This window comes from Caulobacter sp. FV1ye6ST (assembly GCF_058681225.1).
The window spans coordinates 3,477,458-3,532,378 of sequence record NZ_CM178733.1; the positions used below are offsets into that span (position 1 = coordinate 3,477,458).

Annotated in this window: 61 protein-coding genes and 1 other RNA gene (2 of these 62 only partly in view); 33 read left to right on the forward strand and 29 right to left on the reverse strand. The window is 65.4% G+C overall.

The annotated features are described in order from the left end of the window. From ACW175_RS16785 to ACW175_RS16795, 3 genes are all read right to left on the reverse strand, one after another. Positions 1 to 673: the 5' portion of an Mrp/NBP35 family ATP-binding protein gene (locus ACW175_RS16785; protein ID WP_492101151.1), read on the reverse strand. The gene continues 428 nt to the left of window position 1, outside the view; only the first 673 of its 1,101 coding nucleotides appear in the window; the start codon lies at positions 671 to 673; its stop codon lies off the left edge, out of view. 70 nt (positions 674 to 743) lie between these two features. Further along, the gene (locus ACW175_RS16790) at positions 744 to 1,244 is read right to left on the reverse strand and encodes a group I truncated hemoglobin (protein ID WP_492101152.1); all 501 of its coding nucleotides are present in this window, start codon (positions 1,242 to 1,244) and stop codon (positions 744 to 746) included. Positions 1,245 to 1,254: 10 nt separating this feature from the next. Further along, the gene (locus ACW175_RS16795) at positions 1,255 to 2,124 is read right to left on the reverse strand and encodes a DUF3034 family protein (protein WP_492101153.1); all 870 of its coding nucleotides are present in this window, start codon (positions 2,122 to 2,124) and stop codon (positions 1,255 to 1,257) included. A gap of 173 nt (positions 2,125 to 2,297) precedes the next feature. On the opposite strand from ACW175_RS16795, the gene ACW175_RS16800 reads away from it, so the two are divergent. Together ACW175_RS16800 and ACW175_RS16805 are read left to right on the forward strand one after the other, a co-directional pair. Continuing rightward, entirely contained in the window at positions 2,298 to 2,915 is a 618-nt protein-coding gene (locus ACW175_RS16800) for a cupredoxin domain-containing protein (RefSeq protein WP_492101154.1), read from the forward strand. Positions 2,916 to 2,924: 9 nt separating this feature from the next. Beyond that, on the forward strand, positions 2,925 to 5,261 hold the full coding sequence (locus tag ACW175_RS16805) for a putative bifunctional diguanylate cyclase/phosphodiesterase (protein ID WP_492101155.1): 2,337 nt from the start codon (positions 2,925 to 2,927) through the stop codon (positions 5,259 to 5,261). A 3-nt stretch (positions 5,262 to 5,264) separates the two neighbouring features. Here the strand turns inward: ACW175_RS16805 and ACW175_RS16810 are convergent, their stop codons facing one another. Then, positions 5,265 to 5,945 carry an HAD family hydrolase gene (locus tag ACW175_RS16810; RefSeq protein ID WP_492101156.1) on the reverse strand — a complete coding sequence of 227 codons (681 nt, stop codon included), beginning with the start codon at positions 5,943 to 5,945 and terminating at the stop codon, positions 5,265 to 5,267. After that, positions 5,942 to 6,820: a phosphoserine phosphatase SerB gene (gene serB / locus ACW175_RS16815; protein ID WP_492101157.1), complete on the reverse strand. Its 879-nt coding sequence runs from the start codon at positions 6,818 to 6,820 to the stop codon at positions 5,942 to 5,944. Before serB ends, ACW175_RS16810 begins: the two co-directional genes overlap by 4 nt. On the opposite strand from serB, the gene miaA reads away from it, so the two are divergent. Further along, positions 6,801 to 7,694 (forward strand): tRNA (adenosine(37)-N6)-dimethylallyltransferase MiaA, encoded by an 894-nt coding sequence (miaA, locus tag ACW175_RS16820; RefSeq protein ID WP_492101158.1) that lies wholly within the window; start codon positions 6,801 to 6,803, stop codon positions 7,692 to 7,694. The genes serB and miaA overlap by 20 nt on opposite strands. On the opposite strand, the gene ACW175_RS16825 is transcribed toward miaA, so the two are convergent. Beyond that, positions 7,681 to 8,199, reverse strand: a complete 519-nt coding sequence (locus ACW175_RS16825; protein ID WP_492101159.1) for a hypothetical protein — start codon at positions 8,197 to 8,199, stop codon at positions 7,681 to 7,683. The two genes, miaA and ACW175_RS16825, sit on opposite strands and share 14 nt — an antisense overlap. Before the next feature lie 129 nt (positions 8,200 to 8,328). Between ACW175_RS16825 and ACW175_RS16830 the strand changes: the two genes are divergently transcribed. Further along, the gene (locus ACW175_RS16830) at positions 8,329 to 8,814 is read left to right on the forward strand and encodes a CinA family protein (RefSeq protein WP_492101160.1); all 486 of its coding nucleotides are present in this window, start codon (positions 8,329 to 8,331) and stop codon (positions 8,812 to 8,814) included. Here the strand turns inward: ACW175_RS16830 and ACW175_RS16835 are convergent. Continuing rightward, complete coding sequence (locus ACW175_RS16835; protein ID WP_492101161.1) at positions 8,811 to 9,884, reverse strand: serine hydrolase domain-containing protein; 1,074 nt, start codon at positions 9,882 to 9,884, stop codon at positions 8,811 to 8,813. The two genes, ACW175_RS16830 and ACW175_RS16835, sit on opposite strands and share 4 nt — an antisense overlap. A gap of 174 nt (positions 9,885 to 10,058) precedes the next feature. On the opposite strand from ACW175_RS16835, the gene ACW175_RS16840 reads away from it, so the two are divergent. The 4 genes from ACW175_RS16840 (at position 10,059) to ACW175_RS16855 (ending at position 13,468) form a co-directional block, all read left to right on the forward strand. Beyond that, positions 10,059 to 10,106, forward strand: coding sequence for a hypothetical protein (locus ACW175_RS16840; protein ID WP_492104983.1), 48 nt, complete (start codon positions 10,059 to 10,061; stop codon positions 10,104 to 10,106). A 114-nt stretch (positions 10,107 to 10,220) separates the two neighbouring features. After that, positions 10,221 to 12,026, forward strand: coding sequence for an acetolactate synthase 3 large subunit (locus ACW175_RS16845; protein ID WP_492101162.1), 1,806 nt, complete (start codon positions 10,221 to 10,223; stop codon positions 12,024 to 12,026). 26 nt (positions 12,027 to 12,052) lie between these two features. Next, complete coding sequence (ilvN, locus tag ACW175_RS16850; RefSeq protein ID WP_492101163.1) at positions 12,053 to 12,610, forward strand: acetolactate synthase small subunit; 558 nt, start codon at positions 12,053 to 12,055, stop codon at positions 12,608 to 12,610. 15 nt (positions 12,611 to 12,625) lie between these two features. Further along, complete coding sequence (locus ACW175_RS16855) at positions 12,626 to 13,468, forward strand: hypothetical protein (RefSeq protein ID WP_492101164.1); 843 nt, start codon at positions 12,626 to 12,628, stop codon at positions 13,466 to 13,468. Here ACW175_RS16855 and ACW175_RS16860 read toward each other — a convergent pair. Both ACW175_RS16860 and ACW175_RS16865 read right to left on the reverse strand, forming a co-directional pair. Further along, positions 13,455 to 14,117, reverse strand: coding sequence for an aquaporin (locus ACW175_RS16860; RefSeq protein WP_099579883.1), 663 nt, complete (start codon positions 14,115 to 14,117; stop codon positions 13,455 to 13,457). The genes ACW175_RS16855 and ACW175_RS16860 overlap by 14 nt on opposite strands. 96 nt (positions 14,118 to 14,213) lie before the next feature. Next, complete coding sequence (locus ACW175_RS16865; RefSeq protein ID WP_492101165.1) at positions 14,214 to 15,122, reverse strand: AraC family transcriptional regulator; 909 nt, start codon at positions 15,120 to 15,122, stop codon at positions 14,214 to 14,216. A gap of 186 nt (positions 15,123 to 15,308) precedes the next feature. Here ACW175_RS16865 and ACW175_RS16870 point away from each other — a divergent pair, with 186 nt between their 5' ends. The 8 genes from ACW175_RS16870 (at position 15,309) to ACW175_RS16905 (ending at position 20,906) form a co-directional block, all read left to right on the forward strand. Continuing rightward, positions 15,309 to 15,464, forward strand: coding sequence for a hypothetical protein (locus ACW175_RS16870; RefSeq protein WP_492101166.1), 156 nt, complete (start codon positions 15,309 to 15,311; stop codon positions 15,462 to 15,464). Beyond that, positions 15,461 to 15,700: an Atu4866 domain-containing protein gene (locus tag ACW175_RS16875; RefSeq protein ID WP_492101167.1), complete on the forward strand. Its 240-nt coding sequence runs from the start codon at positions 15,461 to 15,463 to the stop codon at positions 15,698 to 15,700. The genes ACW175_RS16870 and ACW175_RS16875 overlap by 4 nt, the downstream gene beginning before the upstream one ends. 21 nt (positions 15,701 to 15,721) lie before the next feature. Continuing rightward, positions 15,722 to 16,086, forward strand: a transfer-messenger RNA (tmRNA) gene (gene ssrA / locus ACW175_RS16880). 339 nt (positions 16,087 to 16,425) lie between these two features. Next, entirely contained in the window at positions 16,426 to 16,911 is a 486-nt protein-coding gene (locus ACW175_RS16885; RefSeq protein ID WP_492101168.1) for an SspB family protein, read from the forward strand. Beyond that, positions 16,908 to 17,381 carry a PaaI family thioesterase gene (locus ACW175_RS16890; RefSeq protein WP_492101169.1) on the forward strand — a complete coding sequence of 158 codons (474 nt, stop codon included), beginning with the start codon at positions 16,908 to 16,910 and terminating at the stop codon, positions 17,379 to 17,381. Before ACW175_RS16885 ends, ACW175_RS16890 begins: the two co-directional genes overlap by 4 nt. 29 nt (positions 17,382 to 17,410) lie before the next feature. Beyond that, complete coding sequence (locus ACW175_RS16895; protein WP_492101170.1) at positions 17,411 to 18,202, forward strand: C13 family peptidase; 792 nt, start codon at positions 17,411 to 17,413, stop codon at positions 18,200 to 18,202. Positions 18,203 to 18,281: 79 nt separating this feature from the next. Then, on the forward strand, positions 18,282 to 20,432 hold the full coding sequence (locus ACW175_RS16900) for a serine hydrolase domain-containing protein (protein WP_492101171.1): 2,151 nt from the start codon (positions 18,282 to 18,284) through the stop codon (positions 20,430 to 20,432). A gap of 87 nt (positions 20,433 to 20,519) precedes the next feature. Beyond that, a complete protein-coding gene (locus ACW175_RS16905; RefSeq protein ID WP_492101172.1) occupies positions 20,520 to 20,906 on the forward strand; it encodes a hypothetical protein in 387 nt (128 codons plus the stop codon). Here ACW175_RS16905 and ACW175_RS16910 read toward each other — a convergent pair. The 3 genes from ACW175_RS16910 to ACW175_RS16920 form a co-directional block, all read right to left on the reverse strand. Further along, positions 20,874 to 21,263, reverse strand: coding sequence for a RusA family crossover junction endodeoxyribonuclease (locus ACW175_RS16910; protein ID WP_492101173.1), 390 nt, complete (start codon positions 21,261 to 21,263; stop codon positions 20,874 to 20,876). The genes ACW175_RS16905 and ACW175_RS16910 overlap by 33 nt on opposite strands. Before the next feature lie 126 nt (positions 21,264 to 21,389). Continuing rightward, on the reverse strand, positions 21,390 to 21,929 hold the full coding sequence (locus ACW175_RS16915) for a DUF1697 domain-containing protein (protein ID WP_492101174.1): 540 nt from the start codon (positions 21,927 to 21,929) through the stop codon (positions 21,390 to 21,392). Beyond that, the gene (locus tag ACW175_RS16920; protein ID WP_099579900.1) at positions 21,930 to 22,250 is read right to left on the reverse strand and encodes a YbjQ family protein; all 321 of its coding nucleotides are present in this window, start codon (positions 22,248 to 22,250) and stop codon (positions 21,930 to 21,932) included. Positions 22,251 to 22,462: 212 nt separating this feature from the next. On the opposite strand from ACW175_RS16920, the gene fumC reads away from it, so the two are divergent. From fumC to ACW175_RS16945, 5 genes are read left to right on the forward strand one after another with little or no spacing between them, the layout of a single operon-like run. After that, positions 22,463 to 23,854, forward strand: a complete 1,392-nt coding sequence (gene fumC / locus ACW175_RS16925) for a class II fumarate hydratase (RefSeq protein WP_492101175.1) — start codon at positions 22,463 to 22,465, stop codon at positions 23,852 to 23,854. 7 nt (positions 23,855 to 23,861) lie between these two features. Next, entirely contained in the window at positions 23,862 to 24,299 is a 438-nt protein-coding gene (locus ACW175_RS16930) for a GNAT family N-acetyltransferase (protein ID WP_492101176.1), read from the forward strand. Between the two features lie 2 nt (positions 24,300 to 24,301). Next, positions 24,302 to 24,973, forward strand: a complete 672-nt coding sequence (locus tag ACW175_RS16935) for a phytanoyl-CoA dioxygenase family protein (protein ID WP_492101177.1) — start codon at positions 24,302 to 24,304, stop codon at positions 24,971 to 24,973. Positions 24,974 to 25,010: 37 nt separating this feature from the next. Then, on the forward strand, positions 25,011 to 25,418 hold the full coding sequence (locus tag ACW175_RS16940) for a DoxX family protein (RefSeq protein WP_492101178.1): 408 nt from the start codon (positions 25,011 to 25,013) through the stop codon (positions 25,416 to 25,418). A 35-nt stretch (positions 25,419 to 25,453) separates the two neighbouring features. After that, positions 25,454 to 25,693 (forward strand): type II toxin-antitoxin system CcdA family antitoxin, encoded by a 240-nt coding sequence (locus tag ACW175_RS16945; RefSeq protein WP_492101179.1) that lies wholly within the window; start codon positions 25,454 to 25,456, stop codon positions 25,691 to 25,693. Between the two features lie 101 nt (positions 25,694 to 25,794). Here ACW175_RS16945 and ACW175_RS16950 read toward each other — a convergent pair whose 3' ends face one another. The 3 genes from ACW175_RS16950 to ACW175_RS16960 all read right to left on the reverse strand — a co-directional run bounded on the left by ACW175_RS16950 (position 25,795) and on the right by ACW175_RS16960 (position 27,898). Beyond that, positions 25,795 to 26,181, reverse strand: a complete 387-nt coding sequence (locus ACW175_RS16950) for a YccF domain-containing protein (protein ID WP_492101180.1) — start codon at positions 26,179 to 26,181, stop codon at positions 25,795 to 25,797. Positions 26,182 to 26,276: 95 nt separating this feature from the next. Beyond that, on the reverse strand, positions 26,277 to 26,873 hold the full coding sequence (locus tag ACW175_RS16955) for a hypothetical protein (protein ID WP_492101181.1): 597 nt from the start codon (positions 26,871 to 26,873) through the stop codon (positions 26,277 to 26,279). After that, a complete protein-coding gene (locus tag ACW175_RS16960) occupies positions 26,873 to 27,898 on the reverse strand; it encodes a polyprenyl synthetase family protein (RefSeq protein WP_492101182.1) in 1,026 nt (341 codons plus the stop codon). Before ACW175_RS16960 ends, ACW175_RS16955 begins: the two co-directional genes overlap by 1 nt. A gap of 98 nt (positions 27,899 to 27,996) precedes the next feature. Here ACW175_RS16960 and ACW175_RS16965 point away from each other — a divergent pair, with 98 nt between their 5' ends. Further along, a complete protein-coding gene (locus tag ACW175_RS16965) occupies positions 27,997 to 28,740 on the forward strand; it encodes a tRNA1(Val) (adenine(37)-N6)-methyltransferase (RefSeq protein WP_492101183.1) in 744 nt (247 codons plus the stop codon). A 6-nt stretch (positions 28,741 to 28,746) separates the two neighbouring features. On the opposite strand, the gene ACW175_RS16970 is transcribed toward ACW175_RS16965, so the two are convergent. Continuing rightward, a complete protein-coding gene (locus ACW175_RS16970) occupies positions 28,747 to 29,307 on the reverse strand; it encodes a nucleoside 2-deoxyribosyltransferase (protein WP_492101184.1) in 561 nt (186 codons plus the stop codon). A gap of 53 nt (positions 29,308 to 29,360) precedes the next feature. On the opposite strand from ACW175_RS16970, the gene ACW175_RS16975 reads away from it, so the two are divergent. Next, complete coding sequence (locus ACW175_RS16975; protein ID WP_492101185.1) at positions 29,361 to 30,176, forward strand: CAP domain-containing protein; 816 nt, start codon at positions 29,361 to 29,363, stop codon at positions 30,174 to 30,176. Between the two features lie 21 nt (positions 30,177 to 30,197). Here the strand turns inward: ACW175_RS16975 and ACW175_RS16980 are convergent, their stop codons facing one another. Both ACW175_RS16980 and ACW175_RS16985 read right to left on the reverse strand, forming a co-directional pair. Next, positions 30,198 to 30,779, reverse strand: a complete 582-nt coding sequence (locus ACW175_RS16980; protein ID WP_492101186.1) for a YceI family protein — start codon at positions 30,777 to 30,779, stop codon at positions 30,198 to 30,200. Positions 30,780 to 31,095: 316 nt separating this feature from the next. Further along, positions 31,096 to 33,558, reverse strand: coding sequence for a hypothetical protein (locus ACW175_RS16985; RefSeq protein ID WP_492101187.1), 2,463 nt, complete (start codon positions 33,556 to 33,558; stop codon positions 31,096 to 31,098). 277 nt (positions 33,559 to 33,835) lie between these two features. On the opposite strand from ACW175_RS16985, the gene ACW175_RS16990 reads away from it, so the two are divergent. Both ACW175_RS16990 and ACW175_RS16995 read left to right on the forward strand, forming a co-directional pair. After that, positions 33,836 to 35,824, forward strand: a complete 1,989-nt coding sequence (locus ACW175_RS16990; RefSeq protein WP_492101188.1) for an ATP-binding protein — start codon at positions 33,836 to 33,838, stop codon at positions 35,822 to 35,824. Between the two features lie 296 nt (positions 35,825 to 36,120). Beyond that, complete coding sequence (locus ACW175_RS16995) at positions 36,121 to 36,714, forward strand: recombinase family protein (RefSeq protein WP_492101189.1); 594 nt, start codon at positions 36,121 to 36,123, stop codon at positions 36,712 to 36,714. A 128-nt stretch (positions 36,715 to 36,842) separates the two neighbouring features. Here ACW175_RS16995 and ACW175_RS17000 read toward each other — a convergent pair whose 3' ends face one another. Together ACW175_RS17000 and ACW175_RS17005 are read right to left on the reverse strand one after the other, a co-directional pair. Beyond that, entirely contained in the window at positions 36,843 to 38,279 is a 1,437-nt protein-coding gene (locus ACW175_RS17000; protein WP_492101190.1) for a recombinase family protein, read from the reverse strand. Between the two features lie 620 nt (positions 38,280 to 38,899). Beyond that, positions 38,900 to 39,247 (reverse strand): hypothetical protein, encoded by a 348-nt coding sequence (locus ACW175_RS17005; protein ID WP_492101191.1) that lies wholly within the window; start codon positions 39,245 to 39,247, stop codon positions 38,900 to 38,902. A 132-nt stretch (positions 39,248 to 39,379) separates the two neighbouring features. On the opposite strand from ACW175_RS17005, the gene ACW175_RS17010 reads away from it, so the two are divergent. Further along, complete coding sequence (locus ACW175_RS17010) at positions 39,380 to 39,577, forward strand: helix-turn-helix transcriptional regulator (protein ID WP_492101192.1); 198 nt, start codon at positions 39,380 to 39,382, stop codon at positions 39,575 to 39,577. 54 nt (positions 39,578 to 39,631) lie between these two features. Here ACW175_RS17010 and ACW175_RS17015 read toward each other — a convergent pair whose 3' ends face one another. From ACW175_RS17015 to ACW175_RS17025, 3 genes are all read right to left on the reverse strand, one after another. Further along, complete coding sequence (locus ACW175_RS17015; protein ID WP_492101193.1) at positions 39,632 to 41,173, reverse strand: DUF6538 domain-containing protein; 1,542 nt, start codon at positions 41,171 to 41,173, stop codon at positions 39,632 to 39,634. Positions 41,174 to 41,221: 48 nt separating this feature from the next. Further along, complete coding sequence (ilvC, locus tag ACW175_RS17020) at positions 41,222 to 42,241, reverse strand: ketol-acid reductoisomerase (RefSeq protein WP_099579924.1); 1,020 nt, start codon at positions 42,239 to 42,241, stop codon at positions 41,222 to 41,224. Between the two features lie 247 nt (positions 42,242 to 42,488). Further along, positions 42,489 to 43,391: an RcnB family protein gene (locus tag ACW175_RS17025; protein ID WP_492101194.1), complete on the reverse strand. Its 903-nt coding sequence runs from the start codon at positions 43,389 to 43,391 to the stop codon at positions 42,489 to 42,491. A 106-nt stretch (positions 43,392 to 43,497) separates the two neighbouring features. Here ACW175_RS17025 and ACW175_RS17030 point away from each other — a divergent pair, with 106 nt between their 5' ends. The 6 genes from ACW175_RS17030 to ACW175_RS17055 all read left to right on the forward strand — a co-directional run bounded on the left by ACW175_RS17030 (position 43,498) and on the right by ACW175_RS17055 (position 48,546). Next, positions 43,498 to 44,058, forward strand: a complete 561-nt coding sequence (locus ACW175_RS17030) for a DUF924 family protein (protein WP_492104984.1) — start codon at positions 43,498 to 43,500, stop codon at positions 44,056 to 44,058. A gap of 81 nt (positions 44,059 to 44,139) precedes the next feature. Next, positions 44,140 to 45,090: a CsgG/HfaB family protein gene (locus ACW175_RS17035; protein ID WP_492101195.1), complete on the forward strand. Its 951-nt coding sequence runs from the start codon at positions 44,140 to 44,142 to the stop codon at positions 45,088 to 45,090. Positions 45,091 to 45,312: 222 nt separating this feature from the next. Continuing rightward, on the forward strand, positions 45,313 to 46,152 hold the full coding sequence (locus ACW175_RS17040) for a thymidylate synthase (RefSeq protein ID WP_492101196.1): 840 nt from the start codon (positions 45,313 to 45,315) through the stop codon (positions 46,150 to 46,152). Further along, positions 46,149 to 46,658, forward strand: coding sequence for a dihydrofolate reductase (locus ACW175_RS17045; protein ID WP_492101197.1), 510 nt, complete (start codon positions 46,149 to 46,151; stop codon positions 46,656 to 46,658). Before ACW175_RS17040 ends, ACW175_RS17045 begins: the two co-directional genes overlap by 4 nt. 78 nt (positions 46,659 to 46,736) lie before the next feature. Next, a complete protein-coding gene (locus ACW175_RS17050) occupies positions 46,737 to 47,648 on the forward strand; it encodes an SMP-30/gluconolactonase/LRE family protein (RefSeq protein WP_492101198.1) in 912 nt (303 codons plus the stop codon). Positions 47,649 to 47,754: 106 nt separating this feature from the next. After that, a complete protein-coding gene (locus ACW175_RS17055; RefSeq protein ID WP_492101199.1) occupies positions 47,755 to 48,546 on the forward strand; it encodes an SDR family NAD(P)-dependent oxidoreductase in 792 nt (263 codons plus the stop codon). A 211-nt stretch (positions 48,547 to 48,757) separates the two neighbouring features. On the opposite strand, the gene ACW175_RS17060 is transcribed toward ACW175_RS17055, so the two are convergent. The 5 genes from ACW175_RS17060 to ACW175_RS17080 all read right to left on the reverse strand — a co-directional run bounded on the left by ACW175_RS17060 (position 48,758) and on the right by ACW175_RS17080 (position 52,661). Then, positions 48,758 to 49,849 (reverse strand): NADH:flavin oxidoreductase, encoded by a 1,092-nt coding sequence (locus ACW175_RS17060; RefSeq protein ID WP_492101200.1) that lies wholly within the window; start codon positions 49,847 to 49,849, stop codon positions 48,758 to 48,760. Between the two features lie 80 nt (positions 49,850 to 49,929). Further along, positions 49,930 to 51,141: an acyl-CoA dehydrogenase family protein gene (locus ACW175_RS17065; RefSeq protein ID WP_492101201.1), complete on the reverse strand. Its 1,212-nt coding sequence runs from the start codon at positions 51,139 to 51,141 to the stop codon at positions 49,930 to 49,932. A gap of 6 nt (positions 51,142 to 51,147) precedes the next feature. Continuing rightward, positions 51,148 to 51,438 (reverse strand): putative quinol monooxygenase, encoded by a 291-nt coding sequence (locus ACW175_RS17070; RefSeq protein ID WP_492101202.1) that lies wholly within the window; start codon positions 51,436 to 51,438, stop codon positions 51,148 to 51,150. A 101-nt stretch (positions 51,439 to 51,539) separates the two neighbouring features. Further along, entirely contained in the window at positions 51,540 to 51,854 is a 315-nt protein-coding gene (locus ACW175_RS17075; protein ID WP_492101203.1) for a hypothetical protein, read from the reverse strand. Positions 51,855 to 51,965: 111 nt separating this feature from the next. Continuing rightward, the gene (locus tag ACW175_RS17080) at positions 51,966 to 52,661 is read right to left on the reverse strand and encodes a TerB family tellurite resistance protein (RefSeq protein WP_492101204.1); all 696 of its coding nucleotides are present in this window, start codon (positions 52,659 to 52,661) and stop codon (positions 51,966 to 51,968) included. A gap of 269 nt (positions 52,662 to 52,930) precedes the next feature. Between ACW175_RS17080 and ACW175_RS17085 the strand changes: the two genes are divergently transcribed. Continuing rightward, complete coding sequence (locus ACW175_RS17085; RefSeq protein WP_492101205.1) at positions 52,931 to 53,767, forward strand: hypothetical protein; 837 nt, start codon at positions 52,931 to 52,933, stop codon at positions 53,765 to 53,767. Between the two features lie 120 nt (positions 53,768 to 53,887). On the opposite strand, the gene ACW175_RS17090 is transcribed toward ACW175_RS17085, so the two are convergent. Beyond that, on the reverse strand, positions 53,888 to 54,921 hold the 3' portion of the coding sequence (locus tag ACW175_RS17090) for a GH1 family beta-glucosidase (RefSeq protein WP_492101206.1). It continues 403 nt past the right edge of the window; only the last 1,034 of its 1,437 coding nucleotides appear in the window; its start codon lies off the right edge, out of view; its stop codon occupies positions 53,888 to 53,890.

Here is a 54,921-nt window from a genome sequence, read left to right on the forward strand (position 1 = left end):
GGGCCTCCGAGCCCCAGGCCACGTCGTGGATCATCTGGCGGACGGCCGACGAGGCCATCGGGCCGCGCCAGATCATCGCCTTGCCCTCGTCGACGATGAAGCCGATCGACATCAGCCTGACGCCGTGGGCCTCCAGCGGCTGCAGCTTCTCGTTCTCGAACAGCGGATCGCCGTCGACGCCCATCATCTTGGGGGCCGAGGGGCCATAGATGTCGGCGTCCAGCAGGCCCACGCGCAGACCCATCTTCGCGAAGGCCACCGCCAGATTGGTCGAGACCGTGGACTTGCCCACCCCGCCCTTGCCCGAGGCCACGGCGATGACGTGGCGGACGTGGGCGGGCTTTTCGGCTTCCGGCGGCGGGACCACGCGCGCCTGCGGATCCTCGCTGATCTTTGCGCCCTTTCGCACCCGGGTCGCGCCCTCGACGGCCTGGGCGGTCAGGACGACCTGGGCCTGCTCGACGCCCGGCAGGGCGGCCAAAACCCTCTCGGCAGCCTCGCGGACGGGAGCGTAGGACGCGGCCTGGCTGGCCGGGACCTCCAGCATGAAACCGGCGCGGCCATTGCGGACCACCAGGCCCTGCACCAGGCCGGCGGCGACCAGCCCCTGCCCGCTCGCCGGGTCGGCGATGCGGTCCAGCGCCACGCGGGCGTCGTCGAGGGTAGCGGTCACGGGCGAGGCCTCCGGTTGAGAGCGCCTCATATCCGCGTGACCGCGCGGCTTTACAAGTCCGTGGAGGCGCTTAGCGCTCCACGACCTTGCGCTGCATCGGCGCCAGCTTGGCCAGCAGCTTGCCCTGGACGGCGAAGGGCACGCCCTCCTTGTCCATCGCCCACTGCAGGTTCTCGACCAGCGCGTTGAAGTCCCGGTTGGTGACGCCCATGTCCTTGTGGACAGCGGCCATGTCGCGGCCGGTGTAGACGCAGCCGCCGCCCAGCACGTAGCAGAACTGCTCGGCCAGGGTCCGCTTCAGGCGCGGGACGTCGGTGGTCGCGAAGATGTCCTTGATGCGCGGGTCGGCGATGCTGCGATCGACCAGGTCGCCGGCGATGCGGGTCAGGCCCTCCTTGCCGTGGAAGGCCTGGAAGGTCGCCGGATCCGTCAGCGGCGCGGCGCCGGCGTTGGCGGGCGACGGCGTATACGGATCCACCGGCTTTTCCCCCGGCGGCGTGGTGTCCTGGGCGAAGGCCGGGCCGGCCAGGGTCAAGGCGGCGATTGCCGCGAGAACGAAGGTCTTTCTCATCGCGCTCCCCTTAGAAGCCGGCTTGCAGCGACAGGTACAGACCGCGCTGGTTCTTGAAGGTGGCGATGTCGCCGAGGTCGACATAGGCCGCCGTGACCGAAAGGTGCTTGTTGACGGCATAGGCCGCGAACAAGTCCATCCAGTCGTCCTCCTTGGCGAAGGCCAAATTGCTGGGCTTGGTGCGATACTCGGCCCCAACCACTAGGCGCTTGCTCAGCAGGTAGCCGGCCGAGCCCTCGAACTGGGGCTTGTAGCCGCCATTGACGCCGCCGAAGCCCAGCAGGCCCGTCTGGTTGGCCTTGGTCATCCGCACCGCGCCGTTCAGCACCAGAGACTGGCTCAGCAAGAGCTTGGTGGCGGCGACATAGACGTCGAGGCCCTTATCGTCCTTGGCGCCGACCGCGCGGACGATGGCGTCCTGGCTATTGTCCTTGTACTGCGCCCCGACGCTGACCTGCGGCACCCAGCTGTCCTGAGTGTAGACCGCGTCGCCCAAGACGCGGACCTTGGCGCCCAGCACCGTCTGCTTGAAGGTGAAGCCCTTGCCGAGCCCCAGCTTGGCGCCGCTCGCGCCGGTGTCGAATTCCTGGCGCGTGGCCGACAGCTCAAGGCGGTCATGCCAACCGACCGCGCCGCCGAAGGCGCGCAGCTTGTAGTCCTTGACGTCAACATAGGTCCCATGGACCTCGCCGCCGACGCCGCGATTGGTCTCGGCGCCCGCGATCACGGCCCAGGTCGACAGCCCGCCGCCCGCGCCCCCTTCCAGGGCGCTGACCCCGTGGGTGAGCAGCAGCTTGCCGCCGGTTTCGATCTCGCTCGCCGTGGCCGTCGACGCCAGACAGCAAGCCAGCGCGGCGCCGAGCCCTCCAAATCGCTTCATAGTTCCTCCAGACCGGAGACGGCTGACGCCTCGGCGCGCGGAACCTGACGGGCAAAGCTTTTACGGAGCGTTTCGAAGTAGTTCCAAAACCCAAATCTGGTTGGGCGCCGAACGCCGCGCCCCAACCGGGGCGTTAACGCGCATTTCATCCCGAAAAGGATAGGAAAAGTCTGATGAGATACGTCGCTCTACTTCTGATGGTCGCGCTCTGGGCCGGGCCGTCTCTGGCGGGTGATTTCACCGTCACCGTGCGCGGCGCCGACGGCAAGCCCGTGCCCGACGCCGTGGTCATGGTCTATCCCAACGGTCAGCCGACCAAGGGACCGATCAAGTTCGCCTGGCCCTATCGCGTGGCGCAGCAGAACATCCAGTTCAATCCGTTCGTGCTGGTGGTCCCGGTCGGCGCGGACGTGGCGTTCCCGAACCTCGATAAGGTCCGCCACCACGTCTATTCCTTCTCCGCGGGCAACAAGTTCGAGATCAAGCTGTACGGCCACGAAGAGAACCGCACCGCCAAGATGAATACGGCCGGCGTCGCGGCCATCGGCTGCAACATCCACGACCAGATGGTCGGCTTCATCCGCGTGGTCGACACGCAATACGCCGGCAAGACCGACGCCACCGGCGCGGTGACCATCCAGGACGTTCCAGCCGGCGCCGTCGTCGCCAAGGTCTGGCACCCCTATCTGCGCGCCCTCAAAAACGAGACCGCCCTGCAGACCAAGAACGTTGGCGCGGGCCCCGCCCGCGAACAGGTCACGATCGATCTCCGCGCCCCGGCAGGGCGCTAGGCCGCCCCGATGTTCCAGCGCCTGCAGACCAAGCTGACCGTCCTCTACGCCGGGCTCTTCGCCCTGGCGCTGAGCGTCGTGGCGATCGCGGTCTATGTGGCGATCACCAGCAACGCCCAGCGAACCGTTCGCCAAGAAATGGCGGGGTCGGGCGCCGTGTTCGACCGCGTCTGGGCGCTGCGCACCCAGCGCCTGCACGATGGCGCGGAGCTGCTGTCGCGCGACTTCGGCTTTCGCGCCGCCGTCGCCACCCATGACCGCCCGACCGTCGAATCGGCCATCGCCAACCTGCGCCAGCGTCTGGGCCTGGACCTGGCCTTTACCGTCGGCGTCGACGGCGAGGTGGTCGGCCTGGATCCAGCCCGCTTGAACCTCGAGACTCTATGGAGCGCGCTGGACGCCGAGGACGGCGCTCAGGGCGTCTTCACCATCGACGACAAGCCTTACCAACTGATCTCGGCCCCCATCCTCTCGCCGACCCTGACGGGCTGGATCGTCTTCGCCGCCCGGCTGGACGAGCCGGAGATGCAGGCCCTGGAGAAGCTGTCGGCCATCCGCCTGGACGCTCAGGTCTTCGATCAGCGCGGAGGCCACTGGGTCTCGGCGGACCAGGGGTCTGTCGACAAGCCACTGGCCGCCTTCGTCGGCCGGGCCATGCACGACAAGCTGCTGGAGCCTGTCCTTCTGCGCGGCGGCGCTGACAGTCTGGTGCTGGTCAAACCGATCAAGGCCCTGGACCGGGCCAGCGGCGCGGCCCTGGTGCTGCGCTATCCGATGGCCCAGGCCATGGCCCCCTACCGTCCGCTGATGGCCGCCGTGATCATCGTCGGCCTGCTGGGCGCGACCCTGGTCGCCGCCGCGAGCTGGGCCCTGTCGCGCGGTCTGGCCAAGCCGATCACCGCCCTGGACATCGCCGCCCGCCGCCTGCAGCGCGGCGAGGACGTCACCGTCGAGGTCACGACCCGCGATGAGATCGGCCGCCTGGCCGAGAGCTTCAACCTGATGGCCGCCGAGATCCGCGAGCGCGAGGCGGAGATGATCCGCCAGGCGTTGCATGACGGCGAGACTGGCCTGCCCAACCGCCGCGCCCTGGAACGCGCCATCGAGAAGCGCCTGGCCGCCGCCGGTCCCGGCGAGCAGGTGATCATCGCCGCCATCGGCTTCGACCGCTTTACGCAAGTCCGTGCCGCCATCGGTTATGAACTGGCTACCGAACTGGTCGCCAAGTTGGGCCAGCGGATCTTCGAGATCGCGCCCGGTGTGCTGGTGGCCCGCCTGACCACCTCGATCATCTGCGTCGTGGCGGACAGCAACAACCTCGACGACGTCCTGAAGATCGTGGAAGAGGCCCTGCCCGCGCTGGAGGCCCCGATCGAGCTCGGCGGCGAACCGGTCGACGTGCACATTACCCAGGGCCTGGCCGCCACGACGCTCGGTGAGCTGGACGCCTCCCGCCTGATCGAACGCTCCCTGATCGCCCTGGACCAGGCGCGCGCCGCGCACCGCAAGTTCATGGCCTTCGACGGCGCCGCCTATGGCGACCCTTCGGCCAATCTCTCGCTGATGAGCGAGATGCTGGAGGCGGTCCGCAAGGGCGAGCTCTACCTGAACCATCAGCCGAAGCTGGACCTGCGCACCGGCGCGATCACCGGCGTCGAGGCCTTGGCGCGTTGGAATCACCCGACCCGCGGCTTTATCCGTCCCGACCTGTTCGTCGGCATGGCCGAGGAGACCGGCCACATCCGCGCTCTCACCGACTACGTCCTGGCCCAGGCCATCGAGGACCAGGCCCGCCTGCGCGCCGCCGGCCACGACGTGCTGATGTCGGTCAATATCTCCGGCCGCCTGATCGACGACCACGCCTTCGCCCGGCACGCCATCGACCAAGTCGCCGCCGCCGGCGCGCGCCTCTGCTTCGAGATCACCGAGACCGCCGTGATCGGCAATCCGGACGTCGCGCTATCCGTGCTGGATCGCCTCGCCGAAGCCGGCATTCCCGTGTCGATCGACGACTACGGCTCGGGCCTGTCGTCCCTGGCCTATCTGAAGCAGATCCGCGCCGACGAACTGAAGATCGACAAGGCTTTCGTCACCAGCCTGGAGGCCGGCGGCAAGGACGCCCTGCTGGTCAAGTCCACCATCGACCTGGCGCACAGCCTCGGCATGAAGGTCACCGCGGAGGGCGTCGAGACCCGCGAAGGCCTGGCCGCCCTGCAACTGATGGGTTGCGACCTGGCGCAGGGCTACCACGTCGCCAAGCCGATGGGCCTGGACACGCTGATCGCGTTCCTCGGCGAATGGTCGATCGAGCTGCCGGCGCGGGACGAGACGCGCAAGACGGCCTAGGCGCTAGGCCGCGACTTCTTCCACGGACGCCTTCAGCAGGTCCAGCACATGGTGCAGGCTGTCGGCGATGTGCACGCACTTGTCGTGCATCTCCTCGTTCGGATCGAGGATGTCTGGGACCATGATCGTCATCATGCCGGCCGCGTGGGCGGCGCGGACACCCGGATGGCTGTCTTCCAGCGCCAGGCAGTGGGCCGGATCGACGCCGAGGCGCTGCGCGGCCAGCAGATAGGGATCCGGGTTCGGCTTGTGCTTGGTAACGTCCTGGTGGGCGACCACCGCGTTGAAGCGTTGCAGCAGATCGAAGCGCCCCAGATACTTTTCGACCGCGACCATGCCGTTCGAGGTGGCGATGCCGCGCGGCAGACCCAGGTCGTCGAGATAATCGAGGATCTCGATGACGCCGGCCTTCAACTTGGTTTCGGCCGCCAGCAGATCCTCGACGTCAGCCCAGACGCGCTCGAAATAGGCCTGGACAGGAAACGCCTCGCCGTAGAGTTCGCGCAGCATGACGCCGCACTCCGGCGTCGTCTTGCCCACCATCGCCGCGTAGGTCTCGCCGGTGAAGTGGACACCGAACACGGCGCCCGCCTCGATCATGGCGGCGCGGTAGACGATCTCGGTGTCCAGCAGCAGACCGTCCATGTCGAATACGACGGCCTCCACGCGGCGGGGAAAGCTCACGGATGGAACTCCTCGGTCCTGTAGCCCTGGAAGTAGAGCAAGGTGGTCAGGTCCGTATGGTCGACCTTGGCGTCGGCCTGGGCCGCGACGATCGGCTTTGCGCGATAGGCCACGCCCAGGCCGGCGGCCTCGATCATCGCCAGGTCGTTGGCGCCGTCGCCCACGGCCAGGGCGTCGGCCGGGGTCACGCCCAGATCCGCCGTCTCCTCGTTGAGGGCGGCCAGCTTGGCTTCCTTGCCCAGGATCGGGTCGCCGACCTGGCCCGTCAGGGCGCCGTCACGCTCGATCAGGGTGTTGGCCCGGTTCAGGTGGAAGCCCGCGGCCCGCGCCACTCGGCTGGTGAAGAAGGTGAAGCCGCCCGAGACCAGGGCGCAGCGCGCGCCGTGCTTGGCCATGGTGCGGACCAGGATTTCCGCGCCCGGGTTCAGCCGGACCCGCTGGTCGTAGCAGCTCTGCAGCGCCTCGACGCCCAGGCCCTTCAGCATGCCGACCCGTTCGCGCAGGGCGCCCTCGAAGGCCAGTTCGCCGCGCATGGCGCGCTCGGTGATCTCGGAGACCTGTTCCTTGACGCCGGCGAAGTCTGCCAGTTCGTCCAGGCATTCGACGTTGATGATCGTCGAGTCCATGTCGGCGATCAGCAGGCGCTTCCTGCGGTTCTCGGCCGGCTGGATCGCGTAGTCGATCGGCAGTTCAGCCAGGTCGGACTTGAGCGCGGTCACGTCGCCGCTTTCGACGAAGAAGTCGGCGGCCAGCGGCCCCAAGTCCTCGCGACGGCTGGACAGCCTGGCTTCGACGCGCGACACGGCTAGTGCGTATGCGTCGGGGTCGGCCCCCACGACGGTGAGGACGGTCGGAATGGTGGAGAGTTCGGACATCGCGCCCCGCATCTGGCTGATCGCGGGGCCGACCGCAAGCGGCAAGTCGGCCCATGCGCTGCAATTGGCCGAGTGGACGGGCGCGGAAATCGTCAACGCCGACTCGATGCAGATCTATGCGGGCCTTCGCGTCCTGACCGCCGGCCCATCTCCCGAGGAGCGCGCCAAGGCGCCGCATCACCTGTTCGAAACAGCCGACGCCGCTGTCGGCTGGTCGGTTGGCCGCTGGCTGGAGGCGGCCACCAAGGCGATCGCCGAGATCGAGGCGCGCGGCAATCCGGTCATCGTGGTCGGCGGCACCGGCCTCTATTTCCGCGCCCTGACCCACGGCCTGGCCGACGTGCCGCCGGTGTCGGAGACCCAGCGCGAGATCTCCGGCCTGCTCTACGCCGCCCGGGGCGAGGAGGCGTTTCGCGAGATCCTCAAACCCCTGGACCCCGAGGCCGAGGCCCGCATCGAGGTCGGCGACCGCCAGCGCCTGGTCCGCGCCCACGCCGTGGCCATCGCCACCGGAAAGTCCCTGACCTCGTGGCAGACCGACACCAAGCCGGCGCTCAAGCCGGGCGCTTGGGAAGGCCGCGTCCTCGATCCGCCCCGCGCCGAGCTTTATGCCCGCTGCGACGCGCGCCTCTCGGCCATGGTCGAGCAAGGCGCCCTGGACGAGGTGCGGGCCATGGAAGCCCGAGGCCTGGACCCGTCCCTCCCCGCCCTCAAGGCCGTTGGCTATCGCGAGTTCGCCGCCCACCTGCGAGGCGAAACCACCTTGGAACAGGCCCTCGACGCCGCCCGCCAGGAAACCCGCCGCTACGCCAAGCGCCAGCTGACCTGGTTCCGCAACCAGACGCCGGACTGGGAGCGCATCAGCGTTCCTTGACGGTGGCCCCCGTTCCCACCAGTTGCGGCTTGACCGCCAGCCTGTAGTCCTCGTCGAACAACTGGTCCTTGGTGCGATCAAGGGCGGCGATCGCGCGGCCCTCAGCCGCCTCGACCGGCTTGGCGGACACTTCGCAAGCCGCGCCGGCGGGCAGATCGACCTGCCCGCGCTCGCTGGCCATCAGCGGCTTGGTCATCGCCTCGGTGCAGCCCAGCAGGCCGGTGATCGAATAAAAGCAGATGTCCCGCTGCAGATAGGCCTCGACCGTCCAGGCGCAGGGAATGGCCGACACGGTCATGCCCTCGGGCGTCGCCACCGTCGCGCCGGGCTTGGCCACGGTGCGCAGGAAGATCTGCTGATGCACCACCACCGCTTCGGTCCGCCCCGCCTTGGCCAGCAATAGCTGCCGCGCCTTCTGGGACACCGGCGCCAGCCGTTGCAGCTGAGGCGGCTGGGGATCGGCGGGCGCGGTCGCGGCGGGCGGGGTGGCGGCTTGCAGAAACACGAAAGGCCTCCAGGTTGAGCTTGGCCATGCAGAGCATGTTCGCTCAATCTTGGCGAGAGCCGTTGTTCGCGCGTGTTTCCAGGCTCGCCGGTTGCCCCTATGGAGAAGCATCAGCACGAAGGAAGCCGGATGTCCGATCTCAACGCCCTCGCCGAACGCGTCGCCGCGCTTCTGACCGCCCGGGGCGAGACGATCGCCATCGCCGAGTCCTCGGCCGGCGGCCTGATCTCGGCGGCGCTGCTGGCCGTGCCGGGGGCCTCGAAATTCTATGTCGGCGGGGCCGTCGTCTATACGGCCCGCGCCCGTCTGACCCTGATGGACATCCCGCAGAAGGCCATGGACGGCCTGCGTTCGGCCAGTGAGCCCTATGCGGTGATGCTGGCCCGCGTGGCCCGCAAGAACCTGAAGGCGACCTGGGCCCTGTCGGAAACCGGCGCCGCGGGTCCTGACGGAAACCGCTACGGCGACGCGCCCGGCCACTGCTGCTTCGCCGTGGTCGGCGAGGAGACCTCGGTCAGCGCCACGCTCGAGACCGGCAGCGACCAGCGCGCCGCCAACATGCAGGCTTTCGCGGCCTTCGCGCTGGAGCAGCTGGCCCGGACGTTGGAGGGCTAGACGGCCTGCATCAGGGCGAATGCGAGATCGTCCATCACCTTCTGCGACAGGCCGGTGTTATTGAGAAGAACGACCGTCGTCTGATCGTCGAACCGGTGCCCTAGAACCGAGCGATAGCCACCGGTGCGCCCCGTCTCCCAGGCGTAGACGCGCGGCATGCCATCGGCGAACCGGACCTTCACGCGGCCGCCCAGAGCGTAGTCCTGGTCCGAACGGATGATGGTCAGCATCTCGCGCTTGCGATCCCGCGTCAGGACGTTCCCGTCGAACACCAGATGCGCGGCCCGCAACAGGTCGCCGGCCGTGCTGACATAGCCACCGCTGGCGGCCATGATCGGCAGACGATCTTCCATGTGCCGGGTCAGCGGCTCGATACTGCGATAGGCCGAGGCCATGCCCGGCGGGTCGCCCAGCACCGTCTGGGTGAGCCCCAGCGGCGCGGTGACGAGAGAGGCGATCGCGGTGGCGAACGGCTTGCCCGTCACCGCCTCGACGATGGCCACGATGATGATCCAGTTGGTCATCGAGTAGTCGAACTGCTTGCCCGGCTCGAAGGCGAAGTCGCCCTCACCCCAGCGCTTGACGGCTTCGGGCGCGGTTACGCCGGTCTTGACCAAGCTGGGCAGCAGGTTTGGGTCCGCCTTCAGCGCCGCGATGAAGCCGTTCGGCACGCCGCTGGTGTTGGACATCAGCCGCCGCAACGTGACCAGGGCCCCGGTGTCGGCGCGATAGTCCGGCAGCCAGCGGGTGATGGGCGCATCGAGATCCAGCTTGCCCGCCTCGACCAGATGAAGGATGCCGACCGTGGTGACCCACTTGGAGATCGAGGCAATCGCATAGGGCGTGGCCAAGGTCGCTGGGCGCTTGGTCTCGATGTCGGCGAACCCCACCGCGCGCGAGTAGATCGGCTTGCCGGCCTTGCCAATCAGCACCACGCCCTGGAACGGCTGGGTATTGCGGAAGGCGTCGACCGTCTTGTCCGCCGCGCCACCAGACAGCACGGCGGCGGACGCGTTTTCGACCAGCCCCAGAGCGGCCGCCCCGGCCAAGAATTCACGCCGTCCGAACACTCAAACGCTCCTTGATTTCAGGAGCGCGATCGTGCGGGGGAAAACCTGCCCCTGTCACGTGAAACTCCGGTAAGGTCACACCGCTCCACAAAGGCACAACCTTGCGGCAAAGAGCGCCTTGACGCTCCAACGGGCGCATGTCATGACCCATTCCGTAGCTTTGGAGCAAGACTCGTGCGCAAAAACATGACCGTACTTATGGAGCGGCCGTTCGCGGGGTGACCTAGAAGTCACGTCGTAGCTCGGTCGCGCGCGCAAAGGTCCTTCGGGACCTTTTTTCTTTTCCGCTTCCCTCCAGTTCAGTTTCCCGCCCCCTTCCCCACTCGGACCTGTCCCATGACCGCCCATCAAACCATCGAGAGCCAAGCTCCCGCCGACACCATCGATCGCGCCATGACCGGCGCGGAGATCGTGGTTCGCGGCCTCGTGGACCAGGGCGTCGAGGTTCTCTTCGGCTATCCGGGCGGCGCGGTCCTGCCGATCTATGACGCGCTGTTCCACGAGCCGCGCCTGCAGCACATCCTGGTCCGCCACGAACAGGGCGCGACCCACGCCGCCGAGGGCTATGCCCGCAGCTCGGGCAAGCCGGGCGTGGTCCTGGTCACCTCGGGCCCGGGCGCGACCAACGCCATCACCGGCATCATGGACGCCCTGATGGACTCGATCCCGATGGTCGTCATCACCGGCCAAGTGCCCACCCACCTGATCGGGACCGACGCCTTCCAGGAAGCCGACACGGTCGGCATGACCCGCTCGTGCACCAAGCACAACTACCTCGTCAAAGACGTCCGCGACCTGCCGCAGATCATCCATGAGGCCTTCAAGATCGCCACCACCGGCCGTCCGGGCCCGGTGCTGATCGACATCCCGAAGGACGTCCAGTTCGCCAAGGGCGAATATTTCGGCCCGACCGAGGTCAAATCCAGCCACGCCTACGCGCCGCGCACCAAGGCCGACGCCGGCCGCATCGCCGAGGCCGTGAAGCTGATCGCCGGCGCCCGTCGGCCGATCTTCTACACCGGCGGCGGCGTCATCAACGCCGGTCCGAAGGCCAGTGAAGCGCTGCGTGAATTCCAGGCCCTGACCGGCGCGCCGGTCACCTCGACCCTGATGGGCCTGGGCGCTTTCCCGGCCGCCGATGCGGCCTGGCTGGGCATGCTGGGCATGCACGGCACGTTCGAAGCCAACAACGCCATGCACGACTGCGACGTCATGATCTGCGTCGGCGCCCGCTTCGACGACCGGGTCACCGGGCGCCTGGACGCCTTCTCGCCGGGATCGAAGAAGGTCCACATCGATATCGATCCGTCGTCGATCAACAAGAACGTCCGGGTCGAGCTGCCGATCGTCGGCGACGCAGGCTCGGTGCTGGAAGACCTGATCGCCGCCTGGAAGGCCGCGAACCTGCATCCGAACAAGGCCGCCCTGACCGACTGGTGGGCCCAGATCGACCAATGGCGCGCCCGCGACTGCCTGAAATACCGGACCTCGGACTCGGTCATCAAGCCGCAGTACGCCATCCAGCGCCTGTATGAGCTGACCAAGGACAAGGACGTCTACATCACGACCGAGGTCGGCCAGCACCAGATGTGGGCCGCGCAGTTCTTCCGCTTCGAGGAGCCGAACCGCTGGATGACCTCCGGCGGCCTGGGCACCATGGGCTACGGCCTGCCCGCCGCCCTGGGCGTGCAGCTGGCCCACCCGAACAGCCTGGTCGTCGACATCGCTGGCGAGGCCTCGATCCAGATGTGCATCCAGGAGCTGTCAACCGCGATCCAGTTCGACCTGCCGGTCAAGATCTTCATCCTCAACAACGAGTGGATGGGCATGGTCCGCCAATGGCAGCAGTTGCTGCATGGCGAGCGCTACAGCCACTCCTATTCGGACAGCCTGCCCGACTTCGTGAAGCTAGCCGAGGCCTATGGGGCCCACGGCATCCGCTGCTCGGACCCGGCCGAGCTGGACGGCAAGATCCTGGAGATGATCAACAGCGACAAGGCGGTGATCTTCGACTGCCGCGTCGAGAAGCACGAGAACTGCCTGCCGATGATCCCCTCGGGCAAGGCCCACAACGAGATGATCATGGGCGAGGTCGAGGATATCGGAAACGTCATCGGCGAGGCCGGCGCGGGGCTGGTTTAAGGTACGGGACGGGTTAGAAACGACACATGACCAGCAACATCCAACCTGCCCCCGCCTCGGCTTACGACCTTAGCCCCACGGGCGAGCCGGAGCAGTCGGCGACCTTCGCCCTGCTCGTCGACAACGAGCCTGGCGTGCTGCACCGCGTGGTCGGACTGTTCGCCGCGCGCGGCTATAACATCGAGAGCCTCACGGTCGCCGAGACCGATCGCAAGGCCCACACCAGCCGCATCACCGTGGTGACCCGCGGCACGCGCCAGGTGCTGGACCAGATCGAGGCCCAGCTGAACAAAGTGGTCAACGTCCGCCGCGTGCACGACGTGACCCGCGACCCCAACGGCGTCGAGCGCGAACTGGCCCTGGTCAAGGTGCGCGGCTCGGGTCCCGATCGCGTCGAGGCCTTGCGCATCGCCGAGATCTTCCGCGCCAAGCCGGTCGACACCACGCTGGAAAGCTTCGTGTTCGAGATTTCGGGCGCGCCGTCCAAGATCGACAAGTTCCTGGACCTGATGCGCCCCCTGGGCCTGGTGGAACTTTCCCGCACCGGCGTCCTTTCCATCGAACGGGGCGTCGAAGGCATGTAGCGCGGAGGACGGCGGATGAGCCTGACCGGACTGATCGCGGGCTTCGCCCTCGCCGTCCAGCAGGGGTCGCCGCCCACGCCCTATGCCGACCCGGCCGCCTGGTGGTCGCCCGAAATTCCCCGACCGCCGCCCGAGGCCGAGCCGCTCTACAACCGTCGGCTCGGCAAGACCGAACAGCCCATTCCGATCGACAACGGCGTCGATCCCCTGCTCTACCGCCTCTGGGGCCTACAGCCGCTGCAGAGCCAGATCGTCCGCGGGGGCGAGTTGATCCTGGAGGTGTGGGCCCGCCCCGCGCGTGGCGTGCGCCAGGCCGTGGTCCGGGTCACCCTGCGCCGCGACGGGCGGGCCTTCGTGCAGGCCCGCGCGGGCCTGGGCTGCTGCAGGCCCGAGATCGGCCGCCGGGTCGACATCAACGCAGAGCTCGCCGACATCCAGATCGCGCCGTTGAAGGCCTTGCCCGGCGATCCGGTCTGGAGCCAGCCGCGCTCGGTCACCGTCGACTATGGCGGCGGTGCGGTGTCGGCGCTGTGCGTGGACGGCGTCTCCTGGGACGTCACCCTGGTGGTCCCGGGCCAGGCGCGCCATCTGCGCCGCGCTTGCGACGACGCCGAGGTCGGCTCGATCGCCGCGATCTTGTCGGCCGCTATCGGCGCGGCGGCGGGGCGTGATCCGCGCTTCGACGCGGTCTTGCCGCGCGGCGCCGACTTCTCGGCCCAGCGGCGAGCCTATGACGACCTTTTAGCCTCGGGCGGCCGGCTAACGGCCGGCGAAAGCAACCGGCCGCAACCGCAGGCGGTTCCCCTGCCTTCGGAGGAACCGCCCGAAGCGACGCCAAACGGCGTCAGCCGACCTTGAGGATCTTGAAGCGGTAGAGCAGCGCGCCAAGGATCGCGCCGATCGCCGGCGCCACGAAGAACAGCCAAAGCTGGGCCAGCGCCTGACCGCCAACCAGGACGGCGGGGCCGAAGCTCCGGGCCGGATTGACCGAGACGCCGGTCACCTGGATGCCGACGATGTGGATCACCGCCAGGGCGATGCCGATGCCGAGGCCAGCGAAGCCCGGCGCGGCGTCGGCCCCGGTGGCGCCCAGGATGACGATCACGAACAGCGCGGTCATCACCACCTCGAACACGAAAGCCGCCTGCAGCGGATAGGCGCCCAGATAGCCGGGACCCCAGCCGTTCTGACCCAGGCCGTGGGCGGTCCCGCCAGCGATGCAGGCCAGGACGGCCGCGCCGGCCAGGGCGCCGGCGAACTGGGCGATCCAGTACAGCCCCATCTCCTTGGCGCTCATGCGGCCGGCGACGAACGCCGCCAGACTGACGGCCGGATTGACGTGGCAGCCCGAGACGGGACCGATCCCATAGGCCAGGGCGATAATGGCGAAACCAAAGGCCAGGGCGATGCCCAACTGGCCAACATGATCAGCGCCCAGAACAGCCGCGCCGCAGCCAAATAGAACCAGAGCGAAGGTGCCGATGAATTCGGCAACAATTTTTGACATTTCCAAGATATCCCCGATTTTGCTCCCGCAGGATCTGGAGCATGCGTCGGCTAACCATGGAGAATTTATCCGAGTATTGGAATACCCGTATCGGGGCTAGGCGCCAGCCATCGGCTCCGGCTGTTCGCGCAGACGCGCCACATCCCTTAGGGGGGGCGCGCCGAACAGGCGCGCATATTCGCGACTGAACTGCGAGGGACTATCGTAACCGACCGTATGGCCGGCGGTGGCGGCATCCAGACGCTGGACCAGAATCAGGCGGCGGGCTTCCTGCAGGCGGATCTGCTTCTGGTACTGCAGCGGCGACAGCGAGGTCACCGCCTTGAAGTGCTGGTGCAGGGCCGACGCGCTCATCCTGGCCTCGTCGGCCACGGCGTCGATGCTGAACGGCTGGTCGAAGTTGCGCTTGATCCAGCCAATGGCGCGGTTGACCTGGCGCAGGCGACCGTCGCGGCGCGCGATCTGGGCCAGCCGCGGCCCCTGCGGCCCGGTCAGCAGGCGATAGAGCATCTCCCGTTCGATCAGCGGAGCCAGGGTCGGCGCATCCTCCGGGCAGTCCATCAGGCTGACCATCCGGCAGGCGGCGTCGAACAGCTGCGGCGTCATCGATCCGACCGACATGCCTCCGACTAGAGGCGCGGCGGCGTCCAGCCGCGCGGCCAGGCCGCACTCCATGATCATCTCGCTGATCAAGTTAGCGTCCAGCACGACACGGAAGGACAGGTAAGGCTTCTCCGGCGAGGCCTCGATCACCTGACCGGCCACCGGCACGTCGATCGACGACAGGAAGAAGTTCAGGTCGTCGTATTCGTGGATGGCGTCGCCGACCAGCACGCGCTTGCGGCCCTGGGCCAGCACGCAGAACGAGGGGTCGTGCACGGCGTGCATGGGCTCGGTGGGCGCGTGCACGCGGTAAAGGTTTACCCTGGGGCAGCAGGTGTCGACCGGACCTTCGTCCGGCGCGAATCGTTCAATCAGGGCGGCCAGGGCCTCGCGCGTACTCATGGAATTCCCGTTGCCTGTACGAGACCATTTGTAAGCCTTGCATGATCCTCCGTCACGCGACGTCGTTCGGTTCTGGACTTTCGTGCAATCAAGTCGGAGCATCGATCTACCGACTGGACGGGCCCGTGCGCCATATTAGCCTCGTTCCGCTTCCCAACGCGGCAACCCCCGAAATTCAGGTGCGCCTTGCGACGCTACACGCCCAGACCCGGCGTGGCGGCTCCGCGCTGGTTCGTCGCCGCCCTGCTGGGCGGGACAGCCGCGCTGACCGCCATGACCGCCGCCCTTCCGACCGTTTCGGCCGCTCCGGCCTCCTCTTCACCATGGAGCATCGCCCGATGATGATGTCCGCCATCGTTCCCCATATCCCCGTCGCCGGCGTCTGGACCTCCCCCGACGGCCACATCTCGCTGGAACTGCGCGCCGATGGGCGGTTCATCGAGACCCGCGCCGACTTCGCCGACGTGTTCACCGGCGTCTACGTGCTGGTCGGCGAGCGACTGAAGCTGTTCGAGGATCGCGGCGCGGTCATCAGCGGCACGCTGGTGGATGGTCGCCTGAGCCTGGGAACCGTCTAAGCCTGGGGACAGCTTGCCGCCGCCCTTCCCTTGGCGGGTCGAACACCCTATATTGGAACTGTCCGACCTCGGTCGGACTATGGGGATAAACGCGCACGTAATAAGCGGACTGGACCCGGGTGCGATTCCCGGCGGCTCCACCAATCTCTCCCAAGTTATCATGGGACCGCATGGGGCCGATCAGCATCGACAGACGTGTAAAGGTGTATGCTTTCTCTCGGCTTGATCCACCGTTTCGGGTCATTTTTCTAAATGCGAACGATAACTTCGCTGAAGAGTTCGCCGTCGCCGCGTAATGCGGTGCAGGTGAATTCGCCTCTTAAGTCCTAGGGGTTCAGATCCCTAGGCGGGGCTCGGAGGGAGCCTGCCAACAGAATCCCTCCACTTCACCTGCATTTGCCAAGGCTCCCTCCTCTTCTTCGAGGAGGAATGGGGAGCCTGCCAACAGAATCCCTCCACTTCACCTGCATTCGCCAAGGCTCCCTCCTCTTCTTCGAGGAGGAATGGGTGAGCCTGCCAACAGAATCTCTCCACTTCACCTGCATTCGCCAAGGCTCCCTCCTCTTCTTCGAGGAGGAATGGGGGAGCCTGCCAACAGAATCCCTCCACCTTCCCTCCTGACATCGATTGCGCTTGGCTGGAATCCGCAGGTGCCCGCTTTGCGCGAAGCCTTTGACGCGCTAGGTTCCGAACTTCGTTTTCAGTTCGAAGTACACAACCCGCGCATGTCTCAGACCAATCCGCCCGAAGACCTCATGCAGTACGAGGCCATGGCCCAGGACGCCCTGCGCGGCGTGGTCAAGGCGGCCTTGAAGAAGGCTGCCGCGCCCGGCGGCCTGCCCGAGCCGCACCATCTGTACATCACGTTCAAGACCAAGGCGGCCGGCGTTTCGGGCCCACAGGATCTGTTGGGCAAATATCCCGACGAGATGACCATCGTCCTGCAACATCAGTACTGGGACCTCGCCCCCGGCGAGACCTTCTTCTCGGTGACCCTGAAGTTCGGCGGCCAGCCCAAGCGTCTGTCGGTGCCCTATGCCGCGCTCACGCGATTCTACGACCCGTCGGTGCAGTTCGCCCTGCAGTTCACCGCCCCCGAAGTGATCGAGGACGAACCGGAGCCTGAACCCGAGGCCGAAGACAATACCTCGGCACCGACCGGCGAAGAGGGTCCCAAGATCGTTTCCCTGGACCAGTTCAGGAAGAAATGAGCGACATCGCCTCGGACGCTCCGCGGACCCTGACGGACGAAGCGATCCTCGCGCGCTTCCGCGCGTCCACGAACGCGCCCACTGGATCCCAGACCCTGGGCTTCGAGCTTCTCGCCGTTCGCCAGGCCGATCGCGAGGTCGAGGTCGGCTTCACGGCGCGCGCCGAGCTGCTGTGCAATCCGATGGGGCAGATCCAGGGCGGTTTCGTCTGCGCCATGCTGGACGAGTGCATGTCGGTCGCCGGCATGATCACCTCGGGCATGACCCACGTCGTGCCGACATTGGAGATGAAGACCAGCTTCCTGCGCCCGGCCATGCCCGGCTCGCTGCGGGGCGTCGGCCGCGTGGTCAAATGGGGCCGGACCATCTGTTTCATGGAAGGCGAGCTCTACGACACGGAGGGACGCCTGCTGGCCAAGTCCACGGGCACGGCCATTCCAACCCCCTTCGCCAACTTCAAGAAGAAGTAGAGGCCATTTTCGAGAGAAGAGGTTGGGCCATGCGGGGGACGGCGGCGGTCATCGGAGTTCTGGCTTTCCTGCTCGCCCAGCTTTCGTCCGCACCGGTCGCCGCCCAGGCGCTCAAGCCCGCGGGACCGTTCGCCAACTGGAGCGCGGTCGTAGTGGCCGGCGATTTCCACGCCCATTCCGGCGGCCCGACCGAGGCCTTCGACAACGCCCGCCGCGACGTCTCCAAGGCGCTGGTCGAACTGGGTTTCGACAAGGCCGCGATCCGGCAGTTCTCGGTGCACCCCGAGCGCTATCCAAAGGACGCCCCCGGCAAGTCGGAAGCCCGTACCATCTACAACGCCCTCAAGGCCCAGGCTTCGACAGCCTCCGCGGGATGCCTATTCTACATCAGCACCCATGGCGATCCGGACGGCGTGATTCTGGGTCAGCAGATGCTGCGCCCGCAATTGCTGGCCGCCCTGCTGGACGACGCCTGTCCCAGCCGCCCCAGCGTGGTGGTGATTTCCGCCTGTTTTTCGGGCGTCTTTATCCCGCCGTTGCGGAAAACCGACCGCCTGATCCTGACCGCAGCCCGCCCCGACCGCGCCTCGTTCGGCTGCGGCGAGGACGACAAGTACCCCTATTTCGACGACTGCTTCCTGGCGGCGGCGCCCAGCGCGCACGACTTCGCGGCCTTGGGCGCGGGCGTCCAGGCCTGCGTGGCGCGCCGCGAGAAGGAGATGGGGGCGGAACCGGCCTCCGAGCCGCAGGTGTGGATCGGCCCAGCCCTGCGGCCGATGCTGCCGCTCTACGCGTTCAATCGGAAAACCAAACTAGATTGACCGGTTATCGGGTTTGACCCTCGCGCCCAGCACGTTACACCAGCCCTAGGGGTTCTTCCGCTTTACCCAGGGGACATCGTTGACGTCGCGCGTATCGCCCGCAGCCGCCCTCGCGGCGGCCTTCATCGCACTATGGTCGATCACGGGATCGGAGGCGCGGGCGCAGGACGCGTCGCCCCCCTCGGTCGCGAGCGAGCCGACGCTGAATTCCGCCCCTCGCCCCTATAACAGCCTGCGACCGCGCCGGGTGCGGCCCCGTCCAGTCGTTAGGGCAGTGACACCGCCTCGCCCCGTCGCGACACCGACCGCCGCCGTAGCGACGCCGGTTCCAGTCGCGCCCGCCATCCCGACGCCGACCGTCAGCACGCCGATGTCGACGCCGGAACTGGAAGCCTTCGTCGACGGCGTGGTCCGCCGCGCGATGAGCCGCGACCACATCGCCGGCGTCACCCTGTCCGTGGTCCAGAACGGCCAGGTCGTGCTGAAGAAGGGCTACGGCTTCTCGAACCTCGGTCAGCGCAAGCCCGTCGATCCGGACAAGACCCTGTTCCGTGTCGCCTCGATCTCCAAGACGTTCACCTGGATCACCCTGATGAACGAGATCGAGGCCGGCCACATGCGCCTCGACGGCCCCGTGAACCTCTATCTGCCCGAGCCGCTGCAGCTCAAGGACCAGGGCAAGAAGACCCAGGTGCGCCTGCGCGACCTGATGACCCACACTGGCGGGTTCGAGGATCGGGCCTTGGGCCAGCTCTTCGAGCGCGACCCCAGCCGGGTCCGCACCCTGGCGGACTATCTGCGCCAGGAGCGTCCGCGCCGGGTGCGCGAACCCGGCCTGCTGCCCAGCTATTCCAACTATGGCGCGGCCCTGGCCGGCGCCGCTGTCGCCAACGTCACGGGCAAGCCCTACGAGCAGCTGGTCAGCGAAGAGATCATCCTGCCGGCCGGCATGAACCACACGACCTTCCGCGAGGCTCGTCCGTGGCGGGACGGCCTGCCCGCGCCGATGAACGAGACCCTGGCCGCCGATCTTTCGGACGGCTTCTCGTGGACGCCGATGGGCTGGAAGACCCAGCCGCGCGAGTTCATGGGTCAGGTGGCGCCCGCCGCTTCGGCTTCGAGCACGGCCGGCGACATGGCGCGCTACATGACCCTGCTGCTGAACAGCGGCGTGATCGACGGCAAGACCATCTTCTCACCCAAGACCGCACAGGCCTTCCGCACGCCGATGTACCGCCCCGCGCCAGAAGCCGCCGGCTGGAACGCCGGCTTCCAGGACAACCCGATGCCCGGCAACCGCCGCGGCTACGGTCACCAGGGCGCCACGCTCTACTTCTACTCCAACATGGTGATCGTGCCGGACCTGGGCCTGGGCATCTTCGTCTCGGTCAATACCGACAGCGGCGCGAACCTGCCCGCCACCCTGCCCGCGACGATCGTCGAGCACTTCTACGCCCCCGCCCCGGCCGTTCCGGCCGACAGCGCCATCAGCTATGAGCAGGCCAAGGCCTATGAGGGCGACTACCTGACCACCCGCCGCGCCTATAGCGGGCTGGAGGGCTTCACCAACCGGATCATTGGCCGAGCGAATGTCCGCGCCACCGCCGACGGCCGCCTGACCGTGACCGAGGGCGGCGTCAGCAGCCTCTACAACGGCACGGGCCGCCCCGGCGTGTTCAAGGCCGTCGACGGACCGCTGATGCTGGTGTTCGACGCCAACGGCGACCGGCCTTCGCGCTTCTACGCCGCGCGAGGCCTCTCGACCTACGAGCGGATCAGCTTCTTCCGTTCGGCCGGCCTGTTGAGCTGGACGGCGATCATCGCGGGCTTCGCCAGCGTGGCCACCATCCTGGGCGTCCTGTTCCGCAACCGCCGCGAGGCCCGTCAGACCCCGGTCCAGGCGCGCGCCGCCCAGATGCAGACCATGCAGGCGGTGCTGTGGCTGATCTCGGCCGGCTGCATGGGCGTGTTCGCGGCCAAGGCCTCGGACCAGACCACCGTGTTCTTCGGCTGGCCCTCGGGCTGGCTGCTGAGCGGCTCGGCCTGCGCCCTGGTCGCCGCGGCTCTCAGCGTCATGACCCTGGGCGTCCTGCCGATGGTCTGGCGTGGCGGCCGCCGGGTCGACAGCTGGAGCAGCAGCCGCAAGCTGGCCTTCACCTTCACCGCCCTGCTGTTCATTCTGCTCAGCGTGCTCTTGGGCCTGTGGGGCTACCTGCTGCCCAAGAGCTAATCCTCCGTCACGGTCCTCTCCCCCGTCTCGTTCCCGGCGCCTGCCTTGCAGATCAGCGTTCCAGGAGACGAGCGAGGGAGACGCGACGTGTCAAAACTGGACGGTCTGGCGTTTGGGGGAACGGGGCTGGCGGCCTGGTCGGCGGCCACCCTGTTCTATGCCGCTTTCGGTGGGGGGCTTCTGGAAAGCGCCTTCTGGTTCTATGCGCTCAACGCGTTCGCGGCGGCCGCCGCGGTGACGTTCGCCTTCCAGGCGGTGGCGCGGCTGACGCACACGCCGCGCCGCCGCCGTCTGTTCGCGATGATCCTGTTCTCGACGCCCGGCCTCGTCGCCGGAGGCCTGGTGGTCTCGCGCTATGCCGAGGTGATGCCGACCGGCGATCCGGTGAGCGTCGGCCGCTATGGCGCGTTTCTGGTGGTGCTGTACGTCGCCGTGGCCGCGTCAGTCTTCGAGCGTGCGCCGCATAAGGCCTGAGTTCAGCTTGCGCACCTGGATGATGATCCGCTCGCGCTCGCCCGGACGCCTTTCGACCAGCAGCCGGGCGACCTGGGCGTCGTCGTGGAAGGCATAGCCCTTGATGGCGTCCAGCAAGGCCTTGGCCAGGTTGTCCAGGTCCATCCAGGGCGGCTCGCCCAGATACTCCATGCCGATCTCGACACTGAATTCGCCCCAGGCCGGGCGCGAGCCGCGCCAGGACTTGCGGAAGAACTCGTAGATCAGCGGCTTGTAGTACTTGCCCTGTGTGGTCAGGCCGTCGACCACGATGGTCAACTCGCCCCCGACCTCGCGGGCGCGGACCTTGCCGTGGTGGGTCCAGTCGTCTTCGAGCAAATCAGAGCCTCAGGTGCATCCCACGCGGTGCGGCGGGATAAGGGTCACGGTGATCAGGCCAAGAACCAGAACCGCGCTGGCAAGGGAAGCCGGATAAGGATCGGGCGCGTTCTCCACGCCGAGCGCCTAGCCGCCGATCAGCTCGGCCAGCTTCAGAACCGTGTTCCAGTTCCGCGTCGTGCCGACCGGGTTGCGCTTGGTCTTCTTCCAGTCCCGATCCAGCAGCGAGTCGGCGATGCTGATCGGAAAATCGATATAGAGTTCCCGCGCCGCGACCGCGAACCGTTCGGGCCCCGTGTTGGCCGCGCGCAGGATCTCCTCGTCGCCGGCCGGCAGCGGGACCTTGAGGAAATTGACGATCACGTGGCTAGGATGGTCCTCGGCTTCGACCTTGAACGGGTTGCCGTCGATGATCGTCCGCAGGTCCCCCGGCGCCCGGACCATAAAGTCGGTGCGCAGGCCGATGCGGGCTTCCAGAGCGTCCTCAAGCGCTCGCTCCAGGGCCGCGCCGCCGACATGGTCGCCCCACAGCAGCAGGTTGCCGCTGGCTAGATAGGTCTTGGCCTCCTTGAAGCCGACGTCCTTGGCGATGCCCAGCAGGTCTTCCTTCAGCACCTTGCGCTTGCCGGTGTTGATCGAGCGCGGGAACGCGACGAACGCCGCCACCTACAGCGCCTCGACGCGCACCGCGGTGCCGTAGGCTAGAACCTCGGTGATGCCTTCCATGATCTCGTTGGCGTCGTAGCGCATGGCCAGGATGGCGTTGGCGCCGACCTCGCGGGCGTGCTGGACCAGGAGGTCATAGGCTTCCTGCCGGGCCGTCTCGGCCAGGCTGGTATAGATCGACAGGTTGCCGCCGAAGATCGACTGGATCGAGCCGCCGATATTGCCGATCACGCTGCGCGAGCGGACGGTGACGCCCCTTACAAGCCCCAGGTGCTCCACGATGCGATAGCCGACGAGATCGTTGGTCGTTGCGACGAGCATGGGGCTCTCCTGAGGTCACCCTGGATATAACGAACGGCCCCGGCGCGCGTCAGTCGGTTTCGCCTGACGCGCTCCGAATATTGGAGATAGAGCCTGTTTTTCCGGTTTGGATGATTTCATCCAAGCCGGACAGGCTCTACGCGGCGCCATACGTTGCGAACCTTCGCCCCAGGGTCTAGACCGCGCTCGACCGTTTTTCCGGAGATCGCCGCATGACCGCCACGCGCATCGAGACCGACACCTTTGGCCCGATCGAAGTCGCCGCAGACCGCTATTGGGGCGCGCAAGCTCAGCGCAGCCTGGGCAACTTCAAGATTGGCTGGGAGAAGCAGCCCCTGCCGGTCGTCCGCGCCCTGGGCATCGTCAAGCGCGCCGCCGCCGAGACCAACCTGAAGCTGGGGAAGCTGGACGCCAAGATCGCCGAGACGATCATCGCGGCCGCCAACGAAGTGATCGACGGCAAGCTGAACGATCACTTCCCGCTCGTCGTCTGGCAGACGGGTTCGGGCACCCAGTCGAACATGAACGCCAACGAGGTGATCTCGAACCGCGCGATCGAGATGCTGGGCGGCGAGATGGGCTCCAAGAAGCCCGTCCATCCGAACGACCACGTCAATATGAGCCAGTCGTCGAACGACACCTATCCGACGGCCATGCACGTGGCCTGCGCCGAACAGATCGTCCACGACCTGCTGCCGGCCCTGAAGCATCTGCACGCCGCCCTGGACGCCAAGACCAAGGCCTGGGCCGACATCATCAAGATCGGCCGCACCCACACCCAGGACGCCACGCCCCTGACCCTGGGCCAGGAATTCGGCGGCTACACCCAGCAGGTCGCCAACGGCATCGAGCGCATTGAGAGCACCCTGCCCAAGCTGATGCAGCTGGCTCAGGGCGGCACCGCCGTCGGCACCGGCCTGAACGCCCCCATTGGCTTCGCCGAGGGCGTGGCCGAGGCCATAGCCGCGATCACCGGCCTGGAATTCACGACGGCTCCGAACAAGTTCGAGGCCCTGGCCGCCCACGACGCCATGGTGTTCAGCCACGGCGCCATCAACACGGTCGCCGCCAGCCTGTTCAAGATCGCCAACGACATCCGCTTCCTGGGTTCGGGCCCGCGCGCCGGCCTCGGCGAGCTCTCGCTGCCGGAAAACGAGCCGGGTTCGTCGATCATGCCGGGCAAGGTCAACCCGACCCAGTGCGAGGCCCTCACCCAGGTCTGCGTGCAGGTGTTCGGCAACAACGCCGCCCTGACCTTCGCCGGCAGCCAGGGCCACTTCGAGCTGAACGTCTACAATCCGGTGATGGCCTACAACTTCCTGCAGTCGGTCCGCCTGCTGGCCGACGCGGCGATCAGCTTCACCGACAACTGCGTGGTCGGCATCGAGCCCCGCGTCGACAACATCAAGAAGGGCGTCGAGAACAGCCTGATGCTGGTCACGGCCCTGAACGGCCGCCTCGGCTATGACATCTGCGCCAAGATCGCCAAGACGGCCCACAAGAACGGCACCACGCTGCGCGAGGAAGCCGTCGGCGGCGGCTACCTGACGAACGAGGAGTTCGACCAGTACGTCCGCCCGGAAAAGATGGTCTCGCCGGGCTGAGGCTGACTTGCTCCAGCTCGTTCGCCTCTTCGACGAGCCGCGGGACGGCTTCGACGACCTGGTCGCCGAGGCCTCCGGCGAAGGCGTGCGCGACATGGCCCTGCTGGCGGACGGCTGGGCGAAGGGCGTGCGCTTCCAGGACGACGGCGAGGCCATCCTCGCCGCGTTCATGGTCGGAGAACTGGCGGGGATCGGCGCGCTCGGCGTCGAACCCGCCGCGCCCGAGCCGGCGGGCTGCTTGCGCTGCTTCTACGTCCGCCCGGCGATGCGCCGCCGGGGTGTAGCGACCGCCCTCGCCTCGGCGCTGATCCACGAGGGCTTCGATGGCGTTGGGCTGCTTACGGTCGACGCCGGGGCCTCGCAGGCCTCCCGAGCGTTCTGGGAAGCACAGGGGTTTGTCTGCGACACGACGGGTCCATGGACCCATGTGCTACGGACGACGTGACGATGCGTGAGGCGCTCGACCGCGACGGCGCGGTGCTCTCCCCTGCCTTGCTCTCCGACGACCAGATCCAGAGCCTGCGCGCGTTGGCCAACGACACCGTCGGCAAGCGGCCCGGCGCCCGCCTGCGGGGCCATGCCGTCCTCGCCCAGGCTCTTTCGCCCGAAGGCCCCGTCGGCGCTCTGGCCGCGCGGCTGACCTCAGATGCCGCACGGCCGGTGCGGGCGGTGATGTTCGACAAGACGCCCGAGGCCAATTGGATCGTCGCCTGGCACCAGGATCGCGTGATCCCGGTGCGGGAACGTCGCGAGGTCGAGGGCTTCGGCCCTTGGTCGATCAAGGACGGCGCCCTGCACGTCGCCCCGCCGTTCGAGGTGCTGGCCCGAATGCTCACCGTCCGCGCCCATCTCGATCCCGTCGACAGCGGCAACGCTCCACTAAGGGTCGCGCTCGGCTCCCATCGCCTGGGCCGTGTCCCGGCCGAGACGGCGGCGCGAGAGGCCGAAGCCCTGCCCGAGTTGGTCTGCCTGGCGGACACCGCCGATGTCTGGGCGTATTCGACGCCGATCCTGCACGCCTCTGACCGCGCCGAGCCGCCGCGCCGGCGACGCGTGCTGCAGGTCGACTACGCCGATTTCGATTTGCCAGACGGCTTGGAATGGCTTGGTGTCGGCTGAAGATTCACCTTCAGGTCTCTTCGCGCGTTGGGTCATTGTGCCCACCGCTCGTAACCTCGTCCGCCTGCTGCTCGCGGCCATCTACGCGCCGTTCGGCCTGCTTCACGTGCTCGCGCCGCATGGCTTTCTGGCGATCATGCCGCCGGGGATTCCTTTTCCGCGTGAGGTGGTGGTCTTCACCGGGCTTTGCGAGATCGCCGGGGCGATCGGGCTGCTGATCCCGAAGACCCGGCGACTGGCCGCGATCATGCTGGCGCTCTACGCCGTCTGCGTCTGGCCGGCCAACATCTGGCACGCCGTGAGCGGCGTCCCCGTCCCGCCGCTGCCGAGTTCGTGGTGGTACCACGCGCCGCGTCTACTGCTGCTGCAGCCGTTCTTTATCTGGGCGCCGCTGTGGACGGCGGGGGTGATCGACTGGCCATTCCGCCGACGCGGGGCGGTCTGATTTCCCGTCAGCCTAAACCGCGTTATGCTCCGCCTATGGACGCGCCCGAACTCGACCTCGGCATCGGCCCCGAACTGCTGGCCCAGGCCAAGCGACTGGGTCTCTCCGACTCCGGCATGAGCGAGACGCGGCTGCGGTTGCACCTTCAGAAGGTGGATCCTGCCGGAGCCGAGGAACGCGCCCGGCGCTGGGCTGAAGAGAACGCCGAGGCGATCGCGGACCATAATGCCCGCATCGCTCGACGTGGACTAATCTCGGACCACTTCAGAAAGTGATAGTTTGAGACAGTTCGACGCCTATGCGAACCCGTCTCCGGCAGCTTGGTCGAGCACGAGGACGCCATCCGCCGCGCGCTCGACCGACTGTTCACCGGCTTCTAGTCGACCCGCACCACGTCCCGGCCGATGGGCGCCAAGGCGATGTAGGCCAGTTGCAGGTCTTTGATCGCGAACGGGATGCCGATGATCGTGATCGCCTCCGCGGCGGCGACCAAAACGTGACCCAGGGCCAGCCACCATCCGGCCAGGACGAACCAGATCACATTCAGCACCAGGCCCAGCGGGCCCGACGCCAGCCCGGCCTCGCGGTGGACGATCTCCTTGCCGAACGGCCAGAAGGCGAAGCCCGCGATCCGGAAGGCCGCGCCAGCATAGGGCAGGCCTACGATGGTGATCGCCAGGAGCACGCCGGCCAGCAACCAGCCCAGGCCGGTGACCAGACCGCCGAAGAAGAACCACAGCACGTTCAGGATGAAACGAATCACGTCCAAAAGTCCCCAAGAAGGCGAAGCGCCCAGGCCCTAGACGTGGCCCCGACCGCCCTTTCTGTGAAGGGCGTTACGGCGAATTCACATCTCGGCTAGGACTTGATCAACTGCCATTTGCGCGCCCACCGCCCCTTGCCAAGGCGGCCGATCGTCAGGAGGTAGATGCCGGCATAGAGCACGGTTCCGACGCCGATCAACGCCCAGCTCCAGGCGCCCGGCATATGCAGGGCCGGCGCGGTGGTGATCCAGTCGTGGCGTGGCGAGGTGAATTCCAGCCACAGGCCGCCGACCCAGATCAGGGCGAACAGGGCCACGATCGGGTAGCGCACGATCGGGCTGCGCTGGATCAGCAGCCAGGCCTGGAAGAGCGCGGCCAGCACGCCCACGGCCAGGCCGGCCAGCCACGCCCACAGGGGGTCGGGCGCGAGTCGCGCGACCCGCAGTCCCGCCCACAAGGGGACCCAAAGGATCGGACCCAGCATCAGGATGATCAGCAGAGCGCCGACCAGCAGGCCCAGGCCGCCGCCGATCACCTTGCCGGCGACCTCGCCAGCCTCGTGCGGCCGGATATTGGGATCGCCGCCGGGATTCTCCGGCGATGTCGCGACGATGGTCAGCAGGCGCGGCAGGGGCTCGCCGGGCCGCACGGGAGGAAGTCCGCCGTAGGAGGGTGACTTCCGCTTGAACATCAGGCCCTGCGACTGACCGCGAAATCGGCCAGGTCTTCCAGCGCTTCGCGCCAGTCGTTGGCCGGGAAGATCGCCAAAGCCACCTTGGCCTTGTCGGCATAGTCGGCGGCAAGGTCGAGCGTGGCGTCCAGAGCGCCCGAGCCTACAATCAGCTCGCGGGCGCGGCGGAAGTCGGCTTCGGTCTGTTCGCGACGGCCGATGGCGCGCTCCCAGAACTCGGCCTCGCGAGGACCGGAGCGGGCGATGGCCAGCAACAGCGGCAGGGTCGCCTTGCCTTCGCGGAAGTCGTCGCCGGCGTTCTTGCCAAGCGTCTCGGTGGTGCCGCCGTAGTCCAGGGCGTCGTCGACCAGCTGGAAGGCCAAGCCGAGGTTCAGGCCATAGGCCTTCAGGGCGTCGGTCTTGGCGGCGTCGACGCCGGCCGAGACCGCGCCGGCCTCGGAGGCCGCGGCGAACAACTCGGCGGTCTTGGCCTGGATGATCTCGAGATAGACCGCCTGCGACAGGTTCAGGTCGTGGCTGCGCATCAGCTGCAGCACTTCGCCCTCGGCGATGACCCGGCTGGCGCGGGCCAGGATCTCCAGCGCCTTCATCGAGTTGGTCTCGACCATCAGCTCGAAGGCGCGGGCGAACAGGAAGTCGCCGACCAGCACGCTCTGGGCCGCGCCCCAGATCAGGTGCGCGGCGACCTTGCCGCGACGCAGCTGGCTGCCATCGACGACGTCGTCGTGCAGCAGGGTGGCGGTGTGGATGAACTCGACAGCCGCGGCCAGCTTCAGGCAGTGGTCGTTGTCGGCCCCATCTCCACTCGTACGGGCCAGACGCGCGGCGGCCACGGTCAGCAGCGGCCGCAGGCGCTTGCCGCCGGCGGCGATCAGATGCTCGGCCAGCGCCGGGATGATCGCCACGTCGCTCTGCATGCGATCGGTGATCAGGGCGTTGACGCCCTTCATGTCGGCCTCGGCGAGGCGCACGAGACGATCCACCGAACCCGACTTACGGGTGAGGGTCGCTGCGGCTACGTCCAAGACCATGATCTCCTTACGGCGGCCCCCCACGAACCATTGCGAGGGACAATGGTGGCGGGATAGGTCAGGGTCAAGGCGAGCACAAGGCCTAGAAAGCATTGGACGACCAGCAGGTGACGGAGGATCGGGTTCTGGGCGGCCGCGTGCGGCTTCGCCAGAGGCCCGACGGATACAGGGCCGGCATGGACGCGGCCCTGCTGGCGGCCGCCTGCGACGCCCTGCCCGGCCAACGCGTGATCGAGCCCGGCTGCGGGGTCGGCGGGGCTCTGCTGGCGGCGGCGACTCGCCGGCCGGAGGCGATCTTCCAGGGCATTGAGCGTGATTCCGCCGCCGCCGCCCTGGCCGCCGGCAACGCCGCGCTCAACGGCCTGGACGGCCGCGTCAGCGTGACGGAAGGCGATGTCGAAGCCGGCTTCCGCGCCCTGGCCCTGCCCGTCTTCGACGCGGTGATGACCAATCCGCCCTTTTTCGACGACCCGGCGGCCTTGCGCGCGCCGGCGCCGGCCAAGAGCGGCGCCTGGATCGCAGACGGCGGCCTGGCCGCCTGGACCGGCTTTTGCCTGAAGGCCGTGCGCGAGGGCGGTACGATCACCCTCATCCACCGCGCCGACCGCCTGGCCGACCTTCTCGAACAGCTGGCTCCCAAGGCGGGATCGTTCAGGATACGCCCTATCGCCCCCTTCGCCGACGCCCCGGCCAAGCGGGTGATCGTGCGGGCGATCAAGACGGGCAAGGCGCCGCTCGTTCTGCTGCCGCCGCTCGTCCTGCACGACCGCGAGGTCGGCAAGCATTCGGCCGAGGCCGAAGCGATTCTGCGCGGGGAAGCGGCGCTGGGGTGGTGAAGTCGCCTATTCCGCGTAGAGCGCCAGGGCTTCGAGACACAGCTCCAGGCCCGTCAGGTCGCGCAACGGGTCCTGGGTGACGATCACGAACAGCCGCCGGGCCTCGCCCCACAGCATGACGGTCTCGGGCAGTCCATTATCCTCGATCACGCAGCCGTCGCCGTCGCGCCAGACCCGCGTGGCGTCCAGGGTCGCGCCCAACAGGGTGTCGACCCGGGCGACATACTCGGCCTGGACCTCGCTGGTGACGTTCAGATAGGCGAAGATCGGCCGGCCCAGGCCCGCCAGGACACCGGCTTCGAACACCGTCGCCGTATCGGCCGACGGCCCGCGGAACGGCGTCAGGTTGACCACGGCCGCATCGGCCTGGCGCAATTGCGCCATGCGGGCGGCATAGAATTCACGTGCCGCCATCTCGTCGCCGTCCTCGCCGGGCGGCAGGCGGGTGGGAACAATGGCCTCCAGGCCGGTCTCCAGGCACAGGGCGCGCTGACGCGCCGCCTGGACTTCGCTGTCAGGAAGCCAGAGTTCAGGGCCGGCGAGCCAAAGGGAACGGACTGGGCGCATACCCTCTTAGGTCTGGTCCCGGACCCTCGCTGTCAATGTATGTCGGAGATTCAATGGCATCGATCGCGCGCAGAACCTTGTTGACCGGCGGCCTGGCCCTGGCCGCCGCGCCGCTTTTCGCCACGCCGGGCTTCGCCGCATCGCCCCAACCGTGGATCGCCTATGACGGCCGCTTGCGGGGCCTGCTAGCCGATCCGCCCGAGGGCGGCGATTTCGACCCAGACTTCGAGCAGACCCTGTTCGACCTCAACAACATCTTCCGCGACCGCCAGGGACCGCGCGCGCTCGTCTGGGACAAGGGCCTGGCCCTGGCCGCGCGCGCCCACGCCGCCGACATGGCCGTGACCGGCGACTTCGACCACATGACGCGCGAGGGCTATTCCCCCGCTGGCCGTGTCGGCCTGCTGGCGCGCGACCTGGTGGGCGCGCCGGGCGAAAACATCGCCATGCGCCGCAATGTGTCCACCATCGTGCGACCCGAACAGATCATGGAACAGTGGCGCACCAGCCCCGGCCACCGCGCCAACCTGGTGGCCCCAGGCTTCACCCATGTCGGCTACGGCGTCTATCGCCAAGGCCAGCGGGTCATCGCCGTCGGGGCCTATGCGGAAGTCGCCGCGCGCCTGGCCGCGCCCGCGCCGCTGCGAGTGGCCTCGGCCGACACCATCGCCGCGGCCCTGTCGCACGCCGCGCCCGCTATCCAGCAGTTCTCGGTGTCCGAGCCCGGCGGTGAGATCCTGACCACGACCTATGTCGAGGGCCGTCCCGAAAGCGTGCTCGCCCCCGGCGCCTGGCAACTTCGCCCGCACCTGTCGACGGGCGACCATCGCTATGAGGTGGCCTGGGGGCCGGTGTTCGTGCTGGGGTAGCTCGCGCTACCCCACGCGGTGCTACTGCGCCACCGCCAGCGTCTCGATGCGGATCGCGACGTTGTCGCCGATCGCGCCCGCGCCGCCGGCGCTGCCGAAGGCCTTCCGGCTGATCGAGCCCGTGATGGTGAAGCCGGCCATCTTCTTCGGACCCATCGGCCCCGTGCCGATCTTGTTCAGCTTGACGTCCAGGGTGACCGGTTGAGTCACGCCCATGATCGTCATGTCGCCGGTGACCTTGGCCGTGTCGGCGCCGGTCTTGACGACCTTGGTCGACTTGAAGGTCATGTCCGGGCTCTTGGCGGCGTTCAGCCAGCGCTCGCCCTTGATGTGCTCGTCACGGGTCGGATTGGCGGTCAGCAGGCTGTCTACGGACACCGTGGCCTCGACCCGCGACTTCTCGGGGGCGGCCTCGTCCAGCCAGATCGTGCCTTCGGACTTGGCGAAGATGCCCAGGATCGAGGTGAAGCCGAAACGGTCGATCGAGAAGCTGGTCTCGGTGTGGGCCGTGTCGAGCTTATAGGCGACCTCGGCGGCGAAGGTGGGGGCGGCGGCGGCCGTCAGGGCGGCGCCGGCGATCACGGCGGCGAGCAGGCGTTTCATGGGCGTTTTCCCTCGCGTCCCCAGGCGGGACCTGGGGCGGACCTTTCCGCGCGCGGCCTCGCCACGCAAGCCACAAACGAAAAGCCCCCGGCCTTGGGAGGGCCGAGGGCTTCGTGGGATTTAGTGGGTAGACCGTAGATTAGTTCTTGGCCTGGTCGACCAGCTTGTTCTTGGCGATCCAGGGCATCATGTCGCGCAGAGATACAGCAAATTCAAGGGTTTAAAACGCAGCATTCTCCCGCTGTGTAGCCACGTTGTGTAGCACGTGATACCGCCGAGCTCAAACACTGACGCCTAGTCACGATCCGGCGTGGCACTAGATAGGTAAGTCGAGTTGGTCATGCTCCACTTCCGCCGGGCCTTGATTGTAAAAGCGGTCCAAGGAGCTTCGCATCGCCTTTATGACATAGGACGCTCCGGAGTTATCGGGATCGAAAAAGGGGTTCTTCGCCCTGCTCTCCGCAAGAAGCTTTTCCAGGTATTCGACGAGAACCTCAGCACCCTGCGCCTTGTGCCGCGCCCCAACAGGCCGCTGACTTTCAACGTTCATGAAGCTAGCTAGCCTATCGGCGGTCGTTCGGTTAGCAATAGGAGTATCAGGTATAACGCCATAGATGTATTCAATCCGAGAACATAATACCCGCAGATGCATAAACCCCGACGCCAACACCTTTACACTTTGGTCTCGGCCCACAGCCCTGAAGTTAAAGTTATCAGCAATGATCAATTCTCTAGCCAGTAGATGGTTGATGGCGGCGTGAACATCCTCTTGATCATAGCCGAGCTTAGCGACCGCATCACATATCGATCGTACAGTGAAGTAACCCTCAAGGCCAAGCCCACCCCGACGCTTTCGATGTATGGTGAGAAAGTATAGCACCTCCACCAGAAGAAAGTTATCTGGGGCAAGCCAATCATTTGAATAGTATAAGATATTGGATATAAATCCCGTCTCGTTCTCTTCACTGAAGAATTTATAATCAGTTCGCATCAGAATGTTGATGACAACATGCTCGGGTATCTTGAATTCACCAGCGCCGCGCGCAGTTGACGTGATTGCTTCGGGCGTTAGATGACCCGAGGTGACTAAGCTCTGAAACATTTCCAGAGCACTACGCACGTCACGCCCTGACAAAGCCTCAAGCAACCGAGCGACATTCGTACGGCGACCAAACAAAGCGCTGTATAAAGATGTGAGAAAATTCCCTAACTCGCCCCTCGGTATCTTAACGCGCGCGCCATTTCCGAGAACATATTCAGTACTTTCCTCAGCGTTCTCAGCGAGATACTCTATCGCTAACTCGAGACGCCTCTTAACAACGTCAACAAAGCGTGGTGGCGTGATGTGGAACGCCATACCCGCACGGAATGTGTCAAGTGGAGGCCTGTTCTTATAGCGCTCGTAAGTCTCGTCCCTCATCTGAAGGATCACAAACGCCTTAGTTCGGTGCATAAACCACAACGAAAGCTGGAAAGCGTCGAGTTGGTTTTCTAACTCCAGCTTATCGACGTTGTCCATGACAACAATAAGAGACCTCTGGGTACCACCAACGACGTACTCGGCAATCCCTTCGGCGAATAAAACCCAATCATCTTGCCACTTGTCGAGGTCATCGGCGCGAGCCTTCAGCTCTTCCGCCTGTGATATGGCGGCTAATTCTTCGTAGTGCGCGCGGCGCTGCTGTATTTTCTTCGAGAAGATGCCTCGTCGAGTGTTCCGGTCATAGATGTCGATCTCCGGGTTCTCGTTCTGGAAGCTCTTTACGAACTCCTCGCATAGCCAAGCCTCAGCCCCCTTGAGGGACGGGCCGGACGTATTGAAGTTGATGAAGGCCCAGCGGTTATTGGCCTTGAGATCGGCTGGCTCCAGAACATCACGGTAGCGACGAGCGAACAGCGACTTACCAGCGCCTACACCGCCCTGAATTATCTGAAGTTGCCCCGATCGAGGTCCCCCGCCGGAATGATTGCGCAACCGGTTGGTCAAAAGCGGCTCGTCGCTGCGCCCAGGGTTAAGAGGCTGGACTGGCGTATCCCGCCTCGGGGAAGCTCGATCTTTAAGAAGCGCCTCCAATACGCGATCGTATTCCGTCCGCTCAGCAGTCGAGACGTAAGCTCGCTGCGTAATTTCGGCTACATCCTCCTCGCCAACAGAGGAGAAGTATCTTCGTAAGACGGGGGAGAGCTGCGCAGCGAAAGAGTTGAGCGGCGTCTTCGCAGCAAGTAGCGCTTGGCCACCCGCGAGGTTGAAGGGACGCAAACCGCGCTCTATCTTCAGTGCCGAATAAATCTTATCAGCGTGATCCCGCAAGGCCTCACGACCGACTAGACTTCTTAGTTCCTGGATAGCAGCTGTTCCGGGGCTCAGATCGCGACACAATAGTCGCAGCACCGGTTCGTCCTGATCCCAAACCCCGGCAAGTACCTCCACGCCGTTGGTTGCAAGAACGAACCTGCAGGGGTTACGTCCCGTCGGATAAAGCGCGTTCAAGTGCCGCGCGTATAGCATTGCTTCGCGGTATCCGACTTCGGGCGCTACGTCGGTATCCTTCACTTCCACTGTGACCAGCGGATAGCCCTGCGCCCACACAGAGAAGTCCGGGTAATACCCCCCCGACTTCCCCGCGCGCTTATCTATGATTGTGGGGGCAAGATAATCCTTTGGGCGAACCCAAGCCTCATCAACGCCCAACAATCCTGCTTGCGTCAGAAGCGGATAGGCGAACTTAAGCTCTACCTCCGCCTCGTTGATGTACGCCCGACTGGGCTCCCTTGGCATCGCTAAGACGCTCCCCTATCGCGCACTCAGTCACCCTATGACGATTGCTCTGGTTTGTCGCGATGGGTGGGCCATTAGCCCTCGCCCGATATATCAAGCCTTACCTCCGACAGCGCCGCGACAGACCGCCGAGTGCATGCGATCGTTTGCCATGGGGAACTGTGCGAAACGCACGGACAGCGCCGCGCTTTCACACGTAAGCCTTACCCATTTTGATGGGAAATAGCTTCTCGCGCCGAAGGTCTTCACGCTACATACGCCCAGTGGGGAGAAGTGCATGGCCGAAGAAGATCGCATAAAAGTTGTTGCCGAAGCAGACACCTTTCATCGCATCGCCAGGGCCCGCCCCCTCAACGCAATCGCAGAGCTCGTCTGGAACAGCCTGGATGCCGAAGCGAGTGAGGTGACCGTCTATCTTCATGAGGGCCATCTTGGGCTGCAATCGATTGTGGTCGAGGACGACGGCGGCGGCGCGACGCCGGACGAAGCAAGAGAGTTCTTCAAGCGGCTCGGAGGTTCATGGAAGAAACCTGGCGCCCGCACGCGCGAACGCGGTCGGCTCCTTCACGGAAGCCAGGGCCAAGGCCGCTACAAAGCCCTATCGCTGGGACAGTCGGTGATATGGACGTTCTTCTATGCCCAAGGCATGGACATCTACGAGTTCACGATGTCCATCTCTCAATCAAACCCAAACGAAGTCATCCCGTCGTCACCCGCCAAGTCGAAGCGGGATAAAACCGGCTGCATCGTCACAGTAACAGATTTAGTCAAACAGTTCCAAAACCTTGATACAGACGAGGCCGTCATCGAGATGACGGAAACCTATGCTGTCTACCTTTTAGACTATCCCAATGCAAAGGTTGTGTACTGTGGGCGCAACCTAGACCCAACCGACGCGATATCGAGCGAGCTTACGCTCGACCTCCCTGCAATCAAGGACGCAAACGGCGAAGCCCTAGAAGATAACTTCCTGCGCGTAATGGAGTGGAAGCACCTCAATCGACGCAGCCTGTATATCTGCGATCGACGAGGGTTCGCGCTACAGCAGGTGCCGACCAAGTTTCAGATCAAACGCCATTCCTTCTCGGCATACCTGAACTCACCGTATCTGGAGGACTTGGAGAAGGAAGACCGTCTCGACCTAGCTGAACTTGACCCCATCGGTGCCTCAATCATCGCCTCCGCGAAAGAGCAACTGAAGTCTCACTACGAGACTGAGGAAAAGAAGGTAGCAGCACGTATCATTGAGGAGTGGAAGACTTCCAACATCTACCCCTACAAGGCCCCTCCAGCAAACAGTGTTGAAGAGGCTGAGCGGCAGGTCTTTGAGATCGTCGCGGTAAAATTACAGACAGCCAGCACCGAACTCGCCAACGCACCTGTGGTAGCCAAGAAGCTTCAACTTGAGCTTCTTCGACACGCTGTCGAAACAGGTCCCAATCAGCTCCGTGAATTGCTTTCGCGTGTAATCGAGCTACCCCAAAGAGAGCAAGATGATTTGGCGAAGCTGCTAGAAGAAACTAGCCTCTCGTCAGTTATTGAGGCCGCAAAGGTAGTGACCGACAGACTAAAGTTTCTACGCGGGCTATATCAGATCGTCTATGAGTACGAAGAAAAGGGCCGGATCAAGGAAAGAACTCAACTCCACCGCATCCTTGCGGCAAACCCGTGGATTTTCGGTGAGGAATTTGTCGTTTCTACTGACGACCAAGACCTTACTGCCGTCTTGAAAGCTCACAAGAAGTTTCTCGATGATGACATCGTCATCGACGACCATGTGAAGCACGTCAGCCAAAAGAAGGGCATCGTTGACCTGATGCTGTCTCGACTACTTAGACGCCATAGAGAGGACGAAGTTGAGCACCTTGTTATAGAACTAAAGCGTCCAGGCGTGTCTGTAGATGACGATGAGATAAGTCAGATCAAGAAGTACGCCGCGTCAATCGAGCAAGACGGACGCTTTGCAAGCCGCGCTGGTGTTGTGTGGCGCTACTGGGTGATATCTGACAAACTTGGCAAGATGGGGAAGTTTGAGGTAGAGCAAGACCCAAAGGGTCGAGGCCTCATACGGGATACACCGAAGTCCAAAATCTACGTCAAAACCTGGGATCAACTGATTGAGGAGAACAAAGCCCGATATCAGTTTATCCAAGAGAAATTGAATTATACCGCGCAAGATGCGAAGGCCATGAGCTTTCTCCGAGAGGAGTATGCTGCGCTTCTAGATGGCGTCAGCGTAAAGGCTGACGTTGAGGCAGCGGAGTAATCCCCTCACACCGCGACTTGAAATCGGTGCCGGACCGCGCGAACGCAACTGCGACCAATCCAGGCAGGAGCCTCCCCCGCCACCCCATCCAACGCGCAAGCGGATGACGCAGTGAGACTGGCATTGCCCCTCGACTACACGATGCCTGGGCAGCGCTCCATGGCGCACTGACGACGCGACACGTCACGAAATCGACCGTTTCCGTTACACACCGACAGGCCGTCACGAAATCTAGCTTGACCCGCCTTTCGTAACAGCCTTAGTTTCGTGACGCCATTTCGGGACAGGATGAAGTTATGGGTCGAACGTTCGCGTACTGCCGGGTCAGCACAGCCGACCAGACGACAGACAACCAAGTCCACGAGATCGAGGCGGCTGGGTTCGCTGTCGCTACTCACCGCATCATTGCCGAGACGGTCTCGGGATCGGTGGCCGCGTCGGACAGGAAGGGCTTTGCTGACCTCATGCGGAAGTTGGAGGAAGGTGACGTGCTTGTCGTCACCAAGCTCGACCGCTTAGGGCGAAACGCCATTGATGTCCGGATGACGGTCGAATACCTCGACAAGCTGGGTGTGCGGGTCCACTGCCTCGCTCTGGGCGGCGTTGACCTGACTAGCGCTGCGGGGAAGATGACGATGGGTGTGCTCAACGCCGTCGCCGAGTTCGAACGCGACCTGCTCATCGAACGGACCCAGGCCGGGCTCAAGCGAGCTAAGGCCGAGGGCAAGACGCTGGGAAGGCCGACGCGGCTGTCTTCGGACGTCGAGCGGTCCATCATGGAACAACGCGCCGGTGGCGTTGGCGTCCGAGCCCTAGCCCGCCTGCACAACGTCAGCCCCACCACAATCCAGCGGGTTGAAAGGCGGGCGCAGGCGGGCGCTTCTCGGTAACGTCGCGGCGTCATTTGACGACCTCAGTCTGACGCGAGAACGCGACCAGCGCAGGGCGGCCAGGAGGGGCGAAATCCAGCGCCCGCCCCTCCGCATCAAACCGACTGCTTTCGCCGCCTGACAGCCAACTAGTCAGCGCTGTCGTCGCCGGTCGCCAACGCCGTCGCCGCCAATGCCGCCTTGCGCGCCTCAGAAAGCCGTCGCCGCCCTCCGGCCGCGCTGGTTTGCATATCTGAGTACGGGATGCCCGCGAGGCGGTAGGTTTCCGGCAAGCCGCCAAACGTCTTCTTCAGATAGTCAACCGATGGCAAGCTTCGCTCGGCATTGATCAGCTTGGCGCTGACATAGCCGTGCCGCTGGTAGCAGTGCCTCAAGGCCTCGATGATCTGATCTGGCGATTGCTCGACCGTATTGACCCGGTTCCAGATAGCCTTGGTCGGCACAAACCCCACGCGTCTGTACGCCTCCTCCAGGCTGCCGAAGTGGTTCTGGTAGGTCTTGGGGTGCGCTAAGTTGGACGCAGCCTTGATCATTCGCCCATTGAGATGGCCTTGCTTCTCATAGAGCTTGCTCAGATCACCCAGCAGCTTGCGATCGCTTATGAGGCCAGCCTTCCCTTGGCGTGGCGTCTGACGAGCCACCCTGACCACCTCGGGGTCTACTACAGGCGGGAAGACCTGCACGACGATCCATTTGTCGGCGTCATTTCGGCTCCATTGCCCCCCTAGCTTCCGCGATGTCCTGTTGTACGTGTACCGGCCGAGAACCAGGTCGTTGTGGAGGATGCAGGCAACCTTGCCATGGGTCCAAGGCCTCCCTCGGCCTGCGGGCACGCCCTTCTCGTTCAGGATTTCCGCGATACGGCGATGAGACTTACCGGAGATGTAGAGCCGGTAGATGCGGTTGACGATCGCGATCTCATGCTTGGGTCCGGGGATAGGTACAGACCGATCTAGCCGAGACCCCTTACGTTCGCCGGGTTCAATCACCCCCTTTGGTGCGCCGTGCTCGTCTACAATCAGGCGTCGGAAGCCATAGGGGAGCGCACCACCTTGAACGTACCCTGACGTAGCATAGTTGACGTGCGCCTGGGTGACCTTGACTGATAGCTCCCGGCTGTACTCGCCAGCCATGACGCGCTTGAGCTGTTTGATGAGGCTGGAAGCGATGCTGCCGTCCTGCTCGAACGGCTCATTGACGTAGTGGACCGAGACACCGGCCGATCGGCACAGCCACTCGTAGTGACTGCCCTGATCGACATCCTGAAAGCGGCCCCAGCGGCTGACATCCAGCACAAGGATCGCCTCGAAGCCCGCGTTACCGGAAACGGCGTCGGCCAGGAGCTGTTTGAGGCCATCGCGCCCGGTTAGCGTCAGGCCACTCTTACCCTCATCAATGTAAGTCCTAGTGACCTCGTAGCCGTGCTCGGCGGCATAGCGTGCGATCGCGGCCCGCTGATTGTCGGGAGAGTACCGCTGGTGTTCGGTTGACATGCGTAGGTACTGCACAGCGGCGCGGACGTATTGAGCGGCGCGGACCGGCGGCGTCTTTGGGTCTAAGTGCATGGCAGTTCTCCGTTCTGGATGTGACGGAGAGAGAGCAGGTACGCCCTGCTGGGAATTGGAACGGCGCTGGACGTCACATTTCTCGCAAACCCATCGTTGAACGACTAGTTTGCGATCAACACTATGTGAGTACAGCGGAGCATGGCAGACAATCCACCGCTCACGCCAGTGACGTTAGTCCATAGCAGCAGAGAGAACCTTCTGTTTTGGTACATTCACGCTACACGGAACATTTTGGTACATTCTCGCTATCGGAACGCTCCACCCTCATTCCACGACATGAAGTGGCAGACTATCGGTACGCTTACCATGACAAGGCCGGTGCATCTGTTTGTTGGAGTACCCAGTAGTACACCTGAGTGCCCCCGGATTGAGTGAAAGAGATCGATCCTAGAGAACGACAGATGGTTGAGCTAGGTGAGCCAACCTGCAGGCAAGCATGAATGAGATGGGTAGTGATAAGAGGCACCCCGGAGTACACCTGAGTACTACTATAGATACTACCAGCAATGACCGGTGAAGACGGGAATGGATTGGCATCCATTGTGAGGAGCATCTATCTCCAATCCCGCTGATTGACGGAAAACTCCTGGGTACTCCAACCGCACCTCATATCTGCCTTAGGCGTATGACTTCATGAAGTCCTCGGCACCTAGCGCAAGATTGTGGCCAATCAGGTGTTCCAGCAAACTGCCAGCAGCTTCAGCTCTCTCCCGCTGCCCCAGCTTGAGCGCAATCTGACGCTCCTGGATGAGCTCAGCTGTAATCACATGGCGTGGGTACTTCGCCATCGCTGCCATACCTGCCTCAAGCTCCCTGACTGCTCGCGCCTGCTGATCCCGAGGTAAGCTATCGATGCCGCCGCCAGCGCCAGCGGGCATGTTGCGGCGCGTTCTTTCCATGACGACCATCCAGCCGATCATCTTCGTCAGGTGTCGGACGAGCCCAAAGCGTTTGAAGAAGTTCACAGCAGCCCCCTAATCCTCGCCACAGTGCCGAATGGTACCTCGATCTGGTGGTACCTCGATCACTCATGAAGCGATCTACCGGCCGTGGCAAGGGTCGTGGACACACCGGAAGAGAGGCAAACGCTCACAAAGTTGGGCGACGCCATCCGGCTGCGCCGCAATCATCTGGGCATGTCGCAGGAGACCCTCGCCGACGCCGCGAAGGTCAGCCGGACACACATGGGCGAAGTCGAGCGCGGCAAGCGCAACATCAGCTTCACCGCTGTTGTGCGGATCGCGAGCGCGGTTGAGCTGTCACCGTCAGAGTTGGTGAAGGCTGCTGGGCTCTAGCTCCGCCCTCACTCAACGACCTTTCCACGACCCAACAACGCGAGCACGCTCTCGCTAGCGAAATGCGGGCGGCGGTTTGGGTAAGGTGAAGCCGTCGACCCGGTACGCCTTCATACCCTGCACCAACGGGAATAGCGGGAACGACATCCCGCCATATGCGGAAGCCGCATCACCGGGGTCATGGCCAGTAAGGGCGTCGTTTACGTCCTTGGGGATTTGGCATTGGCGCATGTGGTGCTTGAAAGTGTGCCTGAAGCTGTGGAATGTCATCCGGTCGTCGGTAACACCGCACTTCTTTCTCAGATAGCGACCGAACCACCGCCCCCAATTGCCGGATTGCTTAGTCTCATTTGAGCCCATCGACAGCTTGTCGAACAGCAGTGCGCTACCAGCTTGATCCCGCGCGTACTGCACGAACCCGAGACGTTCTAGATCGGGGTGAACGGGAATACGCCGCTCACTACCGTCTGTCTTCACGCGCTTGCCCTTGGCAGCGTCTTGCTCGATCCGGATTACCCAGGTCTGATGGCGCTCACCCGCTGCATCTGTGTAGCCCTCTTGCCGCACGTCTTCGGGGTGGAGTTGGCACAGCTCGTTGATCCGCGCTCCGGTGTAGAGCGCCAGGAGAGGAAGCCAGTAGACCGCCTCCCCCGCCCCGCCGTCAGGCCGTTCGTCGGCGGTGTAGATGGGGCTGCCGAAGATCGCCCCGAGTGCAGCCGTATCGAACTCACGTCGCTTTTCCCTCGGCCTGCGCGCATCCTTCAACTGGGTGCCCCTGGCCGGGTTGTTCTCGATGTAGCCGCGCTTCACCGCCATCCCGAACAAGGCGCTGAGAAGTGAAAGCGTGGTGTTAGTCGTTGGGATGCTTACGCCTTCCGGCGACACCGCTCCCGGCTCGCGCATCTTGTCGGAGAAGACCGTCACATCCCTACGGCTTACAGCCTTGATCCGCTTGTCACCAACGATGTCGACAAACCGGCCTACCGAGCGCTGCATCTCCTTCACCGTGGAAGGCGCACGCTGCTGCGCTTTCAGCCATCTCGTGTGCAGCTCTGTAACGGTCGGGTTGTCCTCGATTGCTGAGGCAGACAGAGCAGCCTCGATCGGGATCGCCAGCGCGCCGTCACCCGTCAGAAACGCATGGATGCCGTTCCTGATGCCCTCATGAGCAGCGAGGCTCCATGTCGGGGTCTGGTCGCCGTTGAGGAAGGCCTGATGGACCTCAAGCTGTCCACGCCAATACTCGTTGAACTTATCGAGCGCGCCTTCAGACGCAGCCTTGTCGCGCTGGATGCGCAGCGCGGCGACGACACCGAGAGCCTTCTGATGGGCGTCAAGCTTGGCGTCGGTGTTCGGATCGATGGCGAGTTGCTTGCCAGCAAACTCCTGATCGAGAGCAGCCCAAACCAACGGAAGCAGCTTCTTTGCTTCCCTGTAGTCAGAGGTACCCAGAGCGCGGGTTACCTCGGCACTCCCCCAGGCCTCAACAAACTCAGCGGGGACGCGACGGCGTAGAAACCACCGCGAGCCCCGCTGCTTAAGTCCGGTCAGCATCTCTTTCTCCGACGTGCGCTGTGTAGCAGTCACGCGGGACATGCAGACCTTCTAACCCTCTGAGTTACCTAGTTTCCTAGCGTTTTCAGCTTAGTTCTTGGCCTGGTCAACCAGCTTGTTCTTGGCGATCCAGGGCATCATGTCGCGCAGGCGGCCGCCGACTTCCTCGATCTGGTGCTCGGCCGCGCGACGGCGGGTGGCCTTGAACGAGGGCTGGCCCACGGCGTTTTCCAGCATGAAGTCGCGGACGAACTTGCCCGACTGGATGTCTTCCAGCACGCGCTTCATCTCGGCCTTGGTTTCCGGCGTGATGATGCGCGGACCGGTGACGTACTCGCCGTACTCGGCCGTGTTGCTGATCGAGTAGTTCATGTTGGCGATGCCGCCTTCGTACATGAGGTCGACGATCAGCTTCAGCTCGTGCAGGCACTCGAAATAAGCCATTTCCGGCGCGTAGCCGGCTTCCACCAGCACTTCGAAGCCGGCGCGGACCAGCTCGACCGTGCCGCCGCACAGGACGGCCTGTTCGCCGAACAGGTCGGTCTCGCACTCTTCGCGGAAGTTGGTCTCGATGATGCCCGAGCGACCGCCGCCGATGGCGCTGGCATAGGCCAGGCCCAGGTCGTGGGCGTTGCCGGTGGCGTTGTGGTGCACCGCGATCAGGCACGGCACGCCGCCGCCCTTCTGGTACTCGCCGCGCACGGTGTGACCCGGGCCCTTCGGCGCGACCATCAGGACGTCGATGGTGTCCTTCGGCTCGATCAGGCCGAAGTGGACGTTCAGGCCGTGGGCGAACAGCAGGGCCGCGCCGTCACGGATGTTGGGGGCGATCTCGTTCTTGTAGATCGCGGCCTGATGCTCGTCCGGAGCCAGGATCATGATCAGGTCGGCCCAGGCGGCGGCCTCGGCGACGGTCATGACCTTCAGGCCTTCGCCTTCGGCCTTCTTGGCGGTCGGCGAACCGGCGCGCAGGGCGACCGCTACGTTCTTGATGCCCGAGTCCCGAAGGTTAAGCGCGTGGGCATGACCTTGCGAACCATAGCCTACGATCGCGATCTTCTTATCCAAGATGCGGGCGAGGTCGGCGTCGCGATCATAATAGACGCGCATGTTTTATCTCCAAGGACTGGTCAATTTGGCCGCTTCGCGCAACGGCGTAGCGACAAAGGCCGGGCGTTTGAGCGTTTTTTTGCCGTTTCGTCAAGGTGAAGCCGACAGAACGCCGAAATGCGACACCCCTGCGGCCCCGTTTTAGACGCACACGCCGCGGATCGCCATGACGAGACCCAAAAAGGACGGCCACGATCCGCCAAATGAACCTCGCCCTGAGCATTCAGGCGCGAGGTTCACGCGGGGTCTACCAGAAGAGGTCGTAGTAGACGCTCAGGACCTGGCCGCTCCAGACGTCGACCAGGAGGGCGTCGTCGCCGACCCGGACCCACTCGCAGCCGATCGGCGGCAACGGCAGGCCGTAGGAGCCCCAGTTCAGGTAGTACGAGCTGCCGTACCAGCCGCCCGGCAGGTAGTCGCCGAACGACCAGCTGCGCGCGTACCAGCCGCTCGGATAGCGGTAGGCCGGCGCCCTGTAGCGCTGCGACGAGCGGTAGCTAGGGCGGTAGTAGCTACGGTCGTACTGGCTCCGGCCGCGGTCACGATCACGGTACTGGCCCTGACCCGGACGGCGGTCGTTCCGGTCCCAGCCGCCACGGTTGCTGTCCCAGCGATTGTTGTCGTTTCGGTCCCAGTTGCCCGGACGATTGCCGTCGCCGCGGTTGTCGTTCCGGTCGGGGCGGCCGCCGCGATTGTCGTCGCCACGATTCCAGCCGCCCCGATTATCGTTGCCACCCCGGTTCCAGCCCGAGCCGCCGTTGTTCTGAGGCGCCTGGGCCTGCGGTTGAGGTTGTGGCTGTTGTTGCGGCTGGGTCTGAGGCCTCTCCCCACGAGTCCAGCCGCCGCGATCACCACGGTCGCCACGGTTCCAGCCGCCGCCGTTGTTCTGCCGCGGCTCAGCCTGGGATTGCGGCTGAGCCTGGGGCTGGGGTTGCGGGCGATCACCGCCGCGGTTCCAGCCGCCGCCGCCCCCCCCGGCTTGGCCACGGTCAACACCGCCGCGGTCGCCGCGATCACCCCTGGGGCCGCCGTCGCCGCGATCGCGCTGGGCGAACTGCTGCTGAGCCACCACCCCGGCGGCGGCTCCGGCCTGTGCCGTCGCGCCCCCCAGCAGCGAAAGCGCCAGGGCGGTCGTGATCAGACGTTTCATTTCTTGCTCCGAAGGGCCTTGAAGCGCGGCCCGGGCTTGTCCCTTGATAGCAGTGTCGGACTCGCCCGATGAACCGTGCTTGAACGAAGAACGCGTGAGGGCCTCGATGAGCGCGCACTACAACGACATCGTCGCCTTCTGGCGCGGCGCCGGACCCAAGAAGTGGTTCAAGAAGGACCCCGCCTTCGACAGCGCCATCGCCCTGAAGTTCGAGCAGACCCACTATCGCGCCTCGATGCGCCGCTATGACAAGTGGACCGAGACGCCTTTGGGCTCGCTGGCCTTGCTGATCCTGCTCGATCAGTTCCCGCGCAACATGTACCGCAACACCCCGCACGCTTTCGCCACCGACCCGCTGGCCCGGATGTTCGCCCACGAGGCCATCGCCGCCGGCCACGACACGGATCCGGCCATCGACGCGGACCTGCGCCCGTTCTTCTACCTGCCGTTCGAGCACTCCGAGTCGCTGGTCGACCAGGAGCTCAGCGTCCAGCTGTTCGCCGCTCTCCAGGCCGACACCGGCGATGAGGAGTCGATGAAGTTCGCGATCATCCATCGCGACATCATCGCCCGCTTTGGTCGCTTCCCCCACCGCAACGCCGGCCTTGGTCGCAAGACCACCGAGGCCGAGCAGGAGTTTCTCGACGAAGGCGGTTTCGCCGGTTAACCGCCTCTCAATCTTGGCGCGACCGTCCCTCGCCTGTAGGGTGACGTCTCAAGTTCGGGGACCGACCGGGGAACACCACGTATGAAAGCCTTCCGTAGCGCGCTGGCCGTAGGTCTGGCGCTGACCACCCTGACACCTGTCACGGTCTTCGCCCAGGCCAAGGCCAGCAAGGGCCAGACCATGCAGACGCAGGCCTCGGCCGAGGTTCCGCACTGCGCCCGCAAGCTGGGCACGCTGTCGATCGTCGACGGCGACGATTCCAGCGGCTGGACCCAGTATAACCTCGCCTCGCCGCAGAAGGTGCTGCGCGCCATCGTCCAGCGTTCGGGCTGCTTCAACCTGGTCGACCGGGGCGCGGGCCTCGGAGCGGCCGAGAAGGAACGCGCGATCGGCGGCAATCTTGGCCTGCAGCGCGGCTCCAATGTCGGCCAGGGCCAGGTCAAGGCGGCCGACTATGTGCTGGTCGCCGAGGTCCAGGGCAGCAACAGCAATGTCGGCGGCGGCGCGGTGGCCGGCGCCATCGGCGGCCTGATCGGCGGTCGCGTCGGCGGCCTGGTCGGCGGCATCAAGACCAAGAAGCTGGAAGCCAACACCGTTCTGTCGCTGACCAATGTCCGCACCACCGAGACCATGTCGGTGTCGGAAGGCTACGCGGTGAAGAATGACATCGGCTGGGGCGCGGGCGGCGGCTACGGCTTCGCCGGCGCGGTGGGCGGCGGCTACGAGGACACCGACATCGGTCGCATCGTCACCCTGTCGTTCATCAACGCCTATTCGAAGATGATCGGCGACCTGGGCTTGCTGTCGCAGGCCGGTCCGGCCGCGGCGGCGGCTCCGTCGAAGACTTTCGTGGCCACCCGCGTCACCAACCTGCGCGCCACCCCGCTGGCCGCCGGCAAGCTGATCCGCGCCCTCCCCGCCGGCGCCATCGTCTATCCGACGGGCAAGAAGCAGGACCTGTGGTGGGAAGTCGCCGACGAGAACGACAATGGCGGCTGGGTGCTGAACACCGCGCTCGAGCCGGGGAAGTAGGGCTGAATCGAAAGGGGTCTCTCCTCCCCCGTCTGGGGGAGGTGGATCGCTGCGAATACGCAGCGAGACGGAGGGGGTCAGCACTGGAATGCAGAGCAAGACCCCCTCCACCGCCGTTCGGCGGTCCCCCTCCCCGAACGGGGGAGGATAGTTGGCGCCGCCTGTGGACGCTTCCGCGCTCAGCAGTGTTCAAGGCCGCGATTCGCGACCACACTGGACGCCATGCACGCCCAAGTCCTCGACGCCCCCAAAGCCGCCGCCGACCATCCCGAGCGGCAGTATCTGGCCCTGCTCGCCGACATCCTCGAGAACGGCGTCCAGCGCGGCGACCGTACGGGCACCGGCACGCTGGGCGTCTTCGGCCGTCAGATCCGGTTCGATCTGGCCAAGGGCTTCCCGGTCCTGACCACCAAGAAGCTGCACCTGCGCTCGATCTTCATCGAGCTGCTGTGGTTCCTGAAGGGCGACACCAACATCGCCTATCTCAAGGACAACGGCGTGCGCATCTGGGACGAGTGGGCCGACGAGAACGGCGACCTCGGCCCGGTCTACGGCAAGCAGTGGCGCTCGTGGGCCACGCCCAACGGCCAGTCGATCGACCAGATCGCCAACCTCGTCGAGAACCTGAAGACCAATCCCAATAGCCGCCGCCACATCGTCACGGCCTGGAACCCGGCCGATGTCGACGACATGGCCCTGCCGCCCTGCCACTGCCTGTTCCAGTTCTTCGTCGCGGATGGAAAGCTGTCCTGCCAGCTCTACCAGCGCAGCGCCGACGTGTTCCTGGGCGTGCCGTTCAACATCGCCAGCTACGCCCTGCTGACCTTGATGGTCGCCAAGGTCGTCGGCCTGGAGCCGGGCGAGTTCGTCCACACCTTCGGCGACGCCCACCTCTATCTGAATCACCTGGAACAGGCCCGCGAGCAGCTGACTCGCGAGCCGTTCGACTTTCCGACCCTGAAGATCGCCGACAAGCGCGACCTGTTCGCCTTCGCGTACGAGGACTTCACCCTGGAAGGCTACCAAGCCCACCCGCACATCAAGGCCGAGGTTTCGGTTTGATCCCCCTCGCCATCGTCGTCGCCCGCGCGGCCAACGGCGTGATTGGTCGCGACGGCGACCTGCCCTGGCGATTGAAGTCGGACCTGGCCCTGTTCAAGGCCAACACCCTGGGCAAGCCGATCATCATGGGCCGCAAGACCTGGGACAGCCTGCCCCGCAAACCCTTGCCCGGCCGCATGAACGTCGTGCTGTCGCGCGACGGATCGTTCGAGCCCGAGCAGGCGGTCGTCTGTGAGAGCTTCATGGAAGCCGTGCAGATGGCCCGTGAGCAGGCTGAAGACGACAGCGCGGCGGAGGTCTGCGTGATCGGCGGCCGCAGCCTGTTCGAGGCCGCCCTGCCCAAGGCCAAGCGCCTCTACTTGACCGACGTCGCCGCCGAGGTCGAGGGCGACGTCCATTTCCCCGACTTCGACGAAAGCGCGTGGACCGAAGTCCGCCGCGAGGAATACCCGGCCAGCGAAGGCGACGACCACGCCTTCGTGTTCCGGGTGCTGGAGCGGCGCTAGCAACGGAACCCTCGCCAGATTCAAACGGACGTTTATAGTCGTCGCCAGCGCTCATCAGAGGCGCATAGGGAGACGTCGATGGACATCCAGCTGGTCGCCGAAGGTCTGCAATTCCCCGAAGGTCCCGTGGCCATGGCCGATGGCTCGGTGATCCTCACCGAGATCCAGGGCCAATGCCTGACCCGTATCTGGCCGGACGGTCGCAAGGAGACGGTGGCGCGAACCGGCGGCGGTCCCAACGGCGCGGCGATCGGGCCGGACGGCGCCCTCTATGTCACCAACAACGGCGCCGCCTTCCAGTTCTTCGAGGCCAATGGGCTGAACATCCCCGGCCCTACCCCGCCGACCCACACGGGCGGCTCGATCCAGCGGATCGACATCGCGAGCGGCGCCATCACCACGCTCTACACCACGTGCGACGGCAAGGCGCTGGTCGGCCCCAACGATCTCGTGTTCGACAAGCAGGGCGGCTTCTGGTTCACCGATCACGGCTGCTCGACGCCGGACGGCCGCAAGTACGGGGCGCTGTACTACGCCCTCCCCGACGGCTCGAAGATCACACGCTGGCGCGACCACTTCGTCTCGCCCAACGGCGTGGGCCTCTCGCCCGACGAGAAGACGGTCTACATGGCCGACACCATGCTGGGCCGGCTTTGGTCGTTCGAGGTGACCGCGCCGGGCGTGCTGGCCGACGCGCACCCGTTGATGCCCGGGAACGTGGTCTGCAATCTGCCGGGCTACCAACTGCTGGACAGCCTGGCGGTCGAGGCCGGCGGCAAGGTCTGCGTGGCGACCATCATCAACGGCGGGATCACCGCCTTTGATCCCGACGGCTCGACCGAGCACTACGCCTTCCCGGACGTGATCGTGACCAACATCTGCTTCGGCGGAGCCGACATGCGCGACGCCTGGATCACGGCGTCGGGGACCGGCAAGCTCTACAAGGCCCGGTGGCCGCGTCCGGGCCTGAAGCTGAACTTCAACGCCTAGGCATCCAATCGGTGAACTGAAGTCACAAGTCCTGTGCCTGTCCACGACGTAGTTTCGCGTCATGGCGGGCCCATCTGTGGAACCGTCAAAGCAACGGAGCCCAGCGATGGACCTCAAACTGAACGACAAGACCGCGCTGGTGACCGGCTCGACCGCCGGCATCGGCCTGGAAATCGCCCGCACCCTGGCCGTCGAAGGCGCCAACGTGTTCGTGACCGGCCGCGCCCAGGACAAGCTGGACGAGGCCCTCGCCGGCATCCGCGCCTCGGGCGGCGCTAAGGTCGAAAGCGTGCTGGCCGATGCGGCCACGGCCGACGGCGCCGCCGCCATCCTCAAGGCCGTCCCCTCGGTCGACATTCTCGTGAACAATCTCGGCATCTACGAGATGAAGGCCTTCGCCGACATTCCAGACGAGGACTGGCTGCGCCTGTTCGAGGTCAACGTCATGAGCGGCGTGCGCCTGTCGCGCGGCTACTTCCCTGGAATGCTGGAACGCGACTGGGGCCGGGTGATCTTCATCTCGTCGGAGTCGGGTCTCGCGATCCCAGGCGAGATGGTCCACTACGGCATGACCAAGAGCGCCCAGCTGGCGGTCGCGCGCGGCATGGCCCAGCAGACCAAGGGCACCGGCGTCACGGTCAACTCCGTACTGCCGGGTCCGACCCGCGCGGCCGGCATCTTCGAGTTCCTGAAGAGCGTGTCGGCCAATCCGGACGGCACGGCCGCCGAGCACGAGGCCGAGTTCTTCGAGAAGCACCGCACCTCGTCGCTGCTGCAGCGGATGATCGAACCACAAGAGATCGCCAGCCTAGTGGCCTATGTCGCCAGCCCGCTGTCGGCCGCCACCAACGGCGCCTCACTGAAGGCCGAAGGCGGCCTCGTCACCACGATCGCCTAGATAAAAGCGGAGGGGGAGCGTCAGCCCTCGCTCCCCCGCCTACTCCCGCAGGAACGCGCCAGCGACCAGCAAGGCCATGGCCAGCAAAGCGAGTAAGCCGGACATATAGGGCAACCAAGTCATCGACGCCTCCCTCTCGTGAGCAAGGCGAGGATGGTCCGGGGCCGGCGCGAGGCACAGCCCCGGAACAGGGGGGGCGGCTATATGATGTCTAGTACAGCGTGCCCAGGGCGGCGCGTTCGAAATTCTGCAGCTCGTCGTTGCGGCCGTCGCGGATCTTCACCACCCACTCCGGATCCTGCAGCAGAGCGCGGCCGATGCCGACGAGGTCGAACTCGTCGCGTTCCAGACGCTCCAGCAGGCCGTCGATCGAGGCGGGCTGGCTGCCCTCCCCGCCGAACGCGGCGATGAACTCGCCCGACAAGCCCACCGAGCCGACCGTGATGGTCGGAGCGCCGGTCAGCTTCTTGGCCCAACCGGCGAAGTTCAGGTCGCTGCCCTCGAACTCGGGCTCCCAGAAGCGGCGTTGCGAGCAGTGGAAGATGTCGGCGCCGGCGTCGGCCAACGGCTGCAGCCAGGCTTCCAGCAGTTGCGGCGTCTCGGCGTTCTTGACCGCGTAATCCTGCTGCTTCCACTGCGACAGTCGGATGATGACCGGATAGTCGGGACCCACAGCCGCGCGGACGGCCTTCAAGATTTCGGCGGCGAACCGGCTGCGGTCGGCGATGGTCGCGCCACCGAACAGGTCGTCGCGAACATTGGTGCCGTTCCAGAAGAACTGATCGATCAGATAGCCGTGGGCGCCGTGCAGCTCAATGGCGTCGAAGCCCAGGCGCTTGGCGTCCGCGGCGGCCGTCGCGAACGCGGCGATCGTGTCGGCGACCTCGGTGTCGGTCATCGGTTCGGTGAACGGGCTGCCGCCCGCCTTGGACAGACCCGAGGGGCTGTCGACCTTGCCCAGCTGAGCGGGCCCCTTCGCCGCGCCCACGTGCCACAGCTGCGGCGCGATCAGGCCGCCGGCGGCGTGGACCTCGTCGACCACCTTCTTCCAGGCGGCCAGCTCGGCGTCGCCGTGGAAGCGCGGGACATTGGCGTCGTTCAACGAGGCGGGACGGGCCACGCCCGTGCCCTCGGTGATGATCAGGCCGACCAGCCCTTCCGCCCGGCGGCGGTAGTAGGCGGCGACGTCGTCGGTCGCCACGCCGCCCGGCGAGAACGACCGCGTCATCGGCGCCATCACCGTCCGGTTGGGCAGCTTCAGCGACTTGAATTCGAACGGCTTGAACAGGGCGTCGAGCGACATGGGGGATTCCGAAACAGGAGTTGTTGCGGGCGACTCAAACACACGTTTGGATCGCCGCGCCATGCAGAAAAACTGAGGCCCTAAAGCCCCAGCACCATCTTGGCCATGATGTTGCGCTGGATCTCGTTCGACCCGGCGTAGATCGAGGCCTTGCGGTAGTTGAAATAGGCCGGGGCGGCGGGGGCGGCGTAGTCCGGACCGGCGCGCAGCTCGTTGCTCTTGGACCAGGGGTCCTCGACGAATGGCGCGGCATAGGTCCCCACCGCTTCCAGCGTCAGTTCGGTGATCGCCTGCTGGTACTCCGAGCCGACGCATTTCAGCATCGACGAGGCCGGACCGATCGCCTTGCCGGCGGTGCGGCCGGAGAAGATCCGCAGCTCGGTGGCGTTCAGCGCCTCGACCTGGATCTCCAGATTGGTGATCTTGCTTCGGAAATCGGCGTCGTCGATCAGCCTTCCGCCGTCATCGGCGAGCTCCATCGCGGCGATGCGCTTGACCTTCTTGAGCATGTTCATCAGGCCCGGCGCGTAGGCGTTTCCACGCTCGAATTCCAGCAGGTACTTGGCGTAGGTCCAGCCCTTGTTTTCCTCGCCGATGCGGTTGGCGACCGGCACGCGGACATTGTCGAAGAAGACCTGATTGATCTCCTGTTCATTGGCCGGCGGGCCGTCCAGCGTCGGCAGCGGCTTGATCTGGATGCCGGGCGTGTCCATCCGCAGCAGCAGGAACGAGATGCCCTCCTGCGGCTTGCCCGCGTTCGAGGTCCGGACCAGGCAGAACATCCAGTCGGCCCACTGGGCGTGGGTGGTCCAGATCTTCGAGCCGTTCAGGACGTAGTCGTCGCCATCTCGCTCGGCCTTCATCTGCAGCGAGGCCAGGTCCGAGCCCGAACCCGGCTCCGAATAGCCCTGGCACCACCAGATGTCGGACTTCAGGATCGGCGGTAGGTGCTGGGCTTTCTGCTCAGGCGTGCCGAACGCCATGATCACCGGGGCGACCATCTTCAGGCCCATGGGCGAGGAGGTCGGCACGCCAGCCAGGCTCATCTCCATGTTGAAGATGTAGCGCTGCGAGGTCGTGAACCCCGCACCGCCCAGCTCGACCGGCCAGTCCGGCGCGGCCCAGCCGCGATCGGCCAGCTTCTTCTGCCAGGCCACCTGCCCGGCTTTGTCGAGATAGCCGTTCTTGGATTGGCTGAACTGCTTCCTCAGGCCGTCGTCATAGGCGGTCGCGATCCAGTCGCGGACCTCCTGCTGGAAGGCCAGGTCCTCGGGCGAGAAGGCCAGGTCCATGGTCGCCTACTCCACCGCGTCGAGATATTCGATCTCGGGACGACCGGCCATGAACGGCCCCATCGCCGCGCCGGCGGCCTTGAAGTAGTCGGTGCCGCCATGGTGCTTCAGCGCGTCCTCGGAGGCGTATAGCTCCAGAACCTTGTAGGTCCCGGCTTCGGTCTTGGACCGGGTCAGCTGGTAGACGAGACAGCCCGGCTCGTTGGCCTTGACCTTGTTCTGCAGGTCCAGGAACACCTTCTCGAAATCCGAAGCCTTGTCCGGCTGGACCTTCAGAACCGCGACGACGCCAATCATGCTTGCCTCCCAACATCTGTTTGAATGCAGGATGAAGGACGGGCGTGCGCGGAGCAAGGGGGACGTAGCGGTAAGGCGGAATCGCTAGGACGGAGAGCGAATTAAGACCGCTCGTTCCAGCCGTAAGCGACCCACGAATGGCCGCCGACATTGCGGGCTTCGATCAGGCTGGGATCGCCCGAGGGGGCCTTGGCGACCTTGCGGCCGCGGAAGGCGAAGGCGGCGAGGCCGAACAGCGCGCTGCCCAGGAAGCCCACGGCGACCACCGTGGCGGCGAACACCACCGCCAGAACCGCGCCGATCACCACCGCGACCGAGGTCGCCAGAGCACCGGCCATCCAGGCCAGGCTATGAAGGGGCGAAGCTGCGGCGCCTTGGCGGGTCATTTTGATCCTCTCGTCCACGCTCATGATCAACTCAAGTTGGTTCACAAGCGCTGAACCGCAACACAACACCCGCCGGGTCCGGATGAAAAGCCTTTTTCCGGTCTCTACGGAGCGACGGATCGCCCCAATCGACACACGCCCTCAACCCGCCGCGGCCAGGCCCAGTTCCCTGCGCTCCTGCATCACCGTCGTGAAGGCGGCGTTGATGGCGGCGGCCTTGGCTTCGGCCAGCGCGATGAAGTCGGCCGGCAACCCGCGCGCTCGAGCGCGATCCGGGTGAGCGTTGGACAGGGCCAGCTTCCAGGCCTTGCGCACCGTGGCGTCGTCGGCGTCGGCGGGCACCTCCAGGATGGCATAAGGATCGTCCTTTCCCACCCCAAGATGCGTGGCGCGAAGACGCCGGAACGACAGCGGGGACATGCCGAACAGGTTCGAGACCCGCTCCAGGTAGTCCAACTCGTCCTGGGTGACGACACCATCGGCCTTGGCGATGTGGAACAGGCCGTCGACCACGTCCTCCAGCAGCTGGGGGCAGGTGCTGTAACGCTTGGCCAGGCGCTTGGCATAGCTCTCGAAGCCGTGAGTCGTCTGGCGCGCCAGGTCATACAGGCGGTGGATGTTCTGTTCCGACGCCGGGTCAGGCTGGAACACCTCCGTGAAGGCCAGGAACTCGCCGCCGTCCGCGCGACCGTCGACCTTGGCCAGCTTGGCGCCCAGGGCGGTCACCGCGGTCGAGAACGCCGGGTCCTCGCCGGGCAGACCGCTCGGACATTCCGTGCAGTCGGCCAGGTCCAGGCGCCGGGCGGCGATGCTCGCGATGTTGCGCCAAAAAGTCATGAAGCGCCTCGAAACCAGCGACGGACGTTAGAAAATACGCGCGACGGGCCGATACGGATCACCCCGTCGGATCGCTTCTAGCACAATGAGAATGATCGTTCACATGACTTTAGTGCAATGCGGCAAAACGGCTATATCGTGCGACGAGGGAGCCGATTGGCGCTTCGCTCGTTATGGCGACGCTTGATCGAAAGCGCCACGCTACGGTCCCAATCGGGATCGAAATGCTCTAGTCAGACTCGACAATTGTAAAAAGGACCTCCGCCCGCATGGCGAACGCCCTCTTCCTCGCTCTCGCGCTCTTCGCCCAGGACGGCCAGGTCAGCCAGTCGCCCAATGCGCCGCCGACCGACGAGTACGGCTATGTCGCCTGGTGCTACGGCGCCCTGGGCGGCTACGCCAACCTCTACGACCGCGTGATGCCGGAGGTGACGCGGATCGAGAAGGCGTTCCCGGGTCCCGACGGCGTGGCCGCCTCGCTCAAGACCTATCCGGAAATGCGCGAGCAGGCCCAGAAGGACCTCAAGGTCTTCGCCTCGGCGATCACGGCGGCCGAAAAGGCCAGCCCGCGTCCGATCTCGGAATATGGCGGCGCCCAGGTCAAGCGCGGCCAGTCCGTCTGGCAAGGCGCCGACACGGTCGACAAGGCCCGCCTGGCCCAGATGTGGATGAGCTGGAGCCCGCCCGGCGACTGCGAGAAGCGCGCCAAGGCGCTGGAAACCCGCTCGACCATTCTGGGCAGGGCCCTGAACTACAACAACGCCGCCGCGGCCACCAAGGTCGAGCCCACGCCGGAAACGTCGAACCCCGCGTTCGACGCCACCCCGGCGAACTCCCCGCAACCCGCCGCGCCTCCGGTGCGGGAGCCCGCCCCGGTCGCCACGCCCGCGCCGAAGCCCTCGGTCGCCAAGCCAGCGCCGGCGAAGAAGGCCGAGACCAAGCCGGTCGCCGCCGCCAAGCCGCTGACCAAGGCTCCGGCCGCCAAGCTGCCGCCCATCGGCGGCAACGAGGTGATCGTCGATCCCTCCAATCCCGTCCCCTGCGCCGGCAGCCTCGTCCCCGCCAAGCGCGGCGGACGCGACGTGCTGATCTGCAAGGCGGACTGACGGCTACTAGAGCCTGTCCCGTTTAGATGAGACCACCTAAACGGGATAAGCAGGCTCTAGAATCAAATATTTAGAGCCCTTTTGAACGCTTTAGATGACTCCATCTAAAGCTAAAGGGCTCTAGGCCGGCAGCAGTCCGTTGCCGGCCAAGGCCTTGAACCAGGCATAGGACGCCTTCGGCGTTCGCACCCCCGTCGCCCGGTCCATGGCCACCAGCCCGAACTTCGAGGTATAGCCCAGGTCCCATTCGAAGTTGTCGATTAGGGTCCACTCGAAATAGCCGCGCACGTCGCAGCCGGCCTCGCGCGCCGCCAGCACCGCTTCCAGATGGCGGCGCAGGTAGGTGATGCGGAACTGGTCATCCAAGATCGCCGGGCCGCTGCCGAACGGGTCCGAGCAGCCGTTCTCCGTCACCATCATCCTCGGCGCGCCGTACTCACGACGCACGCGGTCCAGGGTCTCGAACAGGCCCGAGGGATCGATGTGACGGCCGAAGGCGTCCAGCTCCGCGCCCTTGGGCGGATTGGCCGGGGCGATCTTGCTGGGCGAGGACAGGTCCAGCCGCACATAGGCCGGGGCGTAGTAGTTCACCCCCAGGAAATCGACGGGCTGGCGAACCGTCTTCAGGTCGCCGTCCTGGATAACGCCCTTCAAGAGGTCGTCCATGTCCTTCGGATAGGTCCCCTTGAACAGGGGATCCAGCCACGCCTTGTTCCACAGCGCGTCGAGCCCGTCGGCGGCCAGGCGATTCCAGAACAATCCGCCCGCCGGCCGGCAGGGCTGCAGCGCCATGGTCGTGCCGATCTGAAGATCGCCGTGGGCGGCCCTCAGCGCCTGCATGGCCAGGCCTTGGCCTAGGTTCATGTGGTGGACGACCTTGCCCAGCAGGTTGATGTCCTTCAGCCCCGGGGCGTGCTCGCCCAGCACGTGACCGAAGACGGCGTGCACGGCCGCCTCGTTGAGAATGATGTAGTTCTTCAGCCGATCGCCCAGCCTGTCGACGACCGCGTGGGCGTAGTCGGCGAAGCGCAAGGCGGTGTCGCGATTGGCCCAGCCGCCCTTGTCTTGCAGGCCTTGAGGCAGATCCCAGTGGAACAGGGTCGCGTACGGCGCGATCCCCTTGGCCAGCAGGGCGTCGACCAGCTTTGAATAGT

Bases quoted from the DNA above. Each gene is read 5' to 3' on its own strand.
- ACW175_RS16790 (WP_492101152.1), bottom strand. From the start codon at position 1,244: ATGAGAAAGACCTTCGTTCTCGCGGCAATCGCCGCCTTGACCCTGGCC.
- ACW175_RS16795 (WP_492101153.1), bottom strand. From the start codon at position 2,124: ATGAAGCGATTTGGAGGGCTCGGCGCCGCGCTGGCTTGCTGTCTGGCG.
- ACW175_RS16800 (WP_492101154.1), top strand. From the start codon at position 2,298: ATGAGATACGTCGCTCTACTTCTGATGGTCGCGCTCTGGGCCGGGCCG.
- ACW175_RS16805 (WP_492101155.1), top strand. From the start codon at position 2,925: ATGTTCCAGCGCCTGCAGACCAAGCTGACCGTCCTCTACGCCGGGCTC.
- miaA (WP_492101158.1), top strand. From the start codon at position 6,801: ATGGTGGAGAGTTCGGACATCGCGCCCCGCATCTGGCTGATCGCGGGG.
- serB (WP_492101157.1), bottom strand. From the start codon at position 6,820: ATGTCCGAACTCTCCACCATTCCGACCGTCCTCACCGTCGTGGGGGCC.
- ACW175_RS16830 (WP_492101160.1), top strand. From the start codon at position 8,329: ATGTCCGATCTCAACGCCCTCGCCGAACGCGTCGCCGCGCTTCTGACC.
- ACW175_RS16845 (WP_492101162.1), top strand. From the start codon at position 10,221: ATGACCGCCCATCAAACCATCGAGAGCCAAGCTCCCGCCGACACCATC.
- ilvN (WP_492101163.1), top strand. From the start codon at position 12,053: ATGACCAGCAACATCCAACCTGCCCCCGCCTCGGCTTACGACCTTAGC.
- ACW175_RS16855 (WP_492101164.1), top strand. From the start codon at position 12,626: ATGAGCCTGACCGGACTGATCGCGGGCTTCGCCCTCGCCGTCCAGCAG.
- ACW175_RS16860 (WP_099579883.1), bottom strand. From the start codon at position 14,117: ATGTCAAAAATTGTTGCCGAATTCATCGGCACCTTCGCTCTGGTTCTA.
- ACW175_RS16865 (WP_492101165.1), bottom strand. From the start codon at position 15,122: ATGAGTACGCGCGAGGCCCTGGCCGCCCTGATTGAACGATTCGCGCCG.
- ACW175_RS16875 (WP_492101167.1), top strand. From the start codon at position 15,461: ATGATGATGTCCGCCATCGTTCCCCATATCCCCGTCGCCGGCGTCTGG.
- ACW175_RS16885 (WP_492101168.1), top strand. From the start codon at position 16,426: ATGTCTCAGACCAATCCGCCCGAAGACCTCATGCAGTACGAGGCCATG.
- ACW175_RS16890 (WP_492101169.1), top strand. From the start codon at position 16,908: ATGAGCGACATCGCCTCGGACGCTCCGCGGACCCTGACGGACGAAGCG.
- ACW175_RS16895 (WP_492101170.1), top strand. From the start codon at position 17,411: ATGCGGGGGACGGCGGCGGTCATCGGAGTTCTGGCTTTCCTGCTCGCC.
- ACW175_RS16920 (WP_099579900.1), bottom strand. From the start codon at position 22,250: ATGCTCGTCGCAACGACCAACGATCTCGTCGGCTATCGCATCGTGGAG.
- fumC (WP_492101175.1), top strand. From the start codon at position 22,463: ATGACCGCCACGCGCATCGAGACCGACACCTTTGGCCCGATCGAAGTC.
- ACW175_RS16935 (WP_492101177.1), top strand. From the start codon at position 24,302: ATGCGTGAGGCGCTCGACCGCGACGGCGCGGTGCTCTCCCCTGCCTTG.
- ACW175_RS16945 (WP_492101179.1), top strand. From the start codon at position 25,454: ATGGACGCGCCCGAACTCGACCTCGGCATCGGCCCCGAACTGCTGGCC.
- ACW175_RS16955 (WP_492101181.1), bottom strand. From the start codon at position 26,873: ATGTTCAAGCGGAAGTCACCCTCCTACGGCGGACTTCCTCCCGTGCGG.
- ACW175_RS16970 (WP_492101184.1), bottom strand. From the start codon at position 29,307: ATGCGCCCAGTCCGTTCCCTTTGGCTCGCCGGCCCTGAACTCTGGCTT.
- ACW175_RS16975 (WP_492101185.1), top strand. From the start codon at position 29,361: ATGGCATCGATCGCGCGCAGAACCTTGTTGACCGGCGGCCTGGCCCTG.
- ACW175_RS16980 (WP_492101186.1), bottom strand. From the start codon at position 30,779: ATGAAACGCCTGCTCGCCGCCGTGATCGCCGGCGCCGCCCTGACGGCC.
- ACW175_RS16985 (WP_492101187.1), bottom strand. From the start codon at position 33,558: ATGCCAAGGGAGCCCAGTCGGGCGTACATCAACGAGGCGGAGGTAGAG.
- ACW175_RS16990 (WP_492101188.1), top strand. From the start codon at position 33,836: ATGGCCGAAGAAGATCGCATAAAAGTTGTTGCCGAAGCAGACACCTTT.
- ACW175_RS16995 (WP_492101189.1), top strand. From the start codon at position 36,121: ATGGGTCGAACGTTCGCGTACTGCCGGGTCAGCACAGCCGACCAGACG.
- ACW175_RS17000 (WP_492101190.1), bottom strand. From the start codon at position 38,279: ATGCACTTAGACCCAAAGACGCCGCCGGTCCGCGCCGCTCAATACGTC.
- ACW175_RS17015 (WP_492101193.1), bottom strand. From the start codon at position 41,173: ATGTCCCGCGTGACTGCTACACAGCGCACGTCGGAGAAAGAGATGCTG.
- ilvC (WP_099579924.1), bottom strand. From the start codon at position 42,241: ATGCGCGTCTATTATGATCGCGACGCCGACCTCGCCCGCATCTTGGAT.
- ACW175_RS17025 (WP_492101194.1), bottom strand. From the start codon at position 43,391: ATGAAACGTCTGATCACGACCGCCCTGGCGCTTTCGCTGCTGGGGGGC.
- ACW175_RS17030 (WP_492104984.1), top strand. From the start codon at position 43,498: ATGAGCGCGCACTACAACGACATCGTCGCCTTCTGGCGCGGCGCCGGA.
- ACW175_RS17035 (WP_492101195.1), top strand. From the start codon at position 44,140: ATGAAAGCCTTCCGTAGCGCGCTGGCCGTAGGTCTGGCGCTGACCACC.
- ACW175_RS17040 (WP_492101196.1), top strand. From the start codon at position 45,313: ATGCACGCCCAAGTCCTCGACGCCCCCAAAGCCGCCGCCGACCATCCC.
- ACW175_RS17050 (WP_492101198.1), top strand. From the start codon at position 46,737: ATGGACATCCAGCTGGTCGCCGAAGGTCTGCAATTCCCCGAAGGTCCC.
- ACW175_RS17055 (WP_492101199.1), top strand. From the start codon at position 47,755: ATGGACCTCAAACTGAACGACAAGACCGCGCTGGTGACCGGCTCGACC.
- ACW175_RS17060 (WP_492101200.1), bottom strand. From the start codon at position 49,849: ATGTCGCTCGACGCCCTGTTCAAGCCGTTCGAATTCAAGTCGCTGAAG.
- ACW175_RS17065 (WP_492101201.1), bottom strand. From the start codon at position 51,141: ATGGACCTGGCCTTCTCGCCCGAGGACCTGGCCTTCCAGCAGGAGGTC.
- ACW175_RS17070 (WP_492101202.1), bottom strand. From the start codon at position 51,438: ATGATTGGCGTCGTCGCGGTTCTGAAGGTCCAGCCGGACAAGGCTTCG.
- ACW175_RS17080 (WP_492101204.1), bottom strand. From the start codon at position 52,661: ATGACTTTTTGGCGCAACATCGCGAGCATCGCCGCCCGGCGCCTGGAC.
- ACW175_RS17085 (WP_492101205.1), top strand. From the start codon at position 52,931: ATGGCGAACGCCCTCTTCCTCGCTCTCGCGCTCTTCGCCCAGGACGGC.